The following is a 57,671-nucleotide window of genomic DNA, read 5'->3' as shown; positions in this document are numbered from 1 at the left end:
CGGCGAGTTCGTGCTCAGCGGCAGGGCGAGCGATATTGCGGCGAACGAACGGGTGGCGGCAAGCTATCTCGGTTTCGAGCACGAAGGCGCGAGCGCGATCTAGTTTGTCATTCGAGCACGATCTGTTCGGAAAAGCGCTACACACTTTTCCGGATCATGGTCGCTGCGCCGTCCGCACAAAGCCCCAGGCGGCGATCGCGGCCATTGCTAGCGAGATCAGCACATTGTAGCCGGCAAGCGAGAGGCCGAGGAAGCGCCACTGCACCTCGTCGCAGCGCACCACCTTGACGGTGTCGAGCCGCGACAGCAGGTCGCCGGCGCTGCCGAGATTGACGACCGGACCGGAGCAATCGGTTGGCCCTTTCCAGAAGCCCCATTCGACCCCGGAATGGTAAGTGCCGAGCCCGGCATTGGCGAACGCCGCCAGCGCGAGGATCGCGAGCCCGGCCAGCAGCAGCGGCCGCGGCGCGCCGCCCCGCGCCGCCAGCACCATGAGCGCCCCGAGCGGGATCGCGAGGTAATAGGCGTAGCGCTGCTCGAGGCAGAGCGGACAGGGCACGATCCCCAGAACGAGCTGAAAGAACCAGGCCCCCGCGATCGTCGCCGCCGCGATCACGGTCACGGCCAGCGCGGCGGTCAGCGCCGGGCCGCCGACAGCGGGGCGAAACGCGGGGATTGCGGCACTCTGGGTCGTCACGGCGGCCTCTTGAGGTGGGGCTGGCCTCAAGGCTCTAGCCCCGACCCAAGTCCCTGTCGAGAACATCGGGGATCACTTTGGCGCGGGTTGACCCCGTCTTTCCCATGGCTATAGTCCGCCGGCTTCGCGACGCCCTCCATCGGAGGGGCCGACCGAGGGCCCCTGTGGCGGAACTGGTAGACGCGCTCGACTCAAAATCGAGTTCCGCAAGGAGTGCTGGTTCGATTCCGGCCAGGGGCACCACGCTGAAAAGATCAATATAGACAACTGCTTATCGCAGCGGTTCAATTCCACGAATTCTCGTTGAAAACACTGCGCAGGCGCCAGCCCAAAGCAGGATCTGACCGACCTCGGCTTCCGCGCCGCGCGACCGAAATTCGACGGGCCTGCCGCATTGCCATTGACGCCTCGACGATGATTGCGCTCCGCGATGCCGCAAGCGGCATTCAGGCGGTCGGGCACAGTGTCTCCGGTCAGAATTTCAACAGGCTCCGATTACACTTTCGATTCTGGGCTATCCGCGGAGGTCCTCAATGAACCGCCCGGCGCGCTCGACGATAAGATCCTTATCGTTGTCGAGAGTTGCAACATGATAGGAGTTATTCAGCCACAGCAGCCTGACCTCATCGGAGCCAACGCTCTCGAGAATTCTTTGTCCATTGCGCGGCGGCACAACATGGTCTTCGCGGGAGTGCATCGCCAGCACCGGGCAAGTCACCTTGGAAAGAATTGCCGAAGTCGCAGTGATCAAGACAAACACCTCGCGCGCGCAGCTGACGGGCAGCTCCGCATAGGCGAGCTCGGACGCCATCGGATCCTTTATATCCGAACCTATGCCCGGGACCCGCGCTGGAGCCGACCTGTTCAGGACCAGCTCGGCGAGCGGCGGTTCAAAAATGCCGACTGGACTGTTTATGGGAATAATGCCGTGGACGATCGTGGGAAAGCGTGCAGCCAGATTGAGTGCCAGTGTTCCGCCCATGGACAAGCCTGCGATGAAAACAGGTCTGCCGCCCGCGGCTAGTTCATGGAGCGCCTCTTCGCACGAAGAGACCCAATCGTGAAAGCCGGTCTTTGCCATGTCATCTGGTGTCGTGCCGTGTCCAGCCAGGCGGGGACCACGGACCGTAACCCATAGCGCCGGTGCAACTCCTGCCCAAGATAGCGCACGCTCTGCGTGGTCCCCGTGAAACCATGCAAGACGAGCACGGCAATATCATTGCCATTGAAAAAGAACGGCTCGGCTTCCTGCATCACGTGCGGCATGCGTCTCTCCATCTTCACTAGCTCAGGATTTCGTCGTGTGGCGGCAAGGGCAATGATCGCTCCCTGCAACATCAATTTCCCCGGCTCGCCAATCCCAAGGCTCGTAAGCAGATTGAAGCTGAACGTGAGCATGAAAGCGGCAACAGCCGGCCCGAGCGAACCTCCCTTGCCCGAGCCAAAGGTGACGCCACCGAGAATGACGGCAACGAGCGAACTCAAGGGCAGGTCACGACCGATATCCAGACTGCCGGCTCCAACAAGGCCGACGAGCAAGAATCCGCTCAAAACCGCGAGAACGCTCGACAGAACGTGCGCAATCGTCACGATGCGAGCATAGGGAATGCCCGATATCAACGCTGCCCGTGGGCTGGCGCCGATTGCGTCACATAGCGCCCAAAGACTGACATGCGGAGGAATAGCGCGACCGGAAGGAATATCGCGAGCCAGAAAAGCGGAGAGATCGGTACAATGCCTATTCTCGTCTGCCCGAGGTAGCGCAGGACGGCTGGAGCTTCCCCGGGCGCGCGTAGCTGGCTGAGGGAAAAGACGACACCACTTAAAGTCAGGGCGGTCGCCAGAGTCACGATGATGGATGATGCTTTGATGCGCGTGATGAAGAATGCATTTGCGGCACCGACGGCTGCTCCGAAGAGCAGGCAGATGATCAGCAGTACTCGGGAAACCTCAGGATACCGCTCGTAAGGATGTAGCTGACTGCGAGAATGACGCCGCCGATCGAAAGATCGAGTGAAAGAACCCTCATGCAAAGTGATTGGCCAAGGACGGCGATGGCCAACGGCGCCGCCTGGCGCACGATGAGCAAGAGCAGCACAGGAGAAACGAGAGCCGGCCTGGTCACATAGGCAAAGGCCAACAACGCGGCTGTTCCGACGTAAGCAATCGGAACGCTCAGCAGCAAGCGCGCCATGCTTCGGGGATGAACCGCGCGGGGAAGTGAATTGGTGATCATATCGCTCACACGCCGATCACGGTTCGTCGCTGCATGCTGATTGCGACAAGCAGCAAGAGTCCCGTTGCGGCGGTGCGCAGGAATGGGGAAATCCCGACCAGATTCATTCCGTTCGTCAACAGACCTAACGTGATGGTGCCGAGGACCACACCTGCAACGCTGCCGGTACCCCCCGTCAACTGAACTCCTCCCATCGCTATCGCGGTGATCGAATCCAGGGCGAATGGAGCTCCGACCGTGGCATCTCCCGATGAGACTCGGGCGCTGATGAAAATGCCAGCGATTGTCGCGGCCACAGAGCAGATCACGTAACAGCTGAGGCTATGCCATCTCACCGCAATTCCGTTGCGAGCCGCACTCGCCTGATTGGCGCCAATCGCAAACAGGCGCAGTCCGAAGCGCGTCATCGATATGAGGAACGATGCGATCATGACCGCACCGACACACCAGAAAAACGCGGCCGGAACACCTGCGGCCGAGGTCCATGCAAGGCCGGCAAGATAGTCAGGGACCGTTCCGCCGGGCACGGGATGGATCAGCAGCACGAGTCCCTGCAGGAAAGTCATCGACGCCATCGTCATGATGAGCGGATGGACGCCAGCGACGGTTACCCCTATTCCGTTGACCATGCCGATCGCGATGCCGGCAAGCAAGGCGGCCGGGAGCGCGAAATCCGGACTTACCGAGACAATGATCGTCGTCGTCAGACTGAGAACTGCCCCCACCGAAAGATCGATCCCTCCCATCAAGGCTACGACGAGCTGCCCTAGTGAGACGATCAATAGCGCGGCGATCTGGCCATTGATGTTGCTCAAATTCTGAACGCTCAGGAAGGCTGGCGACCACACGGAGAGCGCCACGAAAAGCAGAGCCGGAAGCATGATCGTGGCAGGCCGGAGTCCGCTTCGATTGGACTTGGTAATTGAAACCGCCATCACAGCTCTTTCCTTGCTTCGGCAGTCGATCCGGCCAACGCGTAGCGCATGATCTCCTCCTCGCTCGTCCCGACACCATCAAGCTCAGCCGTGATTTCGCCGTCGCGAACGACGAGGATCCGGTCGCATAGGCCTAGAATTTCGGTCAGTTCACTCGAGACAATGAGGACCCCGCCACCTGAATTGGCGAACTCGCGCAGGAGTGCGTAGATTTCGGATTTGGCGCCGACGTCCACGCCCCGCGTCGGCTCCTCGATCAGAAGGACGTCCACTCCGGACGCGAGCCATCGTCCCAACATCACCTTCTGCTGGTTACCGCCAGACAGAGACGAAACGGGTTGGCCTTGGTCATTGGCGCGAACTCTCATCCGCAGCAAAAGATCATCGATTGCGGATACCTTCACACGAGCGCGACGCCACATCGCCAGTTGCCGCAGCATGCCGAGCGCGACGTTCTGCTCGACGGAAAGCGACAGGTAGAGCCCTTCGGACTTTCGGTCCTCCGGGATGAACCCGATACCCGATCGAGCAACGGCGACGATCGACAGATCGACGCTTTGCAATGCGTCGTCGGGAGTGCGTTTTTTGACGCGCCCGCGGACGTGAGATCCCACCCCGGCAACCGCCCTGATGATCTCACGCTGCCCCTGACCCTGCAGCCCCGCAAACCCCAGAATCTCGCCACGGTTGATCCTAAACGAGACGGCGTGTTCGGTATCTGAAGGTGCAAGTTCTGAGACTTCCAAGGCACAGCCGTGGTGACTGGGTTGCGGATTGCGGGGAGGAAACAGTTGCCCAAGCGGGCGCCCGACGATCAGCGATATCGGCTTGTCCTGCGTAAGCTCGCTTGTCTCAAACGTGCCAACGAGTCTGCCGTCCTTCAAGACGCTAACGGTCTCACTGAATCGGAATATCTCCTCCAGCCTGTGGCTGATATAGAAAATCAGTTTGCCAGCCGCCTTGAGCGACTGGATGAGCTCCCCCAGCGTGTCGACCTCCGGTCCGTTCAATGCCGCGGTCGGTTCATCGAGTATGAATATGTCGGCATCTGCCATCAGTCCCTTCGCGATCTCGATGAGCTGCTGCTCCGCCACCGAAAGCTCCAGGCGAGCAACTCGGACTGCAGGAAATGACGCTCTATGTGCTTCGCCGTCCGCATGCGGAGCACATGGCGCGAGAGAAGGACCACGAATTCCTGTTGCTCTATGCAGATTGGTTGCGTGCGGCCACGGATGTAGGCCCCGAGGACGAATCCCGGATCATGGAGCTCGCCAACTTCATCTACACGAGCTTCGTTGGCATGCTCAACCAGTGGCTGGCGGTACAGGACGCCGACCTATTCGCACAGGCCATGGAGAATTTGATCCGGGCGGGTCAGGAACTGGCTGCGAGAAGCCTTCCGAAACGATCCCCTAAACGACGTCAAGCCTGAGATCCAGCCTCGGTCCATGTCCCCCTTGGCTCTCTGGCGTGGACCTGAAAATTCACAACGAATTCCGCTGAGCAGCTGCGGGCTGCTCGATGAGCCGGGTCAGGGCTCCAGCACCGCCGACAGTCGGAACGCAGTGAAGAGCTTCTGGGCGAGCGGCTGCATGAACATGGTCATCGTCCCGATCCCGCCTTGGTCCAACGCCAAGAGCTGGATGGAGTGGGCGTTCCAGCGCCCTTCTGCACCAAGGGAGTAGAGGGCGAACGCCGGCTGCAGGTTTGCACCGACAGATACGAGCCTAAAACCACGATAAGCAGGCCAGACGGCCCGGAAAAAATCCGCGATCGAGTCGCGGCCCCGATACCACTCTCGCCAGGGAGGCATCGAATAGACGGCGTCTTCCTTCAGGAGCGAGACGAACCGCTCCAGGTCGGCGCTTTCCCAGGCTTGCACGTAGCGCTCCAGCAGGCTTCGCTGTTGTTCATCGGCGATCGGAGTCGGCCGGACATCCCAGCCGGGCCTGGCGAGCTTGGCTCGCGCACGTTGCAGGGCGCTGTTCACCGAGGCCACCGAGGCGTCGAGCACGGCGGCGACCTCGATCGCCGACCAACCCAAGACATCGGCCAGCAGCAGCACCGCGCGCTGACGCGGCGGCAGTTGCTGAATCGTTGTGATGAACGCGAAACGCACGGACTCGCGCAACTCGTAGCGGGCGTCCGGCCCCGCGGCCGGATCCGGCAGATTCTCGAGCTCTGCGTCTGGATAGGGCTCGATCCACAGCGCTTCTGAATCCGGCCGTCCCTGCGGCCTCTGGGTGGCCGGGCCATCCAGCCGGTCAGGCATCGTCCGTCCGTGCTTTGAACGGCTCGCCATGTTGAGGGCCACGTTCGTTGCGATCCGGTAGAGCCAGTTCTTGATCGAGGCGCGCGCCTCGAAGTCGTCGAAGCCCCGCCAAGCCCGCAGCATGGTCTCCTGGACCGCGTCCTCGGCCTCGTGAAGGGAGCCCAGCATGCGGTAGCAATGCAGCTTGAGCGAGCGGCGATGCGCTTCGGCCACGCGGGCGAAGTCCGCTCGGCTCGGCGGCGGAGCGTCTGGAGAGCCGACCGGCGCCTTCTCTTTCATGACGATACCATCGAATTCTGCAGCCTTGCTCTTCCCCTCAGCTTGCGGCGGCGACGCCATTGGCCGAAACGGTGAAGATCGCGCCTGCCGAAGCCGGCGCCTTGACCGCGGCTTCGACGACCGCCTCGGCAACATCTTCAGGCGATTGGCGCGCGCCCATGTTCTCGAGGAACTTCTCCGGGGGAATGCCGAGATAGCGGGCGTAGCCGTTCACGGCGGCCTGCCCGAGGTCTGTCTCCGGCATGACGCGGGAGGGGACGAGCGCTACGAAACGTATGCCGAGCTCGCGGCGATCGGATTCGGCCTGACAGTATTTGGCGATGAACATCTGCATGCGCTTGGCGCCAGCGTAGCCGCCCGAGATTGGCGATCCGCCGAGGCCGGCCCCGCTGGAGATGATCACCACGACTGAGCCCGACGCAAGAGGCAATCTGAGCGCCTCTCGGCAGAACAGAAACGCCATCTTGGTGTCGACTTCCCAATTCACGCCGAATTCAGCCCAGGTGAGCTCGGGTATCGGACGGACCGGCGGAGTGGCCCCGCCGCAGATTACCAACAGGTCGGGCCTCGTCTTGCCGAAGATCTTCTGCGGCGCGGCTTCCGAGGCGGCGTCCAGCGCCAGCGTGTCGACGCCGCGCATTTCCTTTGCGAGTTCGGACAGACCGCGCGCCTGCCGAGCGATCGCCAGAACCTGCGCACCTTCGTCCGAGGCCCGCCGCACGATCTCGCGGCCGACGCCGCGGCTGGCGCCAAGCACGACCACCCGTTTGCCTTGCAGCAGTCCGTTGTCCGACGGCATGGCTCAATTTCCTCAGATATTGCTGGTGTTGTTGAGACCGCTTGCGACGAATGACTCATCGATCGGCCGTGGCTTTCGGGTGCGCGCGGAGAGCAAGCCCGCGCCTCAGTGCAGGTAGGCGTCGATGTGGATCTTCCCAGTGGCCAGGTTCGCGTAGCCCGCGCCCCATGCCGGTCGTGCGTTGATCCAGGCATAGCCCGCGGCGGCCGTGGTGAGGTCGATCTTTACAGCCAGGTCGACGATCGGCTCACCGTCGCGCGGGGTCCCGACGCCGTCGGCGGAAAACGCAATCCGGCTTCCATCCTCGGTCTCGATGGTCGCCCGGAGATCGAGCTCCCTCCGGCCGTCCGCACGGACGCGCATATAGTCGATGCCGCGTATCGTGCCCGTCATGCGGCCTTTGATCGATCCCGCGAGCGCGACGTCGAATTGAGCGCCGTGCAGCGGCACACTCTGTCGCCCGGCTAACACGGCCTCCATGCTCGCGCCGTATTCGATCACGCTCGTGATCTCGAGGTCGTATTCGAAGATCTTTTCATAGCTCATGGCTTCTCTCTCCTTAGTGCCTGCACAAGAACCCCGTCCTTGGAAGCACTCCTCCGACCGACGGATCGTTGACGTTGTGAAGACCGCCGAACCTGCGAGAATTCATCGGTCGATCGCGATTTTTTTGGATCACGGCGCGCACGGCGTTTCAGAGGGCGCCGATCCGAGTTCCGAGGTTTCAACCGAGGCGGCAAGTCATTTGGATCCAGATGGCAGAACGCCCTCAGTCGACAATCGACCCACCGGTCAGGTTAGCCACGGTTCCGGTCATGCCGCTGCCCCGGTCGGAGGCCAGGGCGAAGGTCCGCGCCACAGCGCCGCCGATGGCCCCGCCGGCGCCGTAGATGGCCGCCGTCTTGTTTTGAGAAGCATGCCAGTCCCTTTCACTTCGAGTTCGGCGCGGAGGCCGGTTTGGCCACCGCCATCGCTCGTAGAGACCCGCGGCTCCGCCGAGACTCATCGGCGGCGGCAAAAAAAATGTTCGGCGCCGCGATGCAGCGCTCACCCATTTGGCATTCCGTATTTGATGTGACGCTGTTCGCGAGATCGCGGCGGCTTTCCCTCGCGCGACGATGTCGTTCTGGATCGAGAATCGCGCCGAGCCGTTGCAGCAGTGCTGCGCGTCAGGCCTCGCCTCCGGCGCGATCTTCAGATGGCGGAGATGTCCAGCTTGGAGCCATCGACCAGACGCGACAGCCGGAACGGTGTGGGATCGACGCAGGGCGTGTCGTTGACGACAAGCTGTGCGGCCAGATAGCCGAGCCCCGGGCCCAGACCGAAGCCGTGCCCCGAGCAGCCCGCCGCGAGGACGAGGCCCTTCACCCCTTCCACCTGCGAGACCACGGGGACTGCGTCCGGCGTGCAATCGACGAAGCCGCCCCAGGCGCTGTCGATCTTGATCTCGCCGAGTTGGGGGAAGGTCTTCCGGACGCTCTCCACCACTTGGCTCATCAGCCATTTCAAGGGCGGAGGATCCAGCACGCGATTCTGTTCGAAGATGCGATCGTCGTTGGTCAGCAGCGCGGGCAATGAATCCGGCCCCGAAACGAATGATCGCCCGACGCCGAGCCTGACGTTCTTCAGGCGACGCAAGAACTGCGGCATGAATTCCCGGCTGTACCGGATGGCCTGAGGCGTAATTTCGAGATTCGCCTTGCCGCTGATCGCAAGCGTGTAGCTGCCGTCCAGTCGGCGCGTGATCGTGCAGTAGGGTGTCGAGACCGCCTCGCCGATGTTGATTGTGGGAGTGGAACGCAGCGCCGTTTGCCGGATGCTCGCCTGGGGGAAACTGATCCCGAGCGGGCGAAGGAAGCGCGAGGACCAGGCGCCGGCAGCGCACAGCACCGCGCTGGTTCTGATATAGCCCTTCTCGGTGTGCACGCCCGCAATCCCGCCATTGGCCAGGTCGAGCGCCCGCGCGGCGCATCCCTGGTGGATCGTGGCGCCCAGCACTCTCGCCCCATCGGCGATGCCAGGCGCGGCGAGCGCAGGTTCGGCCTTCCCGTCCCGCTCCGAATAGGTCCCGCCGACCCATTTGTCGCGCGCTTCGGGGACGCGCTCGGCGACCTCCGCCCGGCTCAGCACGCGTGTGTCGACGTCGTATTCCCTGGCGACCTCGCGCCATTTTTCCCAGCCCGCGAGCACAGCCTCGTCGTGGGTCGCATAAACCAGGCCGCAGCGTCGAAATCCGAGATCCCGATTGATATCGCGCGTGAGCTCCTCCCACAATCGCATGGAGAGCACCGAGAGCGGCAGTTCGCGCCGGTCGCGGTTCTGCTGGCGGCACCAACCCCAGTTTCGGCTCGATTGCTCACAGGCGACGTGGCCCTTCTCCAGGAGCGCCACAGAGAGACCGCGCTTCGCCAGGTAATAGGCGGCCGTAGCGCCGAGGATGCCGCCGCCGACGATGACGACGTCGGCCTCGGCCGGAAGACGCTCATCGCTGTGAATGCGTTCGACGCGGGGCGACATATTCCAACAAACCTCGGCTGCCAAATGCGGAAGCAAAGTTTCCGATCAGCCGTTCATCGCACCGTGCGCGCGATACAATGTGCTGAAATCATCCAGGACCACGCAAGATGTTCGGGTTTTTGACCGCTCGAGTGATACAAGCTGCTCAAGCGCGATCGAGTCCCAGCTCGGCTGAGCGTGGCGCAGCCTGTCCGCGGACCCCTTGAATCGCGCTTGTGGCGAAGCCTTCAAGACGATCTCGGCATCGGACCACGCAAGCTGATCGGCAATACCGAGCTACGGCTTTGCGGAGATGCGCGCTTGGGACGTCGTGGCGAGGGAACGTCGATGACTCCATTGGTGACCCCATATCACCATGCCGTCAGTCCATATCGATAGTCCGCCCCCTATTCTTTTGCTAGCACCACCGAAGCAGGCAAACCGATAGGATCTCGATCATGCAGTCCAGTGCAATCCGTCTCGATTTCCGCGGACGGCCTAGCCTGCGACTTCGTGAGCGGTGCCGGCATCCAAGGCCGTGCCGGGTTCGAGCAGCAAGACCTCGCAGATGTCGTCCAGCGCGACGGGACAATGCTCGACCCCATGGGGGACCACGATGAACTCGCCTTGCTCGATGATTTCGTCGCGATCACGGAACTTCATCAACAGGCGGCCCTTGTGCACCAGGAAGAGCTCGTCACTGCTCCTGTGAAAGCGCCAGGCGAACTCGCCCGCGAACTTGGCGAGCTTGATCTGCATATCGTTGATCTGACCGGCGATCTTGGGAGACCAGGTCTCCTTGAGCTGGCCGAACGAGCTGGCCAGGTTCTTCTTGTGGAGCGGCGAGAGATGCCGGTTCAGAGCGGCCACGTCACGAATGATGGCCCCGAGCTGGCGAGCGACGTCCTTGTCGTCGGCCGGATACTTGCCGTCCAATGCGGCCGTGCCGATGGTGAAGCCGGCAGCTCCTGCGTCCTTCAGGGCGGCGATCCGCTCAGGCGTATCAATCGAGCCGGCCACGTAGACGGGCTTGGGCACCGCCGCGCACACCGCTTTGATGAGGGCCGGAACGTCTTCCTTGGAGCGATAGGCGAGCAGATCGAGGCCATAAACGCCCTCCCGCGAGGCGAGCGCCTTGGCACTCTCAACGATCTCGTCGATCGTCCCTTCGAGCACGCTCGGGTGACCGGAGATGCGGCCCGGGAAGGGGCAGTATTGAATCCCGGTGCCGGCAAGGATCGGTAGCACGTCGTCAACATTTGTGCCGCCGAGCAAGACGTCGACGCCGATTTCGACCGCCGCCTTCGCCGAAACGATCTCACTTTGCCGGTCGAGAGAAACGACTTCGAGATAGGAGGTCGCGCCATCTGCCTTGATGGCCTGATTGAGCACTTTGAGTCGGTCGATCGGCAGGCCGATGTCCTTGAAGCCAATGTGGCGAACACCGAGACCCAGGGCGGTCTTGAGTTGTTCAGAGGCGTCCTCGACGGTGCGATCGTTGCGCGTGAGCATGAAGATGAAGCGAAGGCCCATTAGACTAACCCTTCTTTGGTTTTAATCTGCGCGGCGACGAGCCTGCGCGCGTAGGCCAGCGCGGTCTCGAGACTGGCGGGGTCGGCGATGCCTCGGCCTGCAATGTCGAACGCGGTGCCGTGATCGGGGCTTGTACGGACGAACGGCAGGCCGAGCGTGATGTTCACACCCTTTTCGAGGCCGAGATATTTCACGGGAATCAGGCCCTGGTCGTGATATTGGGCCACAACCACATCGAACCGGCCCTTGCGGGCCTGCATGTAGACGGTGTCGCCGGGCCACGGGCCGCTGACGTCGATGCCCTCTGCGCGTGCCGCCTCGATCGCGGGACCGATGATCCGGATTTCCTCGTCGCCGAAGAGACCGCCTTCACCGGCATGGGGGTTGAGCCCTGCGACCGCAACGCGCGGTGCCGCGATTCCGAGGGCCTTCCCACCCTCGTTTGCGAGCCGAATGGCCGACATCTGCGCATCGAAATCCGCTTCGTCGATGGCTTTGCGCAGAGACGTATGGATCGTGACGAGCACCGTGCGGATTTCGTCGTTGGCCAGCATCATCGCGACGCGCTTCGCGCCACCATACTCCGCGAGAATCTCAGTGTGCCCGGGATAACGAATGCCCGCACTTGCCATTGCCTCCTTGTTGATTGGCGCGGTCACGATGCCGCTGACCGTGCCGGTTTTGGCTGCCGCGATGGCGGCGACGACGGCGTCGAAGGAAGCTTGGCCGGATATGGCGCTGACGCTCCCGAGCGGGGGCGGCGCGATGATTTGCGTCGCCTCGACGACCTCGACGGACCGCGGCTCAGAGCGCGCCTCGTGAGGTCCGGCGATCCGCTTGACCTTGAGGCCGAGACCCAGACGATCGACGATGTTCTCCATCACGACCGAGCTGCCGAAGACGACCAAGCGTTCGCCGCCCTTCGCCAATGTCTTCGCCACGATCTCCGGACCGATGCCGGAGGCATCGCCCATGGTGATGGCAAGAGGAGCTATTTGGGTCATCACAGAACCTTTTCTGACATCGAGGCGCTGGTCAGGTCATCGGCGAGAATGGCAATTGTGCATGGACGATCGGTTCGCATGGATCAATCATGCCAAATCGACGTAGCATGAAAAGCGATAGTTTTGTGCCTTATCGGTGATAATGGATCACCAATGAAGCGGTCCGAAATACCATCATTGGACGATCTGCGTGCGTTCGAGACCGCAGCGCGGCTGGGGTCCGTCCGCTCCGCCGCCGACAGCCTTGCCTTGACCCACGGAGCTGTGAGCCGCCGGATCACCAAGCTGTCCGACGACCTTGGATTCAAACTGTTCGAAAAAAGCGGACGTGGCTTGCGCCTTACTGCTGCTGGGGAGGTGCTCAACGTGACCGTCAGCCGCTTCTTCACCGAGCTGGCGACGACTGTCGAGAACCTGCGTGCGGCCAGCGCTCAGCAGAATGCTCTCGTTCTGTCTTGCGAGCCGTCAGTCGCGATGCGCTGGCTCATTCCGAGGCTTGCCAGCTTTGAGGCCGCCCACCCCGATGTCGCCCTGCATCTGTCAGTCGGCGGCGGACCGGTGGAGTTTCGCCGCGACCGGGTCGATCTTGCCATTCGTCGGCTCGACTTTGCGCTCCCAGAGGCCTGGCATGTCCGGCGCCTTTTTCCTGAAAAGGTAGGACCGGTCATGAGCCCCCAACTCGCGCCGGCATTTGAATCGGGGGAGTACATCGCCCTCGGTTCAAAGACCCGGCCGGACGCTTGGTCGCGATGGCTTTCCACCCATCCATCCGTGCGGCGTCCCAGGGAGATTCGCTTCTACGACCACCACTTCCTGATCGTTGAAGCCGCAACAGCGGGGTTGGGAGTTGCCCTCAGTCCATGGGTCCTTGCTACCGACGACATCGATAAAGGGCGGCTCATCGCCCCTGCCGGTTTCGATGCCGACGAAAGCCACTACGGGCTCATCTGGACAGGAGAACCTGAACTGTCAGGGGCAGCACACGGCCTTGCTTTGTGGTTGCAAGATCAGTGCAAGCGTTTCATTTGAAAGTGCGGTGGCATCGGGGTTGATAACCGCCGCAGTTCGCACCGGCGCGGGTTCGGCACGACGTTGCGTTGAAGATGCGCAGGACCAGGCGATGTGCTGTCAGCGGCTCACGCGCATGGCGTGAACGACCCTATTCCGGTAGCGCCAAACCGGCATAAACCAATGATTGTGAGCCAACCTCTGCCGACGATCCGCGACGCTTCTTCGACCTGCATTGGCCGGCGCCGCAGCTTACGCTGGGCACATCCCCGCGTTTGTGGCAGAATCGGCGCTTAGGACAGTACCTCCTCACCCGGGCGTTGGGTCACTTGGAGGGCTTCCAGTTGAACCCTTCGTTTCCGGTTCGACGCATGGACAACAGGTTCCAAGTGCTATGGGAGGACGATGACCGCATCTTTTGCCGGGCATTGCGCCCGGATTCGGATAACGGCTGCAGAGCTGTGTTGGCGGTATTTCCCAAGGTGAAGCACGCTTCATCCGGCATCCTCGATCGGCTCGCTCACGAGTTCGCACTGAAGGATCTGCTGGACGGCGGATGGGCCCTGCGGCCGCTTGGGCTGGAGTACTCCGGAGGTCATCCAGTTCTGCTGCTCGAGTATCCTGGCGGCCAGCCGCTCGAGCGGTTGCTTGGCGCTCCCATGGACGTCGGACGCTTCTTGCGACTGGCGATCGGCATCGTGAAAGCCATGAACAAGGTGCATCAGTGCGGCCTTATTCACAAGGACATCAAACCGGCGCATATTCTGGTGAATTGCGAGGATGAAGCGATCCGGTTCACCGGCTTCGGTACAGCCTCACGCCTGGTCCGGGAGCGACGCTCGCCCGGGCCGCCCGAGTTCATCGTGGGCACGCTCCCCTACATGGCGCCCGAACAGACCGGGTGGATGAACCGCTCGATCGATTTCCGCAGCGATCTCTACTCGCTCGGTGTGACGCTCTATCAAATGCTGACCGGCTCGTTGCCGTTCACTGCGGCACATTCAATGGAGTGGGTGCATTGCCATATTGCGAGAAAGCCGGTGCCGCCAAGCGAGCGGGTGAGCACTGTGCCGGCCCCAATCTCAGCCATAGTCCTCAAGCTGCTCGCCAAGTCCGCCGAGCAACGCTATCAGAGCGCGTCAGGCCTCGAGCATGATCTACGCCGCTGCCTGAGTGAATGGGAAACCGGACGCCGCGTAGAAGAGTTTGCACTCGGGCAGTACGACACGCCCGACCGGTTGCTGATCCCCGAAAAGCTGTACGGAAGAGGCTGCGAGATTGAAACCTTGCTGGCGGCCTTTGAGCGCATGATTAAGAGCGGCGCACCGGAATTGGTGCTGGTTTCCGGCTATTCCGGCGCCGGCAAGTCCTCGGTGGTCAATGAGCTCCATCATCGGCTAATTCCATCGCATGGACTGTTCGCATCGGGCAAGTTCGATCAGTACAAACGCGACATTCCGTATTCCACGCTGGTCGAGGCCTTTCGGAGCCTCGTGCGGTCTCTTCTGAGCAAGAATGACGCCGAACTAACGAGGTGGCGCCAAGCCCTTCAAGATGCGCTGGGCGCAAACGGACGGCTCGTTGCCGACCTGATCCCTGAATTGCGGCTGATCATGGGAGAGCAGCCGCCCGTTGCTGAGTTGCCCCCGCGGCAGGCACAAAACCGCTTCCATCTCGTGCTCCGGCGCTTCATAGGGGTGTTCGCACGATCCGAGCATCCATTGGCGCTGTTCCTCGACGATCTGCAGTGGCTCGACGCTGCTACGTTGGACCTGCTTGAGGACCTGTTGACCCGGTCCGATCTGCAATACCTGATGCTGATCGGCGCCTATCGCGACAACGAAGTCACCGCCGCTCATCCATTGCGGCGGAGGCTTGAAGCCATAAGGAACGCTGGCGCAAACGTGCAGCAGATCATCCTTGCGCCGCTCGCCAGCGAACACATTTCGCAATTGATTTCAGATGCTCTTCACTGCGACTTGAAGCGTGCCGCGCCGCTCGCCCAGCTGATCCACGATAAAACGGCTGGCAACCCATTCTTCGTCATTCAGTTCCTCCGCGCACTTGCCGAAGAGGGACTGGTCCGATTCGATCATGACGCAGGGTGCTGGTGCTGGGATCTGGATCGCATTCACCTCAAGGGTCATACCGACAATGTCGTGGACCTGATGATCGAGAAGCTGAGCCGCCTGCCGGCTGGCACACTGAATACGCTGCAGCAGCTGGCCTGTCTCGGCAACGTCGCCGAGAGTACGACACTCTCGATCGTGCTCGGGCGCTCCGATCCGCAGGTTCATTCCGACCTGTGGGAGGCCGTTCGCCAGGAATTGGTCGAGCACCAGACGGGAGCCTACAGGTTTGTGCACGACCGCGTGCAGGAAGCCGCCTATTCGCTGATCGCGGATGATGAACGCGCGGCGGTCCATCTGCGAATTGGCCGCCGACTTCTGGCGCAGACTCTGCAGGAGGAGCGTGAGAAGGCCATCTTCGAGATCGTCAACCAACTCAACCGCGGCGAGACCTTGATGACCTCGCGAGATGAACGCGAGCAGCTGGCCGAGCTCAATCTGCTCGCAGGCAAACGCGCCAAACGCTCGACCGCTTACGCGCCGGCGCTGAAATATCTGGTCGACGGAGCAAGCCTGCTGCCGGAAGACTGCTGGAAGCAACAACACGAACTCGCCTTTGCGCTCAACCTGCTTCGCGCCGAATGCGAATTCCTCACTGGCGCGTTGGCGGCAGCGGAGCAGCGGCTTGCGATGCTGGCGCATCGCGCCGCAAACCTGGTCGATCTCGCAGCGATCACCTGTGTGCGCGTGCCGCTCTACATGACGATGGCTCAGAGCGACCGCGCCGTCGATGTGGGCCTCGAATATCTGAAGCACGTTGGCATCTCGTGGTCGCCGCATCCGAGGGACGAGGAGGTCCGGGGCGAATTCGAAGAGATGTGGCGGCGGCTCGGAAGCCGGCCGATCGAAGCGCTCATCGCTTTGCCGGCGATGAGTGATGGGACATGGTGTGCGACCATGGACGTGCTCGCAGAGCTGCTGCCATCGGCCCTGTTCACCGATACCAATCTGCACTGCCTTGTCATTGCCCGCATGGCCAACGTGAGTCTCGAACATGGCAATCGCGGTGCGTCATGTTTCGCCTATGTCTGGCTCGGAATGCTGCTGGGGCCCCGGTTCGGTGATTATCAGTCGGGATTTCGCTTCGGCCAACTCGGCGTGGATTTGGTGGAGAACGGTGGGCTCCTTGGCTTCAAAGCGCGTGTCTACCTGGGTTTCGGGCACGTTGTTGCCTGGACGCGGCACGTCCGCACGGCCATTCCCCTGGTGCGGACCGCGCTCGAGGCCGCGCAGGAAACAGGCGATGTGAGCTTTGCGAACATTGCGCGCGGCGCTTTGATCACAGACCTTCTCGCAAGCGGTGAACCGCTGGTGGAGATCCAGAATGAAGCGGAAGCCGCGCTCGAATTCGCGCAAAAAGCTCAGTTCTGGCTCGTCGTCGATGTGATCAGGGCGCAGCTCGGGCTGATCCGCACGCTGCGCGGACTGACACCGGAGTTTGGCTGCTTCAGCGACGCCGAATTCGACGAGCGCCGATTTGAAGAGCATCTCTCGGGCGACCCGCGGCTGGCATACGCGGCTTGGCGCTATTGGATCCGCAAGCTGCAAGCGCGTTACTACGCCGCCGACTATGCATCCGCCATCGAGGCAGCAGCTCAGGCGGAGCGGCTTGTATCTCCGTCATTTCTCGCATATTTCGAGATTGCGGAGTACAATTTCTATCGCGCGCTGACGCTTGCGGCTTTCTTGGACACGGTTCAAGCCGACGAGCGCTCGCATTATCTCCAGCTGCTGTCCGAGCACAAAAAACAACTCGATAGCTGGGCGCATGGCTGTCCAGAGAACTTCGAAAGCCGAGCGCTGCTCGTGCAAGCCGAAATAGTACGCATCGAATGCCGCGACCTTGACGCCATGCGTCTTTACGACCGCGCCATCCGTTCGGCCCGCGAGAACGGTTTCGTGCAGGATGAAGCGCTGGCCAGCGAACTTGCTGCGCGCTTCTACGCGGCGCGAGGATTCGAAACCATCGCGCATGCCTATTTGCGGGACGCCCGCTACGGCTATCAACGCTGGCGAGCCGACGGCAAGGTGAGGCAGCTCGAGCGTATGTACCCGTACCTGAGGGAGGAGAGATCGGAGACCGGCCCGATGAGCACAATCGGGGAGCCGGTCGAGCACCTCGACCTAGCCACCGTCATCAAGGTGTCTGAAGCGGTGTCGGGCGAGATGGTGCTGGAGAAGCTCGTCGACACTCTCATGCGCACGGCCATTGAACAAGCTGGTGCTGACCGAGGTCTGTTGATTCTGTCGCACGACACCGAGCCGCGCATCGAGGCGGAAGCTACGACCCACGGCGACAGAGTCATCGTCGAACTGCGAGAGACACGCGTGACCGCGGACCTGCTTCCGGAATCCGTTCTTCACTACGTCCTGCGAGCTAGAGAATGTGCCGTTCTCGACGATGCCGCCGTCGAGCCTTCGTTTGCCACGGACCCCTACGTCAATCAGCTCAAGGCCCGTTCCATTCTCGGCCTGCCCTTGATCAACCATGGCAAGCTCATTGGCGCACTCTACCTTGAGAATTCGTTGACGCCCCACGTTTTTGCACCGGCGCGAATTGCGGTGCTGAAGCTGCTCGCCTCCCAGGCTGCAATCGCGCTGGAAAATGCCACGCTGTACCGCGATGTGAGGGAGCGCGAAGCGAAAATTCGACGTCTTGTCGACGCCAACATCATCGGAATCGTCATCTGGGAGCTCGAAGGTAAGATTCTGGAGGCCAATGACGCGTTTCTGCGCATCGTGGGGTACGACCGTGAGGATCTCGTCTCTGGCCGCCTGCTCTGGACCGCCCTGACGCCGCCGGAATGGCTCGACCGCCACGAACGATGGTGGATCCCGGAACTCAAGAAGATGGGGAGCGTCCAACCGTTCGAGAAAGAGTACTTCCGTAAGGACGGAAGCCGCGTGCCGGTCTTGATCGGAATGGCTGCGTTCGATGAGCAACGGGACCAAGGTGTCTCCTTTGTCGTCGACCTGACCGAGCGTAAACGGTCCGACGAGGCTCTGCGGGAGAGCGAAGAGCGGTTTCGTACTCTCGTGCAGTTCTCTTTCGACGTGTACTGGGAATCAGATGCGAACCATCGCTTCATCCGCCAGGAGTTCGCCGAAACCGTTGCTGACGCTCCCGGCTCGGGTTCTGAACTTGGTAAAACGCGCTGGGAGGTGCCCTACTTGGAGCCCGACGAGGAGGCTTGGCGCAAGCATCGGGAGACGCTCGATGCGCATCTGCCGTTCCGTGATTTCGAACTCGCGCGCCCTACGGCCGACGGCCGCAAGCGCTACGTCTCCGTCTCCGGGATGCCGGTTTTCGACAAGTCCGGCCGGTTCATCGGTTATCGCGGCGTGGGACGGCACATCACCGAACAGAAGCGCGCCACGGAGGCCCTGCGCGAGATGCAGAGGGAGTTGGCGCATGCCAACCGGCTCGCCACCATGGGCGAACTCACGGCCTCGATTGCCCACGAGGTAAGCCAGCCGGTCGCCGCGGCATCCATGAATGCCGGTGCGGCCGCCCGATTCCTTGACAGAGATCCACCCGATCTCGGGAGGGTCAGGCAATCACTGGAGTGGGTCATCAACGATACTGCCCTGGCCGGCAACATCATCCAGCGAATTCGTGATCACATCAAAAAAGCACCGCCCCGGAAGGATAATCTGGACATCAACGACGCCATCCGGGACGTGATTGAGCTTACCCGCGGCGAAGCGATGAAAAACGGCGTCTCGGTGCAGACGGAACTTGCAGAGAGCTTGCCGCGTATCGAGGGCGATCGCGTCCAATTGCAGCAAGTGGTCCTTAATCTGATCGTCAATGCTGTCCAGGCAATGGGCACGGTCGCGGACGACGCCAGAAGGGTGCTTATCACCACCGGCTGGGTCGCGCCTGATCGTGTTCTTGTCGAGGTGCAGGATTCGGGACCGGGGTTGGCACCGGAGAATCTCGAGCACGTCTTTACCCCCTTCTACACGACGAAGGCGGGCGGACTCGGGGTGGGACTGTCCATCTGCCGTTCGATTATCGAAGCTCATGCCGGGCACTTGTGGGTGACCCCTAACCTGCCCCGCGGCGCAATTTTTCACTTCACCGTGCCGGTCCGTCCCGCAGACGAGATGGCGTCAGATCAGTAGAATCCAAGGACAGCCTTCGTCTCGATATATTCGTCTATGCCTTCGCGGCCGTATTCCCGGCCGTTGCCGGAGCGCTTGTATCCGCCAAAGGGTGCGTTGGGGTCCCAGTCGGGATGGTTGAGATGAACTTGACCAGACCGGATCTGACGGGCGACTGCCCGCACCGTCTCCATATCGGTGCCTTGCACGTGAGCGCCGAGGCCATAGACCGTGTCGTTGGCGATCGCGATCGCCTCCTCCACCGTATCGTAAGGAATGATCGACAACACCGGGCCGAAGATCTCCTCCTGCGCGATCCGCATGTCGCGACGGACGTTCGAGAAGATGGTCGGCCGCCCATAGAAGCCAATCTGAAGGTCGCCGGGCCGCCCGGGCCCGCCGATGACAAGCTTGGCGCCTTCCTCCAGGCCGACACTGATCATGGTCTGCACGCGCTCGAACTGCGGCCGGTTGGCGATCGGGCCATGAGTCGTGCTTTCCGCAAGGGGATCGCCGACCACCAGTTCTGAACCCGCCGCTGCCGCCAAGGTCTCGACCTCTTCCATGTGTGAGCGAGGCACGAGCATGCGCGTCGGTGCGCTGCAGGATTGACCGAGATTGCGGAACGCGGCGACGACGCCGAGCGAAACAGCCCGGCTGAGATCGGCGTCCGGCAAGATGATATTCGGCGACTTGCCGCCGAGCTCCTGGGCAACGCGCTTGACGGTCGGCGCTGCCGCTTGCGCGACGAGAACCCCGGCGCGCGTCGAGCCGGTGATCGAGATCATGTCCACCTGCGGATGCGACGCCAGACCGGCCCCTACGATTGGACCAGTGCCGTTGACGAGATTGAAGACGCCGGGAGGGCAACCGGCGTCGTTCATCACCTCGGCGAACAGCAAGGCGCTCAGCGGCGACAATTCACTCGGTTTCAACACCACGGTGCAGCCGGCTGCGATCGCCGCACCCACCTTGGCGGTGATCTGATAAAGCGGCCAGTTCCATGGCGTGATGAGGCCGCAGACGCCAATTGCCTCACGCATGATCGCGGTGCTCCCGCGCGCGGCGATGAAGGGATAAATCGCGAGATTGTCGCGGGCGACGCGGATATGTTCGGCGGCCAGCGGCACCTGCGCGCGGCGCGCGTAGGTGATAGCGGCTCCCATCTCGGCCGTGAGGGCCTGCGCGAACAGCTCCAGGCGCTCAAGGAGCAAGGCATGAATCCGGTCGAGCAGCAACGCTCTCACCGCCGGCTGCGTCATGGACCAACCGGCGAAGGCTCGTCTGGCGGCCGCGACGGCGCAATCCACATCATCATCATCGCCGAGGGCGACGTCAGCGATCGGCCGCTCAGTCGCCGGATTGACGACAGTTGCTGCTGCCGTCACTGATCCGATCGGCTTCCGCCATTTTCCGTCGATGTAGAATTTTCCGAGGAAGCCGGCTTCCGTCAGGTGTCGAAGGGGCGAGGTCATTGGAAGCGATCCTTGATCCGGTAATGGGCGCCGATCAGCGGCGGGAACCAGAAGGGCTGGGAATGGCCGGTCAGCCCTACCAGCCACGCATCCTCGGCCATCGGGCGTGAATCGCGTCGCTGCCGGCGGAGACGACGTTGTACACTTCATGTTGCGACGCCGTCGCACAGGCGTGATTGGGGAGAATCCTGATCTTCGCGCCGATCGGAAGATCGGGCAAAGCGTGCGCCGACCCGGGCCTGATGGCGAGAATCCCGTGCTCCTGGTTCGCTTGCGAGACGATCAGGTCGGGATAGACCTTGCCGGCCACGTCGGAGACCAGACCATATCCCTGGTCAACCCGCTGCGCCGCAGTGCCGCGGTCGCGCGAGAGCGCCATCCACCCCGCATCGACAAAAATCCAGCCCTTCTCGGGCTTCGTGCCGATCACGGTGGTGAGCACCGAGATGGCGATGTCGTCGGTCGTGCAGACACCGACGCCTTGCATGACGAGATCGAAGAACATGTAGACGCCGGCGCGCATCTCAGTGACGCCGGTCAGATCATCGGCGAAATGTGCGGTCGGCGTCGAGCCGACGCTGACGACAGGACATTCATCGCCGGCCGCCCGCAAGGCCTCCGCCGCCGCGACCGCCACCGCCCTCTCGTTCTCCGCGGCGCCAACGAGAGCCTCGCGCGTGAAGAGGCTGTAGGACTCGCCGGCATGGGTGAGGATCCCGGCGAGCCTGACTCCGGCCTCGCCCAGCGCGGCCGCGACTGCAATCAGCTTCGGATCGCTGGCGGTCAGCCCGCCGCGGTGACCATCGCAGTCGATCTCGATGAACGCGGACGGTGTCACGCCAGCGGCACGACCGGCGGCGCCAAGCAGTCTCGCCTGCTCCGTCGAATCGAGCAGCACCTTGAGGTCGACGCCTGCTTTCCGCAGACGCATCGCTCTTTCGGCTGTGTGGGGTGCCAGACCCACGGCATAAGTCATGTCGCGAAAACCGTGCCGCGCGAAGTACTCGGCTTCCGCCAGGGTGGAGACGGTGATCGGCCCCGATCCGGCCGGACAGGCCCGTCGGGCCACATCGATGGATTTCGCGGTTTTCATGTGGGGACGCAGCACGACGCCCCGCTCCGCCATGCGCGAGGACAGGCGGCCGAGATTGCGATCGAGCCGATGCTTGTCGAGCAGGAGAGCCGGCGTGGCCAGCTCGCCGAGCGTTGCAGCCGCCTCCCCGTCCTGGTGATCCGTCCCGCTCATCTCCTCGCGTGGCACGTCGTTGTCTCCTAGCCGAAAGACTGATTGGGAATCGCAAACACGCGCGCCGGCCCGCGCGATGACGCCGGCGTGCCCAGCACCATGGTGGTGGCATCGCCGACCCGCTCGAGGCCAATGCCTTGAAGCCATTCCCCCAGTTGCGACGTGGCAGAGGTGTCGATGCGGACGAAAACACTGCCGAGCCGCGCGAGCGCAGCCTCGATCAGCGCCCGTGCGTCGGTCGCAGTTTCGGCGACGACAGGCCCGATGACATGACCGCGGCCGAAAAGCCGGCAGACGGCATAGCCGCGGACCATGCCGTTACGCTGCAGGACATAGCCATCACCGTTTTGCAGCAGCTTTTCGAGCATCTGTCGTCTCTCCAAGCCGGTAGCGTCGCGATCGAGTCGCATGATCGCCACGAAATCCGATGCAGTCATTGCCCTGACGAGCCCCGGCGGCGGCTCATGGCGCTCTCTGGGAATTCCCTGATGCTGGTGGATGACCCCGATCGGCACAAAACCGCGACGCCGGTAAAGCATGATGCCTTCGGCTGTCGAATTCAACGCGATAGACCGTGAATACGCGGAGGTCAGCAACGCATCCATGAGCCGGGCCCCATAGCGGCGGCCCTGAGCGTCCTTCGCAACGATGATCATTCCGGCGGAAGCATGCGTCTCGCCGTACGGCCACCAGGCTGCCGTCCCGATCACCGTCCCAGCGCGCTCCAAAACGAAGCCTTGGCCCAACTGCAGCGCGACATCCCAATCTTCGAGCCGATAAGGCCAGGACATCTCCTGTGAGAGCTTCAAGGCGCCTTCCAGATGTGATGTCGCGAAAGGGACGAGGACCACGTCTTCAGCGACACGATCTTCAGCCTGGTAAGCCGCGGTTTTCATGATCAATAAACGTCTCGTTCGCGGTTGCCCGGGGCGAGGGCAATCTGATGATCCCGCATGGCCTGCAGCGTACCTTGCGTCCGACAGCATTGCGCAATCAGACTGGAGCAAAGTTCGGCATAGAATTTCATCGATGATGCCTTGGAGCGGCCAATCTGCTGCTAGCAGAACGCCGATCACGTACTCAGCCCTGGAGGTAAAATCCCGTCTCCAGCTTTCGCAGCGGCGCAATATCAGGGCTTCGGGAAATCGCCGGCGTATAAGTCTTTTCACAAATTGCCTTCAGGTCGGCTGGCGGAATATCGTCGACATAGAGCGACAGGATTTCGAAAGCCAGGAGTGGATTCCACGCGCGGGTAGCTCTCAGGAACGTAGAGCCCGCCATCCTGCGCGAGCCCTTCGCGCAATATCTCGCAGAACTGCTTGCGACCCGAATGACCGCGTGTGGAGACGTAGTGCATCGACTCTCTTCTTGGGCGCGCGCGCCGGCGGCCGTGCCGCTAATTGGATGCCGTGCTGTCAGCCGTCAACGGCTGGCGCGCCACAGCGCGATCCGATCACGCATGCGATAGGTCTGGATGAAGGCAGGCATGAACCAGGGATTGCCTCGATAGAACGGGATGAAAGCCGGCGGCCGGAAGTCAAAGGCCGTGCGCGCCTGCTCGTCGTTTCCCATGAGCTTGTGGGCCGCATGCATGCCGATCCATGGCGCCCAGACGACGCCCGAACCGCAGAAGCCGGTTGCATAGACGATGCCATCCTTCTGGAAGATGCGCGGAAGCATGTCGCGGTTCATCGCCACATTGCCGAACCAGCTGTGCGACAGGCGGACAGCTTCCAGCTCCGGAAACAGATTGATCAGGCCCTTGCGGAGTAGCAGCTTCGGAGCCACTGGATCGCCGACGCGAGAGCTATCGCGTCCACCGAGCAGAATTCGTTTGCCATCGGGCGAAGGGCGATAATAGAAGCCGACCTCCCGGTTCTCGGTGATCATCATCCGTTTCGGCATCAGCCGCGCCATGACTTCGGGCGCAAGCTCCTCGGTCGCAATGATCCGGCTGCGAACCGGGACCAGCCTGCGGCGCAGGAAGGGCACGGCACCATCCGTGTAACCGTTGGTACAAACCAGCACCTGACGCGCCTGTACCTGACCGGCCGCGGTGACGACGCGAAATCCGGCGTCATCTCTTTCTATTGAGACGACCGATGTCCGCGTGTGGACCGTCAAGCCCGAGGCGAGCGCGACGCGCAGCAGCTCGGCATGGAACTTCGCCGGTTGCAATCCGCCGATGTCCATTCGAACCGTGCCGCCGCGATAGACATCGGTGCCGATATACTTGCGCTGCTCGACATACGGAACGGCATAAGCCTCGATCTTCAGTTTGTTCGCGAGCCTTTCTGCGGTACGCGCCATGGCCTCGTATTGTTCAAATCCGAAGGCGCCTTTGAACTGTCCCACCGGCTGGAAGTCGCATGCGATCCCTTCCGTCTTGATGAACTCGTAGAGGAACTCGCGTGCAGCCTTGCCTTCTGCTTCGATCGCCAGCGCCTTCTCTTCACCAAAGCGCCGCGAGAGTGTCGCGTAATCCGGACGAATGCTTCCGCTGGTGATCCCACCATTGCGCGTGGAAGCCCCTTCTCCGGGATCCATTGCATCGAAAGCTGCAACTGATCGTCCCTCGCGCGCCAATACCAGGCCGGCCGAAAGTCCGGCGTAGCCAGCGCCCACAATCAGTACGTCGAGCTTTCTGGGCAATGGTTGCCGAGCCAGCGGCTTCAGCGGGGCGGCTTCCCACCAATAGGGCGTCGCCTTCTCGGCAATTCTGGGCGCGTGCATGGCGTGTGGTTCTCTGATCTCTCTATGTCCGGCCGCGACGTGGCTCACATTGGTCAAAAATTGTCGTTTCGAACGTCGAGAGCATCTCGCAGCCCATCGCCGATGAAGTTGAAGCTCGTCACGGCAATCGTGATCGCGGCACCGGGAATGATGGCGAGCCACGGAGCACTGGCCAGATATTGCTGGGCGCCATTGAGCATATTGCCCCAGCTCGGCAGCGGCGGCTGGATGCCGTAGCCGAGAAAGCTGATATAGGCCTCCAGAAGGATCGCGCGCGCGACGGCCAGACTTGCGGCGACGATGATGGGCCCCATGGCATTGGGGAGGATCTCGCGGAACATGATGTGCGCCCTGCTAAGCCCGACCATGCGCGCAGCCTGGACGAACTCGCGCTCGCGCAGCGAACGGACCTCAGCCTCGACGATTCGCGCGGTCTCCATCCAGCTCGTGACGGCAATGATCACGGTGATCATCACCGGGTTCGGCCGCAGCGTTGCGGCCAACGCCAGGACGAGGAAGATCGAGGGATAGGACAGGAAGCCATCCACCGTCCGCATCAGTGCCGCCCCGATCCAGCCTCCGCGATAGCCGGCCGTCACGCCGACGAGCGTACCGATCAACGTCGACAGCAACATCGCGGAGAATCCCACCGCCAGCGAGACGCGGCCGGCCATCAACAGCCGCACGGCGAGGTCACGCCCCAAGGGATCCGTGCCCAAGTAATGGTTGCCTGCCAGGGGCGGAGCAAAGCGGGCGCGCAGGTCGATGTGGAGCGAATCGTAAGGCAAGGCATAGGGACCGATGGCGCACGCCAGCACAAGCAGCGTGATCATCGCGATTCCCAGGAGTGCCAGATGGTGACGCATGAAGCGGTTAACAGCACGGCTGTGCCACCAGCGGGTCGGAGCTGCGTGCGCGACGATGGTGGTCATATTGACTGGCTCCTCTTATCTGGCGTGAGTCCGCAAGGTGCTCAGGCCAGGCGAATGCGCGGATCGACGGTGGCGATCACGATGTCTGCGATCAGGTTGCCCAACAGGACGAGCATGGCCGAGAAGATCAACAGCCCCATCACGACCGGATAGTCGCTGTAGCCGAGGCTGTCGAGAAACAGCCGCCCCATGCCCGGCCAGGTGAACACGGTCTCCGTGACCAGCGCCCCGGTGAGAATGCTGGGCAGCTGCATCCCTGCCAGCGTGATCATCGGCAGCAGCGCATTGCCGACGACATGCTTCAGCAGGATGCGCCGCTCGCTCACGCCCTTGGCTCGCGCCGTCTTGACGAAATCCTGACTGAGCGCATCGAGTGTCGCCGTGCGCATATAGCGGCTCCAGATCGCGACATGAACGAGCGACAGCACCAGGCTCGGCAAGATCAGGTGATGCAGATAGTCCGGCACCGAGCCGTCGCCGATCGTGTACATGTTGCCTGCGGGTACCCAGCCCAGCTTCAGCGTGAAGATGTAGATGCCGATCAGGCCGAACCAGAAGGTCGGGACCGACAGCGCCACCATCGCGCCGACCGTCGCGCAGTAGTCGAACAGGGAATAGCGGTGGGTGGCGCCACGGATTCCGATCCACGTGCCGGCCGCGATTGCCAATGCAGTGGATGTGCCCATCAGCAGCAGCGTCGCCAGGAGATGTCGGCCAATCACCGCCAGCACCGAAGAGCCGTCACGGAAAGAGTGGCCCCAGTCGCCCCGTACCAGTCGCCAAGCCCAGTCGAGATACTGAATCCACAGCGGCCGGTCCAGCCCCAGCTGAGCTGTCAGTCGCTGCACGTCCTGCTGGGACATGCCGGGATCGAGTCCGAATTGCGCAAGAGGACCACCCGGCATGAGGTTCAGAACCGTGAAACCGATGATCGAGACGATCACCAGCAGCACGATGCTCTGCACGAGACGATTGAGCAGGAACCCGGACATTCGAGTCACCATGTTACTGTTGCAGCATCACTCCTGCGCCGGCCTTGGCCACCGAACCCCGGCCGGCAGCACATCAGCTCGCCCAATACCAGGCCAGCGCATTCCAGGATTCGGTGCGCGTATTGCCGTTCGGCACGAAGCCGTTGATCCCCTTCTTGAGACCTTCGACCGAGTTGTTCTGATACAGCGGCAGGAATGGCAAATCGCGACGCACGAGTTCCTGTATGCGGAAGTAGATCGGGCGCCGCGTTTCCGGATCGAAGCTGCGTGCGCCCTTGTCGAGCAAAGCATCAACCTCCGGATTTGAATATTGTGCATTGTTCGAGCCGCGGCCGCCCTTCGCTGCGATCGAGCGCGAGTGCAGGCGATTCGTGACGTCCGGGTCCGCTCCGATCAGAAACGAGGAGCCCACGATCACGGAATCGAACTGCGATTGCACCCAAAAATCGCCCCACATCACGGCGGCGGGCAGGTTCGATATCTTCATCTCGATGCCCAATTGAGCAAACGTCTGCTGCAGGTACTGCTGCACCTGTTCGCGAAGGGGATCGCCCGACGTGGTCGAATTGGCAAAGGACAGGCGAACGCCGTTCTTGGCACGAATGCCGTCCGCGCCCTTTGCCCAGCCGGCCTGATCGAGGATCTTGGCCGCACGATTCAGGTCGAATTGGTGCAAGGGCAAATTGGCATTGAAGAAGAAGGACTGCCGCGGCATGAACGTCTCTGTCGGCGTAGGCACCCCGTAATAGAGGCCCTGTATGATCGCCTCCTTGTCGATCGCCGCATAGAGCGCCTCGCGAACGGCAAGCTCCTTGAACTGCGGGCGCTCCAGGTTCAGGTAGAAGGATTCGAACGAGGTCCTTGGGACGAGCGTCACCACACGGTTCGGCAGCGTCTTGGCTTCCCCATAATGATCAGGCGTGATGTAGGGCTGGCCTACGAGATCAATGTCGCCGCTCTTGAACTGGGTGTACAGAACGGTGAGGTCCGGAATGTATTTGAAGACCAGCGTCTCGATATGGGGACCTTCCCCGAAATAATCGAGGTTCGCCACGAGCTCGAGATGATCGCCGGCGATGCGCTCGCCCCACTTGAACGGACCGGTGCCGACAGGCGCCTGATTGAAAGCGGCGCTGTTCGGATTGGCCTCCTTCTCCAGGACGTGCTTCGGTACGATGAATGTTTCGGTCAGGAACGACAGATACGGCGCAAAGGGCTCTTCCATTCGCCACGAGATCTCCGTGGGCGAGATCACCTTGATGTCGCGCACCAGAGCATGACCGGCCGTGCGCCAGCTGCGGAAATTGGGATTCATGATCAGTTCGAGAGTGAACTTCACGTCCTCGGCGCTGAAAGGCTTGCCGTCGTGCCAGCGCACATCGTCACGCAAACGAATACGCCAGTTGAGGCCGTCCGGCGTAATGCCGCCGTTCTTTTGGTCCGGCACTTCCGCGGCCAGGTTGGGCTGAATGACGCCTTGCGGATCGATGCGGAACAGCGCGTCGAATACCGAGAAATGCACGCCGTCATCGACTTCAATGTGTACCATCAGCGGATTGAAGACGGTCGGCTCTTGTCCAAGCCCCACGATCACGCGGCCGCTCGGTTTCGCCGGAGAGGTGCGCGCGTGGGCAGGTTTGCCGAACAGATTTGATCCGGTAAGGCCTGCTGCTCCGGCAATCATCAACTGGAGTGCGCTACGCCGCGAATAGTTCGATGCAGTCTGAGCTTCAGTCATGACGCCTCCTCATTTGTGGCTATGTCCGGCAAGGGTCGATTGGCTTCCGGCGGAGCGGGCGCTGCTTTGCTGCGCGCCGGGGATGGCAGCGACGAGTTCGCGCGTGTAGGCGGATTTCGGGTTCAGGAAGATCTGCGACGGCGGTCCGTGCTCGACGATCTGGCCTCGATGCATGACTGCGATTTCGTCGCAAATCTGGCTGGCCACACGCAAGTCATGCGTGATGAACACCATCGATACGCCGGTCTCCCGCTGAACCTGGTCCAGCAGCTTCAAGATCTGCGCCTGGATCGATACGTCGAGCGCGGAGACCGCTTCGTCCGCTATCAGCAGCTTCGGCTTGAACATCAGCGCCCGAGCGATTCCGATGCGCTGACGTTGGCCACCCGAGAACTCGTGGGGATAGCGATCGAACGTTCCCGCATCCAGGCCGACATGGGCGAGGAGCTCTCGCGCCTGCTCACAAGCCAGCTTGTGAGGTACCCCGTGCGCAATCGGACCAACGGTCAAGATTTGCCCGACCGTTGACCGCGGATTGAGCGAGGCAAAAGGATCCTGGAAAATCATCTGGATCTTCGGCCGAAGCGGCCGAAACTCGGCTTCGGAAAGCCGGGCAATATCGCGTCCCTCGAACAGGATGGAGCCGCTGTCGCTGTCGAGGAGCTTGATCAACACTCGCCCGAGCGATGATTTGCCGGAGCCGCTTTCTCCGACGACGCCCAGGGTGCGTCCTGGCGAAAGGTCAAACGACGCGCCATTGACCGCGGGTACGATCCGCTGCCTGCCGAACAGCGCACTGCCGCTGCGATAGGTCTTGACCAGACCTTCGACCTTCAGAACGGGAGACGGGGCCGCGGCTTCCGCCGGGACGCGGTCCTTGCCCGTCAGATGCGGCACGGCCGCGATCAGGCGGCGCGTGTAGAGATGACTCGGGGATTTCAGCACCTGCTCGGCGCTCCCCTGCTCCACGCAATGTCCCTTCTCCATCACCACGACGGAATCGGCAATCTCCGCCACAACTCCGAAGTCGTGGGTAATGAACATCACGCTCATTCCCTTGCGGCGTTGAATATCGCGGATCAGATGCAGGATCTGGGCCTGGGTCGTCACGTCGAGGGCGGTGGTCGGCTCGTCCGCGATCAGGATCGTAGGCTCCAAAGCCAGAGCCATGGCGATCATCACCCGCTGTCGCTGCCCGCCCGAAAGCCGGAACGGATATTGATGATACATCAGCGGCGGATCCGGCAGGCCCACCTCGATCAGCAATTCCATGGCGCGACCACGACGGGATTTCGGCGTCCCCACACCGTGCGCCGCCATCACTTCCTCGATCTGCGCGCCCACGGTCATCAACGGATTGAGCGCGGACAGCGGGTCCTGAAAGATCATCGAGACGACACGGCCGCGGAGATCTCGTAGCCTCTCCGGCGAGCGTCCTACCAGATCCATCCCTTCCAGACGGATTGCTCCCGAGGACACGCGGATCGACCTGGGCAACAGCCCCATGATCGCGTTGGCCGTGACCGACTTGCCAGATCCGGATTCTCCTATGATGCAGAGGATCTGACCGCGCCTCAATTCGAAGGAGACGTTCTCGACCGCGTGCGCCCGCTCCATGCCCGCCGGCAAGCTCACGGTCAGGTCGCGGACCGCGAGCACCACATCTTCCGAGGCTACAGGCTGGGGAGCAGAGGTCATTTGAGCATACTCCCCTTTCAACAGCGTCCTGATATCCGGTTGCGGGTCGGCTCTTCGGCCCCGTTTGCCGCCACTACGCTCGGACAGGTCAACAACTCGTCGGTCATTCTGCCATTCTCCGCGCGATGAATCCGACATGATTCAGAGTGCTGCTCTACAGGCAAAGGCGTCGCCGAGCGCGGCCCATCAGTCGAGGGAACCGCTCGAATGAATCGAAGTCCGAGAGCCTGGCATTGGCGTCTTGCTGGATCGCTTCGGCAAAGGTCTCCTCCCAGACAAGGCTCATCAAGCGTCACCTTTTAAACTCTTGCCCGTTGATCGACATTGATCCGGTACTCACGAGTCTGGCCGCTTCAATCATCCCGGAGTCGCCGAAACGCGCCGGATAGGCAGCATGAAGTTCTAAAAACGAAGTCCGATTTGGCATTTCGGTCTGCGGCTGCCAGGGCTGCCGATGCAGGCGCAGGGCCCGAGCAAGCCTGCCGACGACGAAGGGCTGATCCGATTGCAGAGACTATCCATTGGATTCCTCACCTACGATTGGCCGTGCCCGCGAAGCAGCCCGCAACAATTGCCTGCGCCAAAAGCAGCAAACCGCAGGATATTCCGCCCGAACCTGAAACTCCGCTGCGTGTCTGCCGCACTGGTCGGATACGGTAGAGCCATATGGAGATTCCTGCCCAATGAGCGCGCCGCTCCTGCATATCGAATCCAGTCCGTCCCTGCCTCGTGAGGCGGACGTCGTCGTCATCGGCGGCGGCGTCGTGGGCGTGTTCACAAGCTACTATCTCGCGCGTCGCGGCCTCAAGGTTGCCTTGCTCGAGAAGGGCCGCGTCGCCGCCGAGCAGTCCAGCCGCAACTGGGGATGGTGCCGCCAACAGAACCGCGATGCACGCGAGCTGTCGCTTGCGACCAAGAGCCTCGATCTCTGGGAACGAGTTGCCCAGGAAACGGGTGAAGACGCCGGCTTTTGCCGCTGCGGCCTATTGTATTTGTCGAACGACGAGAATGAGCTGGCAGGCTGGGCCAAGTGGCGAGACTTCGCCAGAACCGTCGGTGTCACGACGCACATGTTGAGCTCGGAAGAGGCGAGCGGCCGGGGCAAGGCGACAGGTCGCAAGTGGAAGGGCGGCGTCTTCTCGCCGACAGACGGGACGGCGGACACTTCAAAGGCCGTCCCCATCGCCGCGCGCGCGATCATGGCGGCGGGAGGCACCGTACACCAGCTCTGCGCCGCGCGCGGCATCGAGCTCAGCGGCGGCCGGGTCAGCGGAGTGGTGACCGAAGCCGGCACGATCCGGACCAAGACAGTTGTCATGGCAGGAGGTGCGTGGGCATCGTCGTTCTGCAACCAGCTTGGAATTCGCTTTCCGCAGGCGTCCGTGCGCCAGTCCATTCTCGCCGTGGCTCCTGGCGCTGCCGGGCTGCCTGACGCCCTTCACACCGGACTCGTCTCGATCACCCGGCGTGGCAATGGCGGATACACGCTCGCTATCAGCGGGCGCGCGCGAGTTGATCCCACGCCGCAGCAATTCAGATTCGGACGCGAATTCCTGCCCATGTTCGCCCGCCGGTGGCGAAGTCTCAGCCCGGGGGCTTTCGAGGGCCTGCGGCAAGGCCACGAGACCCTGGCTAAATGGAGACTGGATGAGGTGACGCCGATGGAGCTGAACCGGACGCTCGATCCGCGCCCCGACATGAAGCAGATTCGGGCGACACATCGACGAGCTTGCGAGCTTGTGCCGGAAATCCGGGACGTCGCGATCTCGAACGTTTGGGCCGGCTACATCGACAGCACGCCAGACGGCATCCCAGCTATCGGCGAAGTTCAGTCGATTCCAGGTTTCATCCTGGCCGCGGGATTCAGCGGCCACGGCTTCGGGATCGGCCCGGGCGCGGGGCACATGATCGCCGACATCATTACGGGCAGCGCGCCAATCGTTGACCCGCGCCCCTACAGGCCGGAGCGGCTGAAAGTGAGCGCCTGGGGCAAGGTCAGCGAGTTCTAGGATCCAGTTTCCGCGCTTGGTTGGGAAAAAATGCCGATCGATGCTATGACGATGCACATGACGCTAAAGCAAAACCTCGACGCCGTCGTCGGCCTCCATCTCATGGCATTGCTATGAAGCTCGATAAGATCGACATCAGGATTTTGTGCGAACTGCAGAAGAACGGGCGGATCTCCAACGTCGAGCTCGCAGAGCTCATAAACCTTTCCCCGAGCCCCTGCCTGATGCGCGTCAAAAGGCTCCAGACGGAGGGCTTCATCACCGGCTATTCCGCCCAGATCGATGTTGCCAAGCTCGGTCAAACCTTGACGGTCTTCGCTGAAATCACTCTCAAGAATCATCGGCAGATCGATTTCGCGCGCTTTCTCACGACGATCGAGAAAATCGATTCCGTGGTCGAATGCCATCTCGTTTCGGGCGGGTATGACTATCTCGTCAAGTTCATCACCGCAGGCATCAGCGAATACCAGGCGGTCATGGAACGCCTGGTCGAGATGGACATCGGCATCGACAAGTACTTCAGCTTCGTCGTGCTGAAGTCGCCGATCGTGAAATCCCATCTGCCTCTCGAAAGCATATTCAACGGCTAGAGGACGGGCGCGGTGCCTAGCCTTTCATGGCCGCGCGGACGTCCTTGTCTTGGAGCGTCTGGTCGAGCGTAGCCTTTGTCCGCTCGATGATGGCGTCGATGTCCGCATCCGTGCAGCAGAGCGGCGGAGCATAACCCAACACGCCCTGGGCGAAGGCGCGGATGACGAGGCCGTTGTCCCATGCGCGATCGAAAATGCGGCGCGCCGCGTCTGCTTCCGCCGGCAGGGGCGTCTTGCGTTCCTTGTCGGTCACGAGCTCGATTGCGGCCAGCATGCCGCGGCCCCTGACATCGCCGACGAGCGGATGATCCGCCAGCGCGCGAAGACCTTCCATGAGGCGGTGCCCGGCCTTGCGGCCGTTCTCGAGCAAGCCGTTTTCGTAGAGGTCGAGGCACGCGAGCCCGACGGCCGCGCTGACCGGATGCGCGGAATAGGTGTAGCCGTGTCCGACCGCCGCCTTGCCGGCGCCATCGGCAATGGTGTTGTAGACGCGGTCCGACATCAGAACGGCCCCCATCGGCACATAGCCCGACGTCAGTCCCTTAGCCGTTGTCATGAGATCCGGGACGACGTCATCCTCTTCACAGGCGAACAGCGGACCGGTTCGGCCAAAGCCAGTGATGACCTCATCGGCAACGAACAGAATGCCGTGCTCCTTGCAAACCGCGTGCATGGCCTTCAGCCAGGACGGCGGCGGAACGAGGACGCCTCCCGAGCCCTGTATCGGCTCGACATAGAAGGCGGCAACGCGATCTGCGCCCAGTTCGGCGATCTTCGCCCGCAGGGCCGCCACGGACGCATCGATGATCGCCTGCGGGTGAGGACCGACCGGATTGCGATAGGCATAGTGTGACGGGATTTTGTGCTGCCAGCTATGGGGCACCCCAAAACCCGCATGAAAGGCGGGCAGCGCCGTCAGGCCAGATCCTGCCGTTGACGATCCATGGTAGCCATACTCGAGGGAAATGAACTGGTCCTTCTGTGGCGTGCCCTTGGCGTGATAGTAGTAGCGAATGAACCGGATCGTGCTGTCGACGGCATCGGAGCCACCCAGCGTGAAATAGATGTGGTTGAGATCGCCAGGCGCCAGTTCAGCCAGCCTTGCGGCCAACCGGATAGCCGGGTCGGAGCCCAACCCGAAATAGCCCGTCGCATAAGGTAGTTCGCGGAGTTGCCTCGTCGCCGCTTCAACGATACTGTCCTGTCCGTAGCCCGCATTGACACACCACAGGCCGGCGAAGCCGTCGAGCAATTGTCGTCCCGAGAGATCGGTCAGCGTCGCGCCCTTCGCTGACTTCAGCACGCGGACGCCCGTCGCCTCATGGCTGCGATAGGATGCAACCGGGTGAATCAGATGCGCGCGATCAAGTTCAACCAGCGAGTTGCTCAACATGTCGTCCTCCAGTTCAACCGCACTTCTTGTCGGGGCCATCCCGATGTCTTCAGGCGCAACGTAAGATGACCATGGCAGCAGTTGCTCCCGGGCAGGACGGCGACGAAGGGCATTTTGACTTTCATTGCCGATCGGCGCCGCATCTTATGCCGGCATCGACTTGCACCAGGCACTGGCGCTCACGTCGGTGGGCGTCTTTTCGTGCAACTCTCTGCCATAGCTCCGATCCGATACGACACAATCTGCTCCCGGTCGCCGCGACAGCGGTGCTTTATCCGGTCGTCTGCCCGCTATGATCCCTGTCGTACCGGAACGCGGTGCGTGAGGACCGAAAAGGATCGAGCCATGGCAACTTTCAGACCCAAGTACATCACTTTCGACTGTTACGGCACGCTGACCAATTTCGACATGGCCGGCGCGGCAAGGCGTGTCTACGGCTCTCGGCTTTCTGCCGCGACGATGGCAAGTTTCATCAAGGATTTCGCGGCCTATCGCCTGGACGAGGTGCTTGGCGCGTGGAAACCGTACTTCGAGGTCGTGCATAATTCGGTAGAGCGCGCTTGCAAGCGCAACGGTATCGTATTTCGGCCGGAGGATGCCCAGCGCATCAATGAAGAGATCCACACATGGGGTCCACATCCCGACGTCCCGGCGGGTCTGGCCAAAGTTGCCAGGGAGATTCCGCTGGTCATCCTGTCGAATTCGATGAAGGATCTCATCATGTCGAACGTCGAAAAGCTCGGCGCTCCCTTCCACATGGTCATCACGGCGGAGGAAACCGGAGCCTACAAGCCGCAGATGAAGGGCTTCGAATATATGCTGGACAAGCTGGGCTGCGGGCCGGAAGACATTACCCACGTCTCCTCCTCCTTCCGCTACGATCTGATGACCGCCTACGATCTCGGCATCAAGAGCAAGGTCTGGGTGAACCGGGGTCATGAGCCCGCGAACCCGTTCTATGAATACACCGAGGTCGCTGGCATCGATGGGCTTGCCGGGGCCGTCGGCTTGGAGCCCCTTCGCAAAAGCGCGTGAGCGCAGTTCTTTCGGGATTTCTCGCCGCACTTCGAGTTCTTGGAGATTGGAGATCTGCGCTGGAAAGGAAAAAGGGGGCGGTCAGCCGCCCCCTTTTCTTGTTTCAGATACCGATCCGATGGACCGCTCAGTCCAGTCCGCCGACATGGAGCGCCTTGGTCTCGAGATATTCTTCGATCCCGAGCTGCGATCCCTCGCGTCCCAGTCCGGACTGCTTGACACCACCGAACGGCGCAACCTCAGTCGAAATCAGGCCGGTGTTCAGGCCAACCATGCCGAACTCCAGCGCTTCGGCGACACGCCAGGAACGCTTCAGGTTTTCAGTGTAGAAATACGCCGCAAGGCCGAATGGCGTACCGTTTGCGATCGCAATCGCCTCGTCCTCGGTCTCGAACCGGAAAAGCGGAGCGACCGGCCCGAAGGTCTCCTCCGAAGCGAGCAGCATCTCAGTCGTCGCGCCACCAAGCACGAGAGGCCGGGCATATTGCCGGCCTTCCGGGACCGCCTCGCTCTCCGCGATGATCTTTGCGCCCTTATCCAGGGCGTCGACCACGTGCCGCTTGATCTTCTCGATCGCGGCGCTGTTGATCATCGGCCCGATTGCGACCCCCTCTTCGGTACCGGCACCGACCTTCAATTTCGCGACCCGGCTGGCGAGCTTCTCGGCGAAGGCGTCGTAGATGCCGGATTGCACGAGAATGCGATTGCAGCAGACGCAGGTCTGTCCGCCATTGCGGAACTTCGATGCGATCGCACCTTCGACGGCACGGTCAATATCCGCATCGTCAAAGACGATGAATGGCGCGTTGCCGCCGAGCTCGAGGCTGAGCCTCTTGATGTTGTCGGCCGCGCCTTTCATCAGCAGCGCGCCGACACGCGTCGAGCCGGTGAACGAAATCTTGCGGACGGTTTCGTTGGCCATCAGCTCCGCGCCGATGTCCGCCGGCATGCCCGTCACGATGTTGATCACGCCTGCCGGAATTCCGGCCCGCTCAGCCAGAACAGCGATGGCGAGAGCCGAAAAAGGCGTAAATTCAGATGGCTTGATGACGACCGTGCACCCTGCAGCAAGCGCGGGCGCCACCTTGCGCGTGATCATCGCGTTGGGGAAATTCCAGGGCGTGATGATGCCACAGACGCCGACCGGCTCTTTCAGCACCAGAATGCGGCGATCGACGGTCGGCGCGGGGATTGTCGATCCGTTGATGCGGCGGGCCTCTTCCGCAAACCATTTGACGAAGGACGACCCATAACGGATCTCTCCAAGCGATTCAGCAAGCGGCTTGCCCTGTTCCAGCGTCAGCAGCAGGGCCAAATCGCGCTCATGAAGTCGCATGAGCTCGTACCAACGCTCCAGCAGTGCAGCACGCTCCGCGTGAGAATTGGTCTTCCAAGGCCTGAACGCAGCGGCCGCGGCGTCGATTGCCGCCTTGGTCTCGCCTCGACCCATGTCAGGGATGGTGCCAAGCACTTTCTGGCTCGCAGGATCGATGACATCAACGGTGGCTTGCGTGCTCGCATCCCGCCAATTGCCGCCGATCAGCGCTTGCTGGCGAAACAGGTCTTTGTCCTTCAATGCAATCATAGGCTTGCTCCTTGCCTTCGCCCGACCTCGCCGTCACTGCCTGGAATTGCGTTTGCGAAGCCGTTTCATGCGAGCAGTACAGGACCGCACGCCGCATTTTTCATCGAGAATGAAGTGACTGGCCGCGTTGAATCTGGTCGGAGGCGGCTTCGCAAGTCGAAAATTCTGAGGACCGCTCAACAGCGGTCCCCGCCATCGTCTCAGTCATAATGGCAGACGTAGATCTTCCGCACGGTTTCGATCGTGCGCCAGACGCCGACAAAGCCAGGCTTCATCACAAAGCTGTCGCCGGCGCGGTATCTCCTGACCTCGCCGCCTTTTTCCTCGATTTCGATGAGGCCCGAGATGATATGGCAGAACTCGAAGGTGGTGCCCTTGATGGAATGAGTCTCGCCGGGCGTTGCTTCCCAGACGCCGGTCAGCACCTTTTCGCCTTTCGAGGCGTCCTGCGCCCAGGTCTTGAAGGAAGGATTGCCAGAAATGAGCCGTTCTGGGGCAGGCAGGGCGTTCTTCGGTGCGAAATCCGGATTGGTATCGATGGTAACCAGAAGGGACATGGCATTTTCCTGTTAGTAGCCGAGTGTTCGATCGACGAGGCCGATCGGATCCAGTCCCGCACGGTGGCGCCGGATGTTCTCTATGACGGATTGTGCCGCCGTATCCGGTTGAGTCACGGACGCGATATGTGGCGTGATGATCACCTTCGGATGCGACCAGAGTGGGTCATTCTCTGGCAATGGCTCGGGATCGGTGACGTCGAGCATGGCGCCCGCGAGGTGCCCGCTGTCGAGCGCTTCGATGAGTGCACCGTGGTCGAGCTGCGGGCCGCGCCCGACATGGAGCAGCCTCGCTCCCGCCGGCAAAAGCGAGAAGAGCCTTGCATTCATGATGCCGCTCGTTTGCCGCGTCAGGGGCAGAAGACAGACCAGGATATCCGTTCCTTGCAGGAAACTGCCGAGCTGGTCCTCGCCATGGAAGCAGGTGACACCGTCGACCTCCTTCTTGCTGCGGCTCCACGCTGCGAGAGGAAATTGAAAGGGCTTCAGGCGGTCGATCGCGGCTTGCGCCAGCATCCCAAGGCCCAGGAAGCCCACGCGCCGACCGGTCGGCTGAACACTTGCAAGGGCTTGCCATAGACCCTTTCTCTGCTGCTCCCGATAGGCCAGCATCTCGCGGTGGAGCGTCAGCACGCCGAGCACGACATATTCCTGCATCATGCGTATGATGCCGCCTTCAACCATGCGCACGAGTTTGACGCGGTCGGATATGGTCTCCGGCTTGAATTGATCGACCCCGGCACCGATGGAAAACAGCACTTCCAGATTTCGAAACCGCTCGACATGATCGGGTACGGTCCAGGTCAGCAGGTAGCGTACCTTTGCCGGATCGACGCATTCACCGGAATGATAGAATTCGAGATCAGGGAGCTCGCGCGCAAAGGCCTGCCGGAAAATTGCCCCCCGAGCAGCATCGGAATTGAAAAGGAACGCCATCGATCTCAGGTCCTCGCCCGGGATGCCGGGCCTTGAGACCGGCCCGGCCGACCACTGAGGGCTGGAAGGGCGGCGCGCCCTCCAGCAAAGCCTTCAACATTCACTGGGGCTCACCCTGCCTGCTGTTGCCGGATCTCGATAGGCCGCAACCAGGAGCTTTCCCTGCTGAATCGAGTTGCGCTGGCGGCGGAACATTCCGAATACCACCTGCCAAACAGGCGAAACCTGCTGGCCTTCCGCGTTATGCTGCTGCAAAACGGGCTTGTGCAGCACGCAACAGAAGGCCGGCGAGCGCAATAGGCCACGAGCTTGTTGCCGCAAGGAACGGATGAGCTGAATGGGACGAACGGTACGCGTGAAGTCCTTTGAACTGGCGGCCAAGGACATCAACGACGTTGATGTGAAGCTCCTCCACGCCCTTTCGATCGGTGTCGGCTGGCCGCATCGACCCAAGGATTGGGAATTTTTGCGCCGCGCCGGTCATGGCATCGTCGCCGTTGATGGCATAGGGCGCGTGTTCGGCAGCGCGATGTGGTTCCCTTGCGGCCACGAATTCGCGACCATCGGCTTGGTGATCACATCGCCCCGAACCCAGGCACAAGGTACCGGCCGCTGGCTCATGGAGCAGGTTTTCGAGCGGTGTGGCGATCGGAATTTGACCCTCAACTCAACCCATGCCGCCTATCATCTGTATCTGTCGCTGGGGTTCACGAAGGAAGCCACCGTGTATCAGTGGCAAGGCGAGGTCGTCTCACCCCCTCCGCCGGTGCCGGCTCTGGCCGGTGAATTGAGCTCGCTTTCCGCTGCGGACATCGGAGAGATCGCGGCACTGGATGAGCGCGCGTTCGGAACCAACCGACAAAAGGTGCTCGCATTGCTTTCTGAAGGTGCCTCGATCTCCGTCCTGCGCCGCGGCGGGGAGGCGGTCGGTTTTTCCATGAAGCGCGAATTCGGGCGCGGTCATGTGATCGGCCCCATCATCGCCAGCAATGATTGTGACGCGATCCATCTCACCGCGGTGCATCTCAAGGATCTCGCGGGGCACTTCGTCCGCGTCGATACGCGGGAGCAGACAGGTCTGTTTGCCGACTTCCTTCAACAAAGCCGCCTCGGGATAAGCGAGACCGTCACAACGATGTCTAAGGGTCGGCGATTCCTGAACCGAAAGGAAAACGAGCCGTGGGTGTACGGGCTAGCCGGTCACGCGTTGAGCTGAGGCCATGAGGCGAAGCTCCGTGCGGGGCTGATGTCCATGGTGCCGATCGCGTCCCTCCAGAGATCGGCCATGGCCCCGGCGGCCAGCGCGTAGCCGAACGGGCGAGCACATGAGCTGGACGACAGCATCACCCTCGCCAAAAGGCTGAGTGAGGCCGGCGGCACCGCAGAGCTCAAGGTCTGGGACGGTATGTGCCATTCCTGGCAGCTCTTCGCACCGATGCCCGACGAGGGCATGGCCTCGATCGAGGAGGCTGCGAGCTTTGCGCGAATGCACCTGAAGGGGTAGGCATCGCCGCCCGGAAGTCAAAAGTCAACACATCAGGCCGCCGCTTCGACCGGCGCGCGCGCGCCGGTCATGAAGGCGACGGCATCCGACATCGTATAGGACTTGGGATCGATCACAGTGAGCCGCCGGCCGAGCCGATGGATGTGGATACGATCGGCGATCTCGAACACGTGCGGCATGTTGTGGCTGATCAGGACGACCGACAGACCTCGCCGCCTCACGTCGAGGATCAGTTCGAGCACACGACGGGATTCCTTGACCCCGAGCGCCGCAGTCGGCTCGTCCAGGATCACCACGCGCGAGCCGAAGGCCGCAGCCCTTGCCACCGCTACGCCCTGGCGCTGCCCGCCCGAGAGCGTCTCGACGCGCTGATTGATGTTCTGAACCGTCATGAGGCCAAGCTCCGTGAGCTTCTCGCGGGCGATGCGCTGCATGGCTTTGCGATCGAGCATGCGGCAGACCGTGCCGAGTGGTCCCGTACGGCGCAATTCGCGTCCGAGAAACATGTTGTCGGCGATCGACAGACTCGGAGACAGCGCCAACGTCTGATAAACCGTCTCGATGCCTGCAGCCTGCGCATCGAGAGGCGAGCGGAACGCGACGGGGGTGCCGTCAAGCCTGATCTCGCCCGCGTTGGGAACGAGCGCTCCGGAAAGCGCGCGGATCAGCGAGGATTTTCCCGCGCCGTTGTCTCCAATGACGGCGAGGATTTCACCGGGGTAGAGATCGAAATCGGCATCATCGAGCGCGGTCACACGACCATAGCGCTTGACGAGACCGCGCGCTTGCAGAACCGGCTGGGGAGTGCTGGTTTCAATGCTCATGCCGACACCTTGCGAATCCATTGATCGAGGGCCACTGCAACGATGATCAGCCAGCCGACTGCGAATTCCTGCCAGAGCACGTCGACATCCGACAGCGCCAGCCCGTTGCGGAATACGCCGACGATCAGGGCGCCGATCAGCGTGCCGATGATCGAACCACGGCCGCCGAACAGGCTGGCGCCGCCGACCACCACCGCGGTGATGCTGTCGAGATTGGCGGTCTGGCCGGCTTGCGGGCTGATCGAGCCAATGCGCCCGATCAGCGCCCAGGCGCCGAGCGCGCAGATCATGCCGGCGATCACATAGACGGCGAAGAGGATACGGCCGGTTCGGATACCGGCCAGCCGCGCCGCATCGGGATCGTCACCCACCGCATAGAGGTGACGTCCGAAGGCAGTGCGATTGAGCACGAACCAAATGAACCCAACGAGTCCCAGCATGAAAAATGAGCCGTAGGTGAAGCGCGCGCCGAAGACGTCCACCGGCGTTCCGAGTGCCTGCAGCAGCGGGGCGGCTTTCGCCACGTCCTGGGAGCGGATGGTCTCGGACGCCGAGTACCAGAGATTGAGGGCGAAGAAGATCGACCAGGTCCCGAGCGTGACGATAAAGGGAGGCAGCTTGAGGCGCGTCACCAGCACCCCGTTCATCGCCCCGCAGCCCGCGCCCACGGCAAGGCCGATCAGCAGCGCCAGCGGCGCCGCGAGCCCCATTGTGATCGCAAGCTTGCCCATGATCACGGAGCACAGCACCATGACGGCCCCGACCGACAGATCGATGCCTGCGGTGATGATGATCAGGGTCTGGGCAACCCCGATCACGCCGATGATCGTCACCTGCTGAATGATCAGCGACAGATTGAACAGCGACAGAAAGCGCGGCCCGACGATCAATCCGAACACCGCAACGCTGAGCAGGAGCACGATCGCCGGGACCGCCGTGGGATTGGCGTGGAGAAGGTGCTGCAGTTTCTGCAGCGGCGATTTCGCACGGACCTCGAATTCGGCCACGCGGTTTTCGCTCTTGTCGAGCACGAGCTCGAAAGCCTGACCACCAGGGTGGGCATTTCCGATTTCGGTCATCACCGGTTTCCTCATTGCGTACCGAGCCAGCTTCGGAGCGGACGTTTGCGGCATTCTCAGGCGCCCGCCCTCCGGGCGCCCGTCGGTGTCGGGGACGCTTTGGCGAGCCGATCAACCCCAGCACTTGTTCAATGCTGCCGCGCTGTCGATCGATGGAAGTTCGCCGGCCGGCTTGTCGGTGACGAGTTCGACGCCGGTGTTGAAGAAGTCGAGACCAGGCGACGCCTTGGGTTTGCCGCCGCCCGTGGCGTAGACCTTCACCGCCTCGACGCCCTTCGCAGCCATCAGCAACGGAAACTGCATGGAGGTGGCGCCGATCACGCCGTCCTTCACATTGCGCACGCCGGGACAGCCGCCGTCCACGGACACGATCAGCACGTCCTTGTCGCGGCCGACTGAACGCAGCGCCTCGTAAGCACCCGCAGCTGCCGGCTCGTTGATGGTGTAGACCAGCGAGATGCCCGGATCCTTCTGCAGCAGATTCTCCATCGCCTTGCGGCCGCCCTCCTCGCTGCCGAGCGTCACATCATGTCCAACGATGCGCGCATCCTTCTCGTCACCGATCTTGGCGGGATTGCCGAGATCGATGCCGAAGCCTTTGAGGAAGCCCTGATCGCGGGCGACGTCCACCGAGATCTGGTTCACGTTGAGGTCCAACAGCGCGATCTTGGCGGATGCCGCCTTGGCTCCCAGCATCTTGGCAGCCCACTGCCCGATCATCTGGCCGGCCAGGAAATTGTCGGTGGCAAAGGTTGCGTCCGCAGCATTGGCGGGATCGAGCGGGGTATCGAGAGCAATGACCACAATGCCCGCAGCGCGCGCCTTCTCGACGGCCGGCACGATGGCGCGGGAATCGTTCGGCGTGATCAGGATACCCTTGGCGCCGGCCGCGATCAGGTTCTCGATTGCTGCGACCTGGCTCTCATTGTCGCCATCGACCTTTCCGGCGAAGGAGCGCAGCTCGACGTCGTTGGATTTCGCCGCCTGTTCCGCGCCAGCCTTCATCTTCACGAAGAACGGATTCGTGTTCGTCTTGGTGATCAGGCCGACGATCGGCTTGTCGGCCGCATAAGCGCTGCCGGCGCCGAGAGTAAGCGCGAGTGCAGCGACGAGACTGATTGATTGACGCATGGTTTCTCTCCCCTGGAACACTTGTTGGCCGCGGCTGGACCGCGTTCTGACGATCCTAGAAGCATGCGAAGGCGCCTGTCAATAAATAAATCATTCCGATTTATTAATTGACAGACGCCCCAGCTGCGTTCATGTGAGGAGTGACCGCTTGGGATCGGCCATAAGACCTCGGCACAGCAAAACACGGAGCTTGGAGGCCGCGGATGGACAAAACAGGATCGGTTGCGGGGAATTCGCAGGCAGCGTCGTGGGGCGAGAGCCGCGGCACCACCCAGTCGGGCGTGAGGCTTTATAACGAGCGCCTGATCCTTTCGCTCATTCGGCGCCACCGCGGTCTTGCCAAGGTCGAGATCGCCCGCATGACCGGCCTGTCCACCCAGACCACCACGGTGATCATCAACCGGCTGGAGGCTGATGGCCTGCTACTCGCGGGCGAGCCGCAACGAGGGCGCATCGGACAACCTTCCGTTCCTTATTCGCTCAACCCGGACGGTGCCTTCGGAGTCGGTCTGATGATCGGCCGGCGCAGTTCTGACCTGGTCTTGATGGATTTCACTGCCGGAATTCGCGCCAGGCGCCGCACGATTTATTCCTTTCCCCTCCCTGAAGACATCGTCGCGTTTGTAGAACGCGAGATGCCGGGTCTGCTCAACGAACTGCCTGAATCTCAGCAACGCAGAATTAGCGGCATGGGCGTCGCGATGCCCTTCGAGTTGTGGAACTGGGAAGCGGATTTGCAAACGCCGCCGGGCCTGCTCGGGAAATGGCGGAACTTCAACGTTGCCGCCGAGCTTTCGCGCCGCTTCGCCCCGTGGCCGGTGCGCGTCTGCAACGACGCAACGTCGGCATGTGCGGCGGAACTCAACTTCGGTGCCGGGGCTGCTTATCGCGACTTCGCTTATTTCTATATCGGCGCATTCGTCGGCGGCGGCATCGCTCTCAACGGCAGCCTCTTCCCTGGCCGCAGCGGCAATGCCGGCGCGCTTGGCTCGATGCCGATCATGCGACGCGAGGAAAATGGTGCGGCAAGCCTTCAACAGCTGATCCGCACCGCCTCCATCTACCGGCTGGAGCGACGTCTGATCGCCGCGGGCCGCCAGAGCACGGATATCTGGCTGTCGCCCGACGACTGGTCGAGCTTCGATGAACCGCTGGAAGGCTGGATTGCCGAAGCTGCCCAGGCGCTGGCACAAGCGACCGCCGCATTGCTGGCGGTTATCGACTTCGAAGCCGTCATCATCGACGGGGCCTTTCCGCTCGATGTGCGTCGACGGCTCGTTGCGCGCACAAACGAATATTGGGCCGACATGGACCGTCAGGGCCTCACCGAAGCCGTGGTGGTCGAAGGCTCGATCGGGCGTGATGCGCGCGCGATTGGCGGCGCGGCCTTGCCGTTGCTCGCGGCATTCGCCCGCGACTACGACGTGCTCTTCAAGGAGTGAGCAGCATCGTGATTCTCGTTTGCGGCGAAGCGCTCATCGATCTGTTTGTGCAGGCAGCCGAGGCAACGGAAATGCCGGCCCGCGCCGTTGCCGGAGGCTCTCCGTTCAACGTCGCTGTTGGCCTGGCGCGGCTTGGCGTTCGAACGGCCTTTCTCGGTGGCATCTCGCGCGATCGATTCGGCGTGTTCCTCGCAGAGGCCCTCGCACGCGAAGGAGTCGACGATCGCTTTCTCGTCCGCACTGACCGGCTCTCCACGATATCGGTCGTGGCGACTGCCGATGACGGTCAGCCAAACTACGCGTTCCATGGCGAGGGTGCGGCGGATCGCTCGCTCCAGCCTGCGGATCTGCCCACGGCGCTGCCGGACGACATTCAAGCCCTGACCTTCGGTTCCTATTGCCTGGCGGTTGAACCGGTCGGCACCGCATATGCCGCGCTCGCCCAACGCGAGCAAGGGCGTCGCGTCATCAGCGTCGATCCGAACCTGCGTTTGAGCGTCGTTGGCAATCTGCAACGCTGGGCCGTCGCTGCGGAACGATTCTACCGGACGGCCACCATGATCAAGGCGAGTGACGAGGACATCCGCGTTGCGTGGGGCGGTCGCGTGTCAATCGCCGACGCCGCCACTTACTGGCTGAGCTGCGGGGCGCGCCTCGTGGTCGTTACCGAGGGAGCGAAGGGCGCGACCGCGTTTTCCGGCGCGGGCAGCGTGTCCGTGCCGGGTCGGCACGTCGTCGTGCGTGACACCGTCGGCGCCGGCGATACTTTCCACGCCGCCCTGCTCGCGCAACTCGCCAAGACCGGAAGGCTCCATCCTGAGGCGATCGCGGCGCTCGAACTGTCGGACATCCGCGACCTGCTCGCTTATGCGACGATCGCCGCCGCAGTCACGGTTTCGCGCAGCGGCGCCGATCTGCCGACTGCGGACGACATCACGGCGAGCCTGAATCCACATCCGAGAGGCTGACGAATGCAAGATGGCGGCATAGCATCTGTTGGAATTGAGAAGCGGGCGAGCGTGACCAGCCGCGTGATTCCGGTGGCTCCCTTTGTCCTGACCGTCTTCGGAGCGACCGGCGATCTTGCGCGCCGCAAGCTGTTACCGGCGCTGTTTCGCCGCGATTTCGCCGGCCAGCTGCCCGATGCGGCCACCATTTTCGGCGTTGCACGCGGCCCGATGCCCCGGGACGAATTCCTCGCAATGGTGCGCGCGGCGATCTTGGAGCATGTGCCGGAATCGAAAACCACCGGCCCCGTACTCGATCGCTTCCTCGCGCGCCTCAACTACATGGCCGCCGATGCAGAGGGTGAAAACGGATGGGCCGAACTCGCAGCCGCCCTGTCGCACTACGCCGAACGCGTTCAGGTCCATTATCTAGCGACTGCACCGCACCTGTTCGGACCGATCTGCGAGAGATTGGGAAGTTACGGCCTCGCAACAGGCGACTCTCGCATCGTGATCGAGAAGCCGATTGGCAAGGACGTCGAGTCCGCAATCCGGCTCAATAAGACCATCGGCGGGACATTCCCCGAGGAGCGCGTCTACCGGATCGATCACTATCTCGGCAAGGAGACCGTGCAGAATCTGATGGCGCTGCGCTTTGCCAACGCGCTGTTCGAGCCGCTGTGGAACGCCGCCCACATCGATCATGTGCAGATCACGGTCGCCGAATCCATCGGCGTGGAAGAACGTGGCGCCTACTACGACACGTCGGGCGCTCTCCGCGACATGGTGCAGAACCATCTCCTGCAACTGTTGTGCCTTGTCGCGATGGAGCCGCCATATTCGCTCGAAGCCGATGCCGTGCGCGATGAGAAGCTCAAGGTCCTGAAGTCGCTCGAGCGCATCGACGAGACGAACGCGGCAGCCTTGACCGTGCCGGGTCAATACCGCGCCGGTGCGTGTAACGGCGTCGCTGTCCCCGGCTACGCCGACGAGATCGCCAATCACCAAAGTACGACCGAGACTTTCGTGGCACTCAAGGTTGCCGTTGCGAATTGGCGCTGGACCGGCGTTCCCTTTTACCTGCGCACCGGAAAGCGGCTGCAGCATCGCTGCTCCGAAATCGTCGTGACCTTCCGCAAAGTCCCGCATTCGATCTTCGATTCGGAGTCGGGAAAGGTCTTGCAGACGCGGCTCGTGATCCGCCTGCAGCCGGACGAGGGAATCAAGCTCTGTCTCATGGTCAAGGAGCCCGGGCCGGGAGGCATGCGGTTGCGGTACACCCCGCTGGACATGAGCTTTGCGGAAGCCTTCGACGTCTCGGTGCCGGACGCCTATGAGCGGCTCTTGATGGATGTGGTCCGCGGCAACGCGACGCTGTTCATGCGCCGTGACGAGGTCGAAGCAGCGTGGCGCTGGATTGATCCGATCCGCCGGGCGTGGAGCCAGATGAACGAGCTTCCCCGGCCCTATGTCGCGGGCAGTTGGGGCCCCTCTGCCGCGGTCGCGCTGATCGAACGCGACGGCCGAACATGGGCGGAGGATGGCCCATGACCTCGGCTCGATGCACCGATGGCGTAGAGGCGAGCATTGCAGACGGATTATTCCTGAACAGGAGGCTTGTATGACGATCGATGCAAGGGTCAATGCGCGGGTCGCCGAGGTGACGGATCGCATCGCTCGCCGCAGTCACGACAGCCGTGCACGCTATCTCGACCGCATCACGGCGGCGGCCACTACGCCGGTGCGGCGGCGATTGGGATGCGCCAATCAAGCCCACGCCTTTGCGGCTTGCGGAACGCACGACAAGAAGGCGATGCAGGATGGCCGCGTTCCCAGCGTCGGAATTGTCACCGCCTACAACGACATGCTTTCGGCCCATCAGCCCTACGAGCGCTTCCCTGAGTTGATCCGTCAGAGCGCGCGCGCAGCCGGTGGTGTTGCCCAGGTCGCGGGCGGCGTCCCTGCGATGTGCGACGGCATCACGCAAGGCGAAGCGGGAATGGAGCTCTCGCTGTTTTCGCGGGACGTCATCGCCTTGTCCACCGCGGTCGCACTGTCGCATCAGACCTTCGATGCTGCGGTGTTTCTCGGCATTTGCGACAAGATCGTGCCTGGCCTCGTCATCGGCGCGCTCTCGTTCGGGCATTTGCCCGCGATATTCATTCCGTCCGGTCCGATGACTTCAGGCCTGGGCAACGATGCCAAGTCAAAGATCCGGCAGGCCTACGCCGAAGGAAAGCTCGGTCGCGAAGCTCTCTTGGAAGCTGAAGCGCAGGCCTATCATGGCGCGGGCACCTGCACTTTCTACGGCACGGCCAACACCAACCAGATGTTGATGGAAATCATGGGTCTGCATTTGCCGGGGGCATCCTTCGTGACGCCGAACACGCCCTTGCGCGATGCACTGACCCGCGCAGCCACCAAGCGGGCGCTGAACATCACCGCGCTCGGCAATCAATATACCCCGATTGGCCGCATGCTTGACGCGCGCGCTTTCGTCAACGGCATCGTCGGGCTGCATGCGACAGGTGGCTCGACCAACCTCACGCTGCATCTGGTTGCCATGGGTGCCGCGGCCGGCCTCATCCTGACATGGGACGATTTCGCCGACCTCGCGCAGGTGACCCCGCTGATCGCGCGCATCTATCCCAATGGCTCGGCAGACGTGAATCATTTTCACGCGGCCGGCGGGATGAGCATGTTGATACGGGAACTGCTGGCGGCGGGACTGCTTCACCGCGACGTCACAACCGTTTGCGGCGATGGACTGGACGCCTACCTGCAGGAGCCGGCGCTCGATGACGAGGGAGCGTTGACCTGGCATGACGGCCCCGTCGCCAGCGGCGATCCTGCCGTGCTTCGAGGCGCCGCCGAACCTTTCCAGGCAACGGGCGGCCTTCGGGTTCTGACCGGCAATCTCGGACGCGCCGTCATCAAGACATCCGCGGTCTCTGCCGAGCGCCACGTCATCGAGGCGCCTGCACGCGTATTCCATTCCCAGGAGGAGCTGCAGAAGGCTTTCGCTGCGGGCGAACTCGTGGGCGATTTTGTCGCGGTGGTCCGATTCCAGGGTCCGAAGGCCAACGGCATGCCCGAGCTGCACAAGCTGATGCCGCCTCTTGGCTCACTTCAGGATCGCGGCCTGAAGGTCGCGCTTGTGACGGATGGGCGGCTTTCAGGTGCCTCCGGCAAAGTACCTGCAGCCATCCACGTCACTCCGGAAGCAGCCGAGGGCGGCGCGATTGCACGGATTCGCGATGGCGACGTTGTTCGGCTCGACGCCGCCGCCGGCCGGCTCGAGGTGCTCGTCGATCCAGGCGACTGGGCCACACGAGTGCACGCGCAAGCGGATCTCTCGGGGGCGCATGTGGGGGTCGGCCGTGAACTCTTCGGCTTCTTCCGCGAACGGGTCAGTAGCGCTGATACCGGCGCAAGCGTCTTTGCCGGTTGAATGCGCGAGACGCGTCCGCAGCATCCCTGCTCGCGATAGGCCAGGCTCTCCGTCCCCAATGGCGTGAAAGTCGCGAGGCGCTGCCTGGTTCCCTGGCCTTCGACCGCGCCGCGACCTGCAATACGTCGCGCCAAGCTTCGATCACAGCTTCGCTCATGTTCCCCAGACCCAGGCGCCCGGTCGATCGGCGGCTCCGTGACGTTCGACTTCGCTACCTATATCCTGCATCCTGCGAACGCGTGTCGATGCAGTGAGCATGTGATGGCCAGACGCACGACGGATACGGACGCCGACGACCTGCCCCGCTATTTCGTCTGGGTCCGCGGGCTCGACGGGCCCGAGCCGCAGAAATGGATCGACATGGATTTCGGCCTCGGTGACTGGAAGCGGCCGCTGGTGCTGGCCTGGCTGGAGCTGCCGGCGGACGATCGGCGCCTGCCGCTGTCGGTGCTGGCGCGGCGATATCCGCCGCCCCGGGTGGAGACGCTTTAGCCGCGACGCATCACTTGCCCCGCGCCGCGGTCGACGCCAGGCCATAGCGGCGGCGAAAGCAGCGGTTGAAATAAGAGAGATCGTTGACCCCGCAGGCAAACGCAATGTCGCTGATGCGGCCTTCGCGAGGGGCGAGCAGATCCGCTGCCTTGCGCAGGCGCAGTTCCGTCAAGCGCGTGGTGAAGCTGGATGACGATTCAACTCAATCTCATCGCGCTTTAGTCGTCGTCATCGGGACCAAAGAGCCGGATTTGCGGGAAGCCGCCACGTGGCCGGCTGGCAGAGTCGCGTGCGTCGGAATCCTCGCGGACGTTGCGTGCCACATCATCCCAATTGGTCTGATCGCGCATACCGCGGGCATCTCGTTGCTCATAGCCGCGGACATCTCGTTGTTCATAACGGTGGCGCGCCCAGCGCTCGTGCCGTTCCGCGCGCCGTCGTTCGGATGCGGCGCGCTTCACGTCGGAATTGCTGGCCTTTGCATAGGCATTCTCAGGAGAAGACGCTGGCTCCGTGGAGGCCTGCTGCTCGACGGGTTTTGTTGTTTGCGGAGATGGTGAAGGCGTTGGCTTGGGCGGTTCAGCGCTGGCCTGACTAGTTCCGGCATCGGGTTTCGCTTCGCTCTGTGCCTGAGCCGGCGCGGCGATCATCGCGCCGAACGACTGTGATCCGGTGAGATATTGCACACGCTCCGATGGCGCACTCGTCATTGCCGGCGCGGAGGCTTCGGCGCGTTGCGCCGCCTTGGCTGTGTCGGGGCCCTGCTTGGGCGCGATCGGGTGCATGATGTTGCCGGCAACGATGCCGCCGCCGAGACCAATGGCGATGGCGGCGATGATCGATCCGGCACCGACGAAATACGCTGTCAAGGCGCGCATAGGTCCACTCCCTGTTCGGAGCGGGCAACGCCCGACGATTGCCGGATGTTCCTGATGGAACAGGTTCCCCGAGAGGGAATGTCGTGTCAGATCTGCTCGGCGACCTTCTCGAGCCCGATGACGCGGGCGAGCTTGCGCACTTCTTCCTTCTGGTCGTCACGCAACTGGAACAACAGCGGCATCGCGGCGGACTTCAACTGCTGGACCTCGTCGCAGTTCGGATCGATCTGCACGTTCGGCCCGTTGGGATTGGAGAGCTTGTTCGCAGAGATCTTGCGGACGACGTTGCGCAGCGCGGTCTCGACCGAGGGCCAGTAATATTCCTGCGACGACGACAATTTGAGGCGATCCCTGATGCCGGCGATCTGCACGTCAGAGAGCAGCGAATAGGTCTTTTGCGGCTGCGGCCTGGCGGCGACCTTCGGCTTGGCCGGGGCCTCGTGGAGCGCGCCGCTGACCTCGGCGGCAACAGGCGCTTCCAACGAGGCCACCTTGGTGTTGCCGGCCTTGGGCTCAACAGCCGTCGACTCGACAGCTTTGGACTCGACAGCTTTGGGCATCGGGAAATCGGCGGGCGTCGACGCGGCAAAGGCCTGACGCAGCGGCTCGGCGAGAACAGGCGCCCGGGACAGCTTGTCGGCCGCCACCTGAACGGGCTCGATCGCGGCCGAGGCCAGCGCCAGCGTCGGAACCAGCCGGTCCGCCTTGGCGGCGCGGTTGGCGGTGATCTGCTTCGGCGGCGGGGCCTGCGTGATCATCTCGGCACCGGCGCTGGGCACGCTGTCACGGCCGAGAATGGCGATGGTGGCGGCACCGAGGATCAGGAAGCAGGTCAGCACGGTGATGGTGATGGCTCTGGACAAACGTCTCTCCGGGAGGGCCGCTTCACGTTGTTGTCAGAGATGCCCAGCAAAAAGGAACGAATTAAGGCTTGAGTGTGCCTTTGCGGCGACAATCACCATGCCTGCGTCGACAATCCAGACGACCAAGAAAGATCAGGCAGCCAGCGCCAGATCATAGGCGTCCTGGATGTCGGCGACGATCTCCGAGGCCTCCCAGACGGCGCGCGGCTCGACGGACTGCAGCGTCACCGTCCAATTGCCGCCCCGGCGGGTCCGGGGGACGCTGACGATGTCGAAGCGGACATTGCGGCACAGCGGGTGGCGGGCCAGCGCATGGGCGACGCGGACGCGGATTTCGTCCAGCGTTGCTGAGGTCTTGCTGTTGAGAAAATCGAAGTCCATCGCCTGTCCCTCTCGGTCCTGATTGGCGGCCGTGAGGGGATTCTTGGCGAGCGATGGTTAATCTCCCGTTAAGAGCCGGCTTGCGGAGCCATGCGAGATTAACCGAACCAGGGCACAGAAAATTACCGCTCGCGAGCCTCGCAGTATTCCTTGACCGTCCGCGCCACGAGCTCGTCGACCGCCAGCACGCCGGTGACGCCTGAAGTCGAATGCCCGCCGCTCCAGATGTCGCGCCAACGCTGCGGCCGGTTCTCACGCGCACCGACGTCGATCTCCTTTTCGATGTCGATGGCGCCGCGAGCCGGCAGATCGTCAGGATCAAGCCCGGCCGCCACGATCGACGGCGTCAGCATGCTGGTCTTCAGGCCCGTGAACGCGGTGGTGAGCAGGATGTCGTCGGCGGTGCTGTCGACCAGCATCTGCTTGTGGCGCTCGTCCGCCATGCTCTCGTACGTCGCGATGAATTTCGTGCCCATGTAGCCGAGATCGCAGCCGAGCACTTTGGCCGCATGCAGCGCGCGGCCGTCGCTGATGCCGCCGGCGAGCACGATGATGCCGTCGTAGAACGCACGCACCGCGCGGACGAAGGCAAACGGATTGAGCCAGCCGGTCTGCCCACCAGCGCCGGCGGTAAGCAGCACAAGCCCGTCGGCGCCTGCCGCTGCCGCGCGTTCGGCATGGCGGATGGAAGCAACATCCGCCAGCACCAGCGCGCCCGCTTCATGCAGCGGCTTCAACACCGGCGCGGGCGAGCCGACCGACGTGATGACGATTTCGGGCCGGTGATCGAGCAGCACGGCAAGATCCTGCTCCAGCCGCGCATTGGAGCGATGCACGATCAAATTCGGGCAGAGCGGCGCGGCCTTGCGGCCGGTCTGATCTTCGTGCTGCCGCAACCGCGTTGCGATCTCGGTGAGCCACCCGTCAAGCTGTTCCGTAGTGCGGCAATTGACGGTGGGAAAACTGCCGATCACGCCGTTGCGGCAAGCCGCAACCATGAGCTCGACGCCTGATACCAGAAACATCGGCGCCGCGATCAGCGGCAAGGTCAGACGATCGCGAATATGTTGCAGTCGATCGGATGCCACCCAAGCCTCCCTCTCTGTGCTAGCGTCCTCGACAACATTGGCACGCGAGAAGCCGATGACAAAGCAACGAGGAAACATATGTCCGATCCGCTCCACGCATCGTCCCCGACTTGTGCGCAGACGCTACGGGCGCTGGCGCGCTATCCCGGCCGCACCGCATTCGCATGGCCCGGCGGCTCGCTCAGCTATGAGGGTACGCTCGATCTGATCGGACGCATCCAGGGCGTGTTCATGCGACTTGGCTTGCAGCCCGACGCGCGCGTCGCCTTTCTCACTGCGAACCGCGCCGACACCTGGTGTGCCGGTGTCGCGGCGCAATTGTCGCGATGCTGCACCACCTGGCTGCATCCGCTGGGATCAGAGAGCGACCAGCTGTTCCAGCTCGAAGACTCCGAGGCCGAGGTCCTGGTGGTCGATGTGGCTGCCTTCCGCGATCGCGGCGGCGAGCTCGCCGCGAAGGCGACGCTGCTCAAGGCTGTCTTCACGATGGGGCCGGCCGATTACGGCGTCGATCTGCTGGCGGCGATCGAGAGCGCGGGTCATGCCAGCGCGCGATGCCTGGCTGGTCTCGACGATCTCTCCACGCTGAACTACACCGGCGGCACCACGGGCAAGTCCAAGGGCGCGCTGCGCTACCACCGCGAGAATGCCGGCGCCGCCGGCGCGATCCTCGCCGACTTCGAAATCCCCGACGCCCCGCGCTATCTCACGGTCGCGCCGATCAGCCACGTCGCGGGCACAAAGGTGCTGCCGACACTGATGCGCGGCGGCACCGTGCACATGCTCAGGGGTTTCGATCCCGAAGCCGTGCTGGCGACGATCGCCCGCGAGCGCATCAATTTCACGCTGTTCGTGCCAACCATGATTTATGTGCTGCTCGACCATCCCGCGCTCGGCAAGACCGATCTCTCCTCGCTCGATCTCGTGCTTTACGGCGCCTCCGCGATGTCGCCGAGCCGGTTGGTGGAAGGCATCGAGCGCATCGGCCCGGTGTTCTCGCAGCTCTATGGCCAGACCGAATGCTATCCGGTCTCGGTGCTGCGCAAACAGGATCACGACGCCAAGACGCCAGAGCTGTTCCTGTCCTGCGGTTTCCCGATCGCGGCCTGCGAGGTCAGGATTCTCGACGACAACGACCAGGAGGTGAAGACGGGCGACCCCGGCGAGATCTGCGTGCGCGCGCCGCATGTCATGGCGAAATACTGGAAGCGGCCGGACATAACCGCCGAAACGTTGAAGAACGGCTGGGTCCATACCGGTGACATCGCGCGCCAGGACGAACGCGGATACATGTTCATCCTCGACCGCAAGAAGGACATGATCGTCAGCGGCGGCTTCAACATCTTTCCGCGCGAGGTCGAGGACGTGCTGTCGCAACATGCAGATGTCGCTATGGTCGCGGTCGTCGGAATCCCCGACGAGAAATGGGGCGAGGCCGTCACGGCCGTCGTCGTGCCGCGCGAGGGTACGAAGCCCGATCCGGACGAGCTGATCAATATGGTACGGACGCGAAAGGGCTCCGCACATGCGCCAAAGCAGATCCAGTTCGTCAAGCAGCTGCCGATGACCGGTGTCGGCAAGATCGACAAGAAGGTGCTGCGCGCTGGCTTCTGGAGCGGCCGGGACCGGATGGTCGGGTAATCTCCCTGATTGCAGCACCGGGTGCGGGCCACACGCATCGCGCGAACCCTCCGGGACAATCAGCGTTTTCACCCGGGATATTACGGTGTCGTTGTGGCGCCGGCACCACAATGCGCAACCGAGTGTGCGTCCGTGCGCCCCGCCCGATTGCCGGCGAATCAGGGAATCAACTACACCGCTTGTGGGGCTGGGGAAGCGGAGTGGGACATGAGAGTCGCTTCCCTGGAAAGTGCAGTCGCCGCGGTCACGTTGATCACGGCTATCATCGTGGTGCTGTGGGAGATCAAGATCTTCTACGGATTATGAACTGGCAGGATGGTCAGCATCCCTTCCGCGGCGGCGGAAGCTGCCGTTCAGTCGGCCCAGGCGGCCATGACGTCGCCCATCACGCTCACCGCTTCTCGATCCCAGACTTCACCACACAACCGGTGTCATCGCCCGGCTTGACCGGGCGATCCAGTACTCCGAGACAGTCGTTATTGAATCGATAGGCCGCGGCGTACTGGATGCCCCGCCTTCGCGGGGCATGACAGAGAGAGTAAGGCGCCCTCACCGCTTCTCGATCACCAGGCTCTGCACGGCGCGGCCGAAATAGCCCTGCCGATCAGCCAAGCGTGACATCGCGAGCCCCGCGCCGTCAGGGCCGACCCAGGATTCACCATCGAGCAAAATCCAGTCGCCGACCGGCAGACGCGCGAGGCTCACGGTGAGGTCGGCGTTGATATAGGTCCAGGCGCGAAAGTCGAGCGTCGAGGCGGTGCCGTTGGAGAAATCGGCGGCGACCACGGCGCGCATGGCCTGCGAGACCGCCTCACCTTCAACCAGCGGATGGTCGAGCCGAAACCAGATCGCGCCGGCGCCGGCCTGGCCGAAGCGGCCGCGCGCCGCGCGCATCGAGACCATGCCCGCGAACGGACTGGTGGCGCCGTGGCCGTCCTCGACCAGCGAATCCTCGGGCGACGGAAGCGCGACCGGCGGATCCCTGACGTCATCAGGCAGCGGCTGAGACTGCTGCTTGATCTTGAGCACGGTGGCGCCGACGACCTGCACGCCGTCGGCGAGCAGCTTGATCCCGCAGAGCTGGATCTTGCGGCCCTCGCGCAAGATGTCCGTCTCGATCGTGAGTGGCGCGACCGGCACCGGGCGCATCAGGTCGATGCTGACACGCGCGATGTTCATCGGCACGGGCGTCGGAATGCGCTCCGCCGCCCATGTCACCAGCGCAGATGGCGCCGAGCCGTGCTGCATGCGCCGATCCCATGGCCCCGCGGCATTGGGGCTGGTGACGACGCTGTTGCCGTCGACGCTGTAGATGGCGCTCATGCTTTCACTCGATTTCGGCGGCGTTCCCCGGACGCTGCGCAGCGCGCAAGCGGTGCGCTGCAGATCCGGGGTCCAGTCGTTGCGGCGGGTCCCGGCTCTGCGCAGCAGCGTTGCACGCTGCAGCGGGTCCGGGACACGAGAGAGCTAGAGCGGCGGATCGATCGCTTCCTCATATTCCTTCTTGAAGCGCGCGATCAGATCGGCGGCGGGGACGATGCCCTCGACGCTGCCGATGCCCTGGCCCGAGCCCCAGATCTCTTTCCAGGCCTTCGGCTTGGGGCGTTCGCCTGATGCATCGGTGCCGAAGTTCATCTTCGACGGATCCGATGTCGGCAGGTTCTCCGGATCCATCCCGGCTGCGAGGATCGACGGTTTCAAATAATTGCCGTGCACGCCGGTGAAGAGGTTGGAATAGACAATGTCGTCGGCCGTCGAGCCCGCGATCATCTCCTTGTACTTCTCGACCGCGTTGGCTTCCTTGGTCGCGATGAAGGCCGAGCCGATATAGGCGAAGTCGGCACCGAGGATGCGCGCGGCGCGGATCGCCTTGCCGTTGCCGATGGCGCCCGACAGCGCGATCGGGCCGTCGAACCACTTGCGGGTTTCGGCGACGAAGGCGAGCGGCGAAATGGTGCCGGCGTGACCGCCGGCACCGGCCGCGACCAGGATCAGGCCGTCGGCGCCCTTCTCGATCGCCTTGTGGGCGAATTTCTGGTTGATCACGTCGTGGAAGACGATGCCGCCCCAGCCGTGAACGGCCTGGTTCAGCTCCTCGCGCGCGCCGAGCGAGGAGATGATCATCGGCACCTTGTACTTGGCGCAGAGCTGCATGTCGTGGTCGAGCCGGTTGTTCGACTTGTGCACGATCTGGTTGACCGCGAACGGCGCCGACGGCTTGTCGGGATGGGCGCGGTCATGGGCCGCGAGCTCTTCGGTGATCCGCGCCAGCCATTCCTCGAGCAGTTCCGGCGGGCGCGCGTTCAGCGACGGAAACGAGCCGACCACGCCCGCCTTGCACTGCGCGATCACGAGATCGGGCACCGAGATGATGAAGAGCGGCGAACCGATCACGGGGATCGACAGGCGCCCCTTGAACAGAGCAGGCATGGACATGGTGCAACAATCCTTTGCTGGCGGACGCATTGAAGGTTGGGGGCCATACCAACAAGGCAATCTTTCCACTGTCAAGTATTGCGTTGTGACGCCGCGGCGGACGCCCTTACCGCAATTCCAACGCGCGGAATTCCGAGGCGCTCCGTCATTGCGGGCCAACGGGTCCGCGCGAAGCGCGGCCCGATGACAGGCTCCGCGAAGCAACCCAGACGGTCACCCCGGAAAGACCCTGGATTGCGCGTCGCAAGGGCTCCTCGCAATGACGTGGCGAGAGCGGTGGCTCCCCACCTACCCGATCAAATCCGGATTGATCAGGCGCTCGAAGGAGAACATCTCGTCCCATTTCTCCTGCGTCAGCAGCTTGCGTTCGATCACCACGATCTGGTGCAGCGACTTGCCGCTCTTGTAGCCCTCGCGTGCGATCTCGGCGCATTGCTTGTAGCCGAGCAGCGGCTTCAGCACGGTGACGATGCCGAGCGAGTTCAGCACCATGTTGCGGGTGTGGTCCTCGTTGGCGGTGATGCCGACGACGCAATTCTCGCGCAGGCTGTTGACCGCGCGCTCCATGGTGCGGATCGAGAAGAACAACGCGAACGAGATCACCGGCTCCATCACGTTGAGCTGGAGCTGGCCGGCGCTCGCCGCCAGTGTCACCGTGGTGTCGAGGCCGATGACGAGGAAGCTCGTCTGGTTGACGACCTCGGGGATGACAGGATTGACCTTGCCCGGCATGATCGATGAGCCCGGCTGGAGCTGCGGCAAATTGATCTCGTTGAAGCCGGCACGCGGACCGGAGGCCAGCAGGCGGATATCGTTGCAGATTTTCGTCAGCTTGCTCGCGGTGCGCTTCAGCACGCCGGACAGCTGCACATAGGCGCCGGTGTCCGACGTCGCCTCCACGAGATCGCCGGCAAGAATGAAGTCGACGCCGGTGAGTGCGCTCAGGTGCCGAACCGCGAGCTTGGGATAGCCGACCGCGGCAGTGACAGAGGTGCCGATCGCGGTGGCGCCGAGATTGATCTCGCGCAGCAGCGCGCGCGCTTCCGAGATGCGGTCGACCTCCTCGCCGATCGTGGTGCCCCATCCCCTGAATTCGGCGC

49 protein-coding genes, 1 tRNA gene and 2 pseudogenes (2 of these 52 cut by a window edge) are annotated in these 57,671 nt (G+C 62.6%); 15 read left to right on the top strand and 37 right to left on the bottom strand.

The annotated features are described in order from the left end of the window. Positions 1-103, top strand: the end of a protein-coding gene (locus BM222_RS04240) for an ABC transporter ATP-binding protein (protein ID WP_092227017.1). Its footprint begins 629 nt before the window's first position; the window shows 103 of its 732 coding nt (coding positions 630-732); its start codon lies beyond the left edge, outside the window; the stop codon is at positions 101-103. Positions 104-154: 51 nt separating this feature from the next. Here BM222_RS04240 and BM222_RS04235 read toward each other — a convergent pair whose 3' ends face one another. Next, positions 155-697, bottom strand: coding sequence for a disulfide bond formation protein B (locus BM222_RS04235; protein WP_092227016.1), 543 nt, complete (start codon positions 695-697; stop codon positions 155-157). A gap of 158 nt (positions 698-855) precedes the next feature. Between BM222_RS04235 and BM222_RS04230 the strand changes: the two genes are divergently transcribed. Next, positions 856-940, top strand: a tRNA-Leu gene (locus BM222_RS04230). 271 nt (positions 941-1,211) lie between these two features. Here BM222_RS04230 and BM222_RS04225 read toward each other — a convergent pair. The 5 genes and pseudogenes from BM222_RS04225 to BM222_RS04205 all read right to left on the bottom strand — a co-directional run. Next, a pseudogene (locus tag BM222_RS04225) lies at positions 1,212-1,826 on the bottom strand (alpha/beta hydrolase); the annotation flags it as partial. Continuing rightward, entirely contained in the window at positions 1,718-2,341 is a 624-nt protein-coding gene (locus BM222_RS41895; protein WP_283810221.1) for an ABC transporter permease subunit, read from the bottom strand. The pseudogene BM222_RS04225 and the gene BM222_RS41895, both read right to left, overlap by 109 nt. Positions 2,342-2,627: 286 nt before the next feature. After that, positions 2,628-2,942 carry a hypothetical protein gene (locus BM222_RS04215; RefSeq protein ID WP_143105896.1) on the bottom strand — a complete coding sequence of 105 codons (315 nt, stop codon included), beginning with the start codon at positions 2,940-2,942 and terminating at the stop codon, positions 2,628-2,630. After that, positions 2,939-3,868, bottom strand: a complete 930-nt coding sequence (locus tag BM222_RS04210; RefSeq protein WP_092227014.1) for an ABC transporter permease — start codon at positions 3,866-3,868, stop codon at positions 2,939-2,941. The genes BM222_RS04215 and BM222_RS04210 overlap by 4 nt, the downstream gene beginning before the upstream one ends. Next, a complete protein-coding gene (locus BM222_RS04205; protein ID WP_092227013.1) occupies positions 3,868-4,962 on the bottom strand; it encodes an ATP-binding cassette domain-containing protein in 1,095 nt (364 codons plus the stop codon). Before BM222_RS04205 ends, BM222_RS04210 begins: the two co-directional genes overlap by 1 nt. 35 nt (positions 4,963-4,997) lie before the next feature. On the opposite strand from BM222_RS04205, the gene BM222_RS04200 reads away from it, so the two are divergent. Further along, entirely contained in the window at positions 4,998-5,300 is a 303-nt protein-coding gene (locus tag BM222_RS04200) for a hypothetical protein (RefSeq protein ID WP_092227012.1), read from the top strand. Positions 5,301-5,399: 99 nt separating this feature from the next. Here BM222_RS04200 and BM222_RS04195 read toward each other — a convergent pair whose 3' ends face one another. The 6 genes from BM222_RS04195 to pdxA form a co-directional block, all read right to left on the bottom strand. Beyond that, complete coding sequence (locus BM222_RS04195) at positions 5,400-6,419, bottom strand: RNA polymerase subunit sigma-70 (RefSeq protein ID WP_092227284.1); 1,020 nt, start codon at positions 6,417-6,419, stop codon at positions 5,400-5,402. Positions 6,420-6,456: 37 nt separating this feature from the next. Beyond that, positions 6,457-7,218, bottom strand: coding sequence for an SDR family oxidoreductase (locus BM222_RS04190; RefSeq protein WP_092227011.1), 762 nt, complete (start codon positions 7,216-7,218; stop codon positions 6,457-6,459). A gap of 105 nt (positions 7,219-7,323) precedes the next feature. Beyond that, positions 7,324-7,764 (bottom strand): DUF3237 family protein, encoded by a 441-nt coding sequence (locus tag BM222_RS04185; protein WP_092227010.1) that lies wholly within the window; start codon positions 7,762-7,764, stop codon positions 7,324-7,326. A gap of 648 nt (positions 7,765-8,412) precedes the next feature. Then, complete coding sequence (locus BM222_RS04175; RefSeq protein WP_092227008.1) at positions 8,413-9,735, bottom strand: NAD(P)/FAD-dependent oxidoreductase; 1,323 nt, start codon at positions 9,733-9,735, stop codon at positions 8,413-8,415. 477 nt (positions 9,736-10,212) lie between these two features. After that, positions 10,213-11,247, bottom strand: coding sequence for a cupin domain-containing protein (locus BM222_RS42975; RefSeq protein ID WP_092227007.1), 1,035 nt, complete (start codon positions 11,245-11,247; stop codon positions 10,213-10,215). Next, entirely contained in the window at positions 11,247-12,251 is a 1,005-nt protein-coding gene (gene pdxA, locus BM222_RS04165) for a 4-hydroxythreonine-4-phosphate dehydrogenase PdxA (RefSeq protein ID WP_092227006.1), read from the bottom strand. Before pdxA ends, BM222_RS42975 begins: the two co-directional genes overlap by 1 nt. Before the next feature lie 153 nt (positions 12,252-12,404). Here pdxA and BM222_RS04160 point away from each other — a divergent pair, with 153 nt between their 5' ends. Beyond that, the gene (locus BM222_RS04160; protein ID WP_092227005.1) at positions 12,405-13,280 is read left to right on the top strand and encodes a LysR family transcriptional regulator; all 876 of its coding nucleotides are present in this window, start codon (positions 12,405-12,407) and stop codon (positions 13,278-13,280) included. 350 nt (positions 13,281-13,630) lie between these two features. Then, positions 13,631-19,516, top strand: a complete 5,886-nt coding sequence (locus BM222_RS04155) for an AAA family ATPase (RefSeq protein WP_092227004.1) — start codon at positions 13,631-13,633, stop codon at positions 19,514-19,516. Here BM222_RS04155 and BM222_RS04150 read toward each other — a convergent pair. The 9 genes from BM222_RS04150 to BM222_RS04110 form a co-directional block, all read right to left on the bottom strand. Continuing rightward, positions 19,510-20,970 (bottom strand): aldehyde dehydrogenase family protein, encoded by a 1,461-nt coding sequence (locus BM222_RS04150; RefSeq protein WP_092227003.1) that lies wholly within the window; start codon positions 20,968-20,970, stop codon positions 19,510-19,512. The two genes, BM222_RS04155 and BM222_RS04150, sit on opposite strands and share 7 nt — an antisense overlap. Before the next feature lie 76 nt (positions 20,971-21,046). After that, a complete protein-coding gene (locus tag BM222_RS04145) occupies positions 21,047-22,216 on the bottom strand; it encodes an alanine racemase (protein WP_092227283.1) in 1,170 nt (389 codons plus the stop codon). 26 nt (positions 22,217-22,242) lie between these two features. Continuing rightward, positions 22,243-23,202, bottom strand: a complete 960-nt coding sequence (locus BM222_RS04140) for a GNAT family N-acetyltransferase (protein WP_349509844.1) — start codon at positions 23,200-23,202, stop codon at positions 22,243-22,245. Between the two features lie 179 nt (positions 23,203-23,381). Next, positions 23,382-23,573 (bottom strand): hypothetical protein, encoded by a 192-nt coding sequence (locus BM222_RS04135; protein ID WP_244547006.1) that lies wholly within the window; start codon positions 23,571-23,573, stop codon positions 23,382-23,384. Between the two features lie 65 nt (positions 23,574-23,638). Beyond that, on the bottom strand, positions 23,639-24,949 hold the full coding sequence (locus BM222_RS04130) for an NAD(P)/FAD-dependent oxidoreductase (RefSeq protein ID WP_092227002.1): 1,311 nt from the start codon (positions 24,947-24,949) through the stop codon (positions 23,639-23,641). Between the two features lie 53 nt (positions 24,950-25,002). Then, positions 25,003-25,881, bottom strand: coding sequence for an ABC transporter permease (locus BM222_RS04125; RefSeq protein ID WP_092227001.1), 879 nt, complete (start codon positions 25,879-25,881; stop codon positions 25,003-25,005). Between the two features lie 41 nt (positions 25,882-25,922). After that, positions 25,923-26,873, bottom strand: coding sequence for an ABC transporter permease (locus BM222_RS04120; RefSeq protein WP_092227000.1), 951 nt, complete (start codon positions 26,871-26,873; stop codon positions 25,923-25,925). Positions 26,874-26,946: 73 nt separating this feature from the next. Further along, entirely contained in the window at positions 26,947-28,611 is a 1,665-nt protein-coding gene (locus BM222_RS04115) for a peptide ABC transporter substrate-binding protein (RefSeq protein WP_092226999.1), read from the bottom strand. 9 nt (positions 28,612-28,620) lie between these two features. Then, a complete protein-coding gene (locus BM222_RS04110) occupies positions 28,621-30,309 on the bottom strand; it encodes an ABC transporter ATP-binding protein (protein WP_092226998.1) in 1,689 nt (562 codons plus the stop codon). Between the two features lie 683 nt (positions 30,310-30,992). Here BM222_RS04110 and BM222_RS04105 point away from each other — a divergent pair. Together BM222_RS04105 and BM222_RS04100 are read left to right on the top strand one after the other, a co-directional pair. After that, the gene (locus BM222_RS04105; protein WP_092226997.1) at positions 30,993-32,318 is read left to right on the top strand and encodes an NAD(P)/FAD-dependent oxidoreductase; all 1,326 of its coding nucleotides are present in this window, start codon (positions 30,993-30,995) and stop codon (positions 32,316-32,318) included. A 113-nt stretch (positions 32,319-32,431) separates the two neighbouring features. Beyond that, positions 32,432-32,908: an Lrp/AsnC family transcriptional regulator gene (locus BM222_RS04100; RefSeq protein ID WP_027544593.1), complete on the top strand. Its 477-nt coding sequence runs from the start codon at positions 32,432-32,434 to the stop codon at positions 32,906-32,908. A gap of 16 nt (positions 32,909-32,924) precedes the next feature. Here the strand turns inward: BM222_RS04100 and BM222_RS04095 are convergent, their stop codons facing one another. Further along, complete coding sequence (locus BM222_RS04095; RefSeq protein WP_092226996.1) at positions 32,925-34,301, bottom strand: aspartate aminotransferase family protein; 1,377 nt, start codon at positions 34,299-34,301, stop codon at positions 32,925-32,927. 345 nt (positions 34,302-34,646) lie between these two features. On the opposite strand from BM222_RS04095, the gene BM222_RS04090 reads away from it, so the two are divergent. Then, on the top strand, positions 34,647-35,336 hold the full coding sequence (locus BM222_RS04090) for a haloacid dehalogenase type II (protein WP_092226995.1): 690 nt from the start codon (positions 34,647-34,649) through the stop codon (positions 35,334-35,336). Between the two features lie 127 nt (positions 35,337-35,463). On the opposite strand, the gene BM222_RS04085 is transcribed toward BM222_RS04090, so the two are convergent. From BM222_RS04085 to BM222_RS04075, 3 genes are all read right to left on the bottom strand, one after another. Next, positions 35,464-36,921, bottom strand: a complete 1,458-nt coding sequence (locus BM222_RS04085; protein ID WP_177243002.1) for an NAD-dependent succinate-semialdehyde dehydrogenase — start codon at positions 36,919-36,921, stop codon at positions 35,464-35,466. Positions 36,922-37,121: 200 nt separating this feature from the next. After that, positions 37,122-37,478: a cupin domain-containing protein gene (locus BM222_RS04080; RefSeq protein WP_092226994.1), complete on the bottom strand. Its 357-nt coding sequence runs from the start codon at positions 37,476-37,478 to the stop codon at positions 37,122-37,124. 12 nt (positions 37,479-37,490) lie between these two features. Next, positions 37,491-38,414, bottom strand: coding sequence for a 2-hydroxyacid dehydrogenase (locus tag BM222_RS04075; protein ID WP_092226993.1), 924 nt, complete (start codon positions 38,412-38,414; stop codon positions 37,491-37,493). A gap of 337 nt (positions 38,415-38,751) precedes the next feature. Between BM222_RS04075 and BM222_RS04070 the strand changes: the two genes are divergently transcribed. Continuing rightward, positions 38,752-39,630: a GNAT family N-acetyltransferase gene (locus BM222_RS04070; RefSeq protein WP_092226992.1), complete on the top strand. Its 879-nt coding sequence runs from the start codon at positions 38,752-38,754 to the stop codon at positions 39,628-39,630. On the opposite strand, the gene BM222_RS40870 is transcribed toward BM222_RS04070, so the two are convergent. From BM222_RS40870 to BM222_RS04050, 4 genes are all read right to left on the bottom strand, one after another. Continuing rightward, the gene (locus BM222_RS40870; RefSeq protein ID WP_177243001.1) at positions 39,615-39,758 is read right to left on the bottom strand and encodes a hypothetical protein; all 144 of its coding nucleotides are present in this window, start codon (positions 39,756-39,758) and stop codon (positions 39,615-39,617) included. The genes BM222_RS04070 and BM222_RS40870 overlap by 16 nt on opposite strands. Positions 39,759-39,950: 192 nt before the next feature. Further along, the gene (locus BM222_RS04060) at positions 39,951-40,763 is read right to left on the bottom strand and encodes an ATP-binding cassette domain-containing protein (RefSeq protein WP_177243000.1); all 813 of its coding nucleotides are present in this window, start codon (positions 40,761-40,763) and stop codon (positions 39,951-39,953) included. Continuing rightward, positions 40,739-41,821, bottom strand: coding sequence for an ABC transporter permease (locus BM222_RS04055; RefSeq protein ID WP_092226990.1), 1,083 nt, complete (start codon positions 41,819-41,821; stop codon positions 40,739-40,741). Before BM222_RS04055 ends, BM222_RS04060 begins: the two co-directional genes overlap by 25 nt. Before the next feature lie 111 nt (positions 41,822-41,932). After that, positions 41,933-42,952 (bottom strand): sugar ABC transporter substrate-binding protein, encoded by a 1,020-nt coding sequence (locus BM222_RS04050; protein WP_092226989.1) that lies wholly within the window; start codon positions 42,950-42,952, stop codon positions 41,933-41,935. A 203-nt stretch (positions 42,953-43,155) separates the two neighbouring features. Between BM222_RS04050 and BM222_RS04045 the strand changes: the two genes are divergently transcribed. The 5 genes from BM222_RS04045 to BM222_RS04025 all read left to right on the top strand — a co-directional run bounded on the left by BM222_RS04045 (position 43,156) and on the right by BM222_RS04025 (position 49,284). Beyond that, entirely contained in the window at positions 43,156-44,394 is a 1,239-nt protein-coding gene (locus tag BM222_RS04045; protein WP_092226988.1) for an ROK family transcriptional regulator, read from the top strand. 8 nt (positions 44,395-44,402) lie between these two features. Further along, positions 44,403-45,362, top strand: a complete 960-nt coding sequence (locus BM222_RS04040; protein WP_092227279.1) for a carbohydrate kinase family protein — start codon at positions 44,403-44,405, stop codon at positions 45,360-45,362. 51 nt (positions 45,363-45,413) lie between these two features. Then, on the top strand, positions 45,414-46,892 hold the full coding sequence (zwf, locus tag BM222_RS04035) for a glucose-6-phosphate dehydrogenase (RefSeq protein ID WP_092226987.1): 1,479 nt from the start codon (positions 45,414-45,416) through the stop codon (positions 46,890-46,892). 70 nt (positions 46,893-46,962) lie between these two features. Then, a complete protein-coding gene (gene edd / locus BM222_RS04030) occupies positions 46,963-48,792 on the top strand; it encodes a phosphogluconate dehydratase (RefSeq protein WP_092226986.1) in 1,830 nt (609 codons plus the stop codon). 261 nt (positions 48,793-49,053) lie between these two features. After that, complete coding sequence (locus BM222_RS04025; RefSeq protein ID WP_143105895.1) at positions 49,054-49,284, top strand: hypothetical protein; 231 nt, start codon at positions 49,054-49,056, stop codon at positions 49,282-49,284. 10 nt (positions 49,285-49,294) lie between these two features. On the opposite strand, the pseudogene BM222_RS04020 reads toward BM222_RS04025, so the two are convergent. The 5 genes and pseudogenes from BM222_RS04020 to BM222_RS04000 form a co-directional block, all read right to left on the bottom strand. After that, a pseudogene (locus BM222_RS04020) lies at positions 49,295-49,459 on the bottom strand (helix-turn-helix domain-containing protein); the annotation flags it as partial. A 43-nt stretch (positions 49,460-49,502) separates the two neighbouring features. Continuing rightward, on the bottom strand, positions 49,503-50,162 hold the full coding sequence (locus tag BM222_RS04015; RefSeq protein WP_092226985.1) for a hypothetical protein: 660 nt from the start codon (positions 50,160-50,162) through the stop codon (positions 49,503-49,505). 86 nt (positions 50,163-50,248) lie between these two features. Beyond that, a complete protein-coding gene (locus BM222_RS04010) occupies positions 50,249-51,025 on the bottom strand; it encodes a hypothetical protein (protein ID WP_177242999.1) in 777 nt (258 codons plus the stop codon). 132 nt (positions 51,026-51,157) lie between these two features. Further along, positions 51,158-51,406: a hypothetical protein gene (locus tag BM222_RS04005; RefSeq protein ID WP_092226984.1), complete on the bottom strand. Its 249-nt coding sequence runs from the start codon at positions 51,404-51,406 to the stop codon at positions 51,158-51,160. A 122-nt stretch (positions 51,407-51,528) separates the two neighbouring features. After that, positions 51,529-52,494 carry an NAD(P)H-dependent flavin oxidoreductase gene (locus BM222_RS04000; RefSeq protein WP_177242998.1) on the bottom strand — a complete coding sequence of 322 codons (966 nt, stop codon included), beginning with the start codon at positions 52,492-52,494 and terminating at the stop codon, positions 51,529-51,531. A gap of 78 nt (positions 52,495-52,572) precedes the next feature. Here BM222_RS04000 and BM222_RS03995 point away from each other — a divergent pair, with 78 nt between their 5' ends. Continuing rightward, entirely contained in the window at positions 52,573-54,135 is a 1,563-nt protein-coding gene (locus BM222_RS03995; RefSeq protein WP_092226982.1) for an AMP-binding protein, read from the top strand. Positions 54,136-54,684: 549 nt separating this feature from the next. Here BM222_RS03995 and BM222_RS03990 read toward each other — a convergent pair. The 3 genes from BM222_RS03990 to BM222_RS03980 all read right to left on the bottom strand — a co-directional run. Beyond that, positions 54,685-55,458, bottom strand: coding sequence for a thioesterase family protein (locus tag BM222_RS03990; RefSeq protein WP_092226981.1), 774 nt, complete (start codon positions 55,456-55,458; stop codon positions 54,685-54,687). 144 nt (positions 55,459-55,602) lie between these two features. After that, complete coding sequence (locus BM222_RS03985; protein WP_092226980.1) at positions 55,603-56,571, bottom strand: NAD(P)H-dependent flavin oxidoreductase; 969 nt, start codon at positions 56,569-56,571, stop codon at positions 55,603-55,605. A 288-nt stretch (positions 56,572-56,859) separates the two neighbouring features. Further along, positions 56,860-57,671: the 3' portion of an aspartate ammonia-lyase gene (locus tag BM222_RS03980; RefSeq protein WP_092226979.1), read on the bottom strand. The gene runs 589 nt beyond the window's last position; only the last 812 of its 1,401 coding nucleotides appear in the window; its start codon lies off the right edge, out of view; its stop codon occupies positions 56,860-56,862.

The organism is Bradyrhizobium sp. Gha (assembly GCF_900113735.1).
Lineage (GTDB): Bacteria > Pseudomonadota > Alphaproteobacteria > Rhizobiales > Xanthobacteraceae > Bradyrhizobium.
The sequence above is the reverse complement of the archived record's forward strand: the minus strand, read 5'-3'. Positions and strand labels throughout refer to the sequence as shown.

Bases quoted from the DNA above. Each gene is read 5' to 3' on its own strand.
- BM222_RS04195 (WP_092227284.1), bottom strand. From the start codon at position 6,419: ATGAAAGAGAAGGCGCCGGTCGGCTCTCCAGACGCTCCGCCGCCGAGC.
- BM222_RS04210 (WP_092227014.1), bottom strand. From the start codon at position 3,868: ATGGCGGTTTCAATTACCAAGTCCAATCGAAGCGGACTCCGGCCTGCC.
- BM222_RS04005 (WP_092226984.1), bottom strand. From the start codon at position 51,406: ATGGACTTCGATTTTCTCAACAGCAAGACCTCAGCAACGCTGGACGAA.
- BM222_RS04095 (WP_092226996.1), bottom strand. From the start codon at position 34,301: ATGTTGAGCAACTCGCTGGTTGAACTTGATCGCGCGCATCTGATTCAC.
- BM222_RS04150 (WP_092227003.1), bottom strand. From the start codon at position 20,970: ATGACCTCGCCCCTTCGACACCTGACGGAAGCCGGCTTCCTCGGAAAA.
- BM222_RS04125 (WP_092227001.1), bottom strand. From the start codon at position 25,881: ATGACCACCATCGTCGCGCACGCAGCTCCGACCCGCTGGTGGCACAGC.
- BM222_RS03995 (WP_092226982.1), top strand. From the start codon at position 52,573: ATGTCCGATCCGCTCCACGCATCGTCCCCGACTTGTGCGCAGACGCTA.
- BM222_RS04050 (WP_092226989.1), bottom strand. From the start codon at position 42,952: ATGCGTCAATCAATCAGTCTCGTCGCTGCACTCGCGCTTACTCTCGGC.
- BM222_RS03985 (WP_092226980.1), bottom strand. From the start codon at position 56,571: ATGTCCATGCCTGCTCTGTTCAAGGGGCGCCTGTCGATCCCCGTGATC.
- BM222_RS04015 (WP_092226985.1), bottom strand. From the start codon at position 50,162: ATGCGCGCCTTGACAGCGTATTTCGTCGGTGCCGGATCGATCATCGCC.
- BM222_RS04160 (WP_092227005.1), top strand. From the start codon at position 12,405: ATGAAGCGGTCCGAAATACCATCATTGGACGATCTGCGTGCGTTCGAG.
- BM222_RS40870 (WP_177243001.1), bottom strand. From the start codon at position 39,758: ATGCTGTCGTCCAGCTCATGTGCTCGCCCGTTCGGCTACGCGCTGGCC.
- BM222_RS04055 (WP_092226990.1), bottom strand. From the start codon at position 41,821: ATGACCGAAATCGGAAATGCCCACCCTGGTGGTCAGGCTTTCGAGCTC.
- BM222_RS04200 (WP_092227012.1), top strand. From the start codon at position 4,998: ATGACGCTCTATGTGCTTCGCCGTCCGCATGCGGAGCACATGGCGCGA.
- BM222_RS04080 (WP_092226994.1), bottom strand. From the start codon at position 37,478: ATGTCCCTTCTGGTTACCATCGATACCAATCCGGATTTCGCACCGAAG.
- BM222_RS04185 (WP_092227010.1), bottom strand. From the start codon at position 7,764: ATGAGCTATGAAAAGATCTTCGAATACGACCTCGAGATCACGAGCGTG.
- pdxA (WP_092227006.1), bottom strand. From the start codon at position 12,251: ATGACCCAAATAGCTCCTCTTGCCATCACCATGGGCGATGCCTCCGGC.
- BM222_RS04190 (WP_092227011.1), bottom strand. From the start codon at position 7,218: ATGCCGTCGGACAACGGACTGCTGCAAGGCAAACGGGTGGTCGTGCTT.
- BM222_RS04135 (WP_244547006.1), bottom strand. From the start codon at position 23,573: ATGCACTACGTCTCCACACGCGGTCATTCGGGTCGCAAGCAGTTCTGC.
- BM222_RS04070 (WP_092226992.1), top strand. From the start codon at position 38,752: ATGGGACGAACGGTACGCGTGAAGTCCTTTGAACTGGCGGCCAAGGAC.
- BM222_RS04105 (WP_092226997.1), top strand. From the start codon at position 30,993: ATGAGCGCGCCGCTCCTGCATATCGAATCCAGTCCGTCCCTGCCTCGT.
- BM222_RS03990 (WP_092226981.1), bottom strand. From the start codon at position 55,458: ATGAGCGCCATCTACAGCGTCGACGGCAACAGCGTCGTCACCAGCCCC.
- BM222_RS04115 (WP_092226999.1), bottom strand. From the start codon at position 28,611: ATGACTGAAGCTCAGACTGCATCGAACTATTCGCGGCGTAGCGCACTC.
- BM222_RS04025 (WP_143105895.1), top strand. From the start codon at position 49,054: ATGGCCAGACGCACGACGGATACGGACGCCGACGACCTGCCCCGCTAT.
- BM222_RS04075 (WP_092226993.1), bottom strand. From the start codon at position 38,414: ATGGCGTTCCTTTTCAATTCCGATGCTGCTCGGGGGGCAATTTTCCGG.
- BM222_RS42975 (WP_092227007.1), bottom strand. From the start codon at position 11,247: ATGGGCCTTCGCTTCATCTTCATGCTCACGCGCAACGATCGCACCGTC.
- BM222_RS04120 (WP_092227000.1), bottom strand. From the start codon at position 26,873: ATGTCCGGGTTCCTGCTCAATCGTCTCGTGCAGAGCATCGTGCTGCTG.
- BM222_RS04130 (WP_092227002.1), bottom strand. From the start codon at position 24,949: ATGCACGCGCCCAGAATTGCCGAGAAGGCGACGCCCTATTGGTGGGAA.
- edd (WP_092226986.1), top strand. From the start codon at position 46,963: ATGACGATCGATGCAAGGGTCAATGCGCGGGTCGCCGAGGTGACGGAT.
- BM222_RS04100 (WP_027544593.1), top strand. From the start codon at position 32,432: ATGAAGCTCGATAAGATCGACATCAGGATTTTGTGCGAACTGCAGAAG.
- BM222_RS04045 (WP_092226988.1), top strand. From the start codon at position 43,156: ATGGACAAAACAGGATCGGTTGCGGGGAATTCGCAGGCAGCGTCGTGG.
- BM222_RS04060 (WP_177243000.1), bottom strand. From the start codon at position 40,763: ATGGATTCGCAAGGTGTCGGCATGAGCATTGAAACCAGCACTCCCCAG.
- BM222_RS04140 (WP_349509844.1), bottom strand. From the start codon at position 23,202: ATGCTGTCGGACGCAAGGTACGCTGCAGGCCATGCGGGATCATCAGAT.
- BM222_RS04175 (WP_092227008.1), bottom strand. From the start codon at position 9,735: ATGTCGCCCCGCGTCGAACGCATTCACAGCGATGAGCGTCTTCCGGCC.
- BM222_RS04110 (WP_092226998.1), bottom strand. From the start codon at position 30,309: ATGACCTCTGCTCCCCAGCCTGTAGCCTCGGAAGATGTGGTGCTCGCG.
- BM222_RS04145 (WP_092227283.1), bottom strand. From the start codon at position 22,216: ATGAGCGGGACGGATCACCAGGACGGGGAGGCGGCTGCAACGCTCGGC.
- BM222_RS04085 (WP_177243002.1), bottom strand. From the start codon at position 36,921: ATGATTGCATTGAAGGACAAAGACCTGTTTCGCCAGCAAGCGCTGATC.
- BM222_RS04155 (WP_092227004.1), top strand. From the start codon at position 13,631: ATGGACAACAGGTTCCAAGTGCTATGGGAGGACGATGACCGCATCTTT.
- BM222_RS04090 (WP_092226995.1), top strand. From the start codon at position 34,647: ATGGCAACTTTCAGACCCAAGTACATCACTTTCGACTGTTACGGCACG.